Annotated in this window: 51 protein-coding genes, 1 tRNA gene and 1 pseudogene (1 of these 53 running past the window's edge); 6 read left to right on the top strand and 47 right to left on the bottom strand. The window is 34.4% G+C overall.

The window, feature by feature from the left end; translation table 11 throughout:
• A protein-coding gene (locus G600_RS0109985) for a sodium-dependent transporter (RefSeq protein WP_027431811.1) crosses the window boundary here: on the top strand, nucleotides 1-1,175 show its 3' portion. It extends 178 nt beyond the left edge of the window; only the last 1,175 of its 1,353 coding nucleotides appear in the window; its start codon lies beyond the left edge, outside the window; its stop codon occupies nucleotides 1,173-1,175.
• 134 nt (nucleotides 1,176-1,309) lie between these two features.
• Here the strand turns inward: G600_RS0109985 and G600_RS14405 are convergent, their stop codons facing one another.
• The 8 genes from G600_RS14405 to G600_RS0109945 all read right to left on the bottom strand — a co-directional run bounded on the left by G600_RS14405 (nucleotide 1,310) and on the right by G600_RS0109945 (nucleotide 8,805).
• Nucleotides 1,310-1,747: a hypothetical protein gene (locus tag G600_RS14405; RefSeq protein ID WP_051195476.1), complete on the bottom strand. Its 438-nt coding sequence runs from the start codon at nucleotides 1,745-1,747 to the stop codon at nucleotides 1,310-1,312.
• A 96-nt stretch (nucleotides 1,748-1,843) separates the two neighbouring features.
• Nucleotides 1,844-2,110 (bottom strand): hypothetical protein, encoded by a 267-nt coding sequence (locus G600_RS0109975; protein WP_027431810.1) that lies wholly within the window; start codon nucleotides 2,108-2,110, stop codon nucleotides 1,844-1,846.
• A 189-nt stretch (nucleotides 2,111-2,299) separates the two neighbouring features.
• Nucleotides 2,300-3,733: an oxaloacetate decarboxylase subunit alpha gene (locus G600_RS0109970; RefSeq protein WP_027431809.1), complete on the bottom strand. Its 1,434-nt coding sequence runs from the start codon at nucleotides 3,731-3,733 to the stop codon at nucleotides 2,300-2,302.
• Nucleotides 3,734-3,750: 17 nt separating this feature from the next.
• Nucleotides 3,751-4,902, bottom strand: coding sequence for a sodium ion-translocating decarboxylase subunit beta (locus G600_RS0109965; RefSeq protein ID WP_027431808.1), 1,152 nt, complete (start codon nucleotides 4,900-4,902; stop codon nucleotides 3,751-3,753).
• Nucleotides 4,903-4,926: 24 nt separating this feature from the next.
• Nucleotides 4,927-5,292, bottom strand: coding sequence for a biotin/lipoyl-containing protein (locus tag G600_RS0109960; protein WP_027431807.1), 366 nt, complete (start codon nucleotides 5,290-5,292; stop codon nucleotides 4,927-4,929).
• 52 nt (nucleotides 5,293-5,344) lie between these two features.
• Nucleotides 5,345-6,184 carry an OadG family protein gene (locus G600_RS15180; RefSeq protein ID WP_051195475.1) on the bottom strand — a complete coding sequence of 280 codons (840 nt, stop codon included), beginning with the start codon at nucleotides 6,182-6,184 and terminating at the stop codon, nucleotides 5,345-5,347.
• 18 nt (nucleotides 6,185-6,202) lie between these two features.
• Nucleotides 6,203-7,651 carry an acyl-CoA carboxylase subunit beta gene (locus G600_RS0109950; protein ID WP_027431806.1) on the bottom strand — a complete coding sequence of 483 codons (1,449 nt, stop codon included), beginning with the start codon at nucleotides 7,649-7,651 and terminating at the stop codon, nucleotides 6,203-6,205.
• A 251-nt stretch (nucleotides 7,652-7,902) separates the two neighbouring features.
• Complete coding sequence (locus G600_RS0109945; protein ID WP_027431805.1) at nucleotides 7,903-8,805, bottom strand: hypothetical protein; 903 nt, start codon at nucleotides 8,803-8,805, stop codon at nucleotides 7,903-7,905.
• A 208-nt stretch (nucleotides 8,806-9,013) separates the two neighbouring features.
• Here G600_RS0109945 and G600_RS15175 point away from each other — a divergent pair, with 208 nt between their 5' ends.
• Complete coding sequence (locus G600_RS15175) at nucleotides 9,014-9,997, top strand: C39 family peptidase (protein ID WP_051195474.1); 984 nt, start codon at nucleotides 9,014-9,016, stop codon at nucleotides 9,995-9,997.
• Between the two features lie 32 nt (nucleotides 9,998-10,029).
• Complete coding sequence (locus G600_RS0109935; protein WP_051195473.1) at nucleotides 10,030-10,689, top strand: thiamine diphosphokinase; 660 nt, start codon at nucleotides 10,030-10,032, stop codon at nucleotides 10,687-10,689.
• 295 nt (nucleotides 10,690-10,984) lie between these two features.
• Here G600_RS0109935 and gltA read toward each other — a convergent pair whose 3' ends face one another.
• The 5 genes from gltA to G600_RS0109910 form a co-directional block, all read right to left on the bottom strand.
• Nucleotides 10,985-12,370: an NADPH-dependent glutamate synthase gene (gene gltA, locus G600_RS0109930; protein ID WP_027431803.1), complete on the bottom strand. Its 1,386-nt coding sequence runs from the start codon at nucleotides 12,368-12,370 to the stop codon at nucleotides 10,985-10,987.
• Between the two features lie 42 nt (nucleotides 12,371-12,412).
• Nucleotides 12,413-13,303, bottom strand: a complete 891-nt coding sequence (locus G600_RS0109925; protein WP_027431802.1) for a sulfide/dihydroorotate dehydrogenase-like FAD/NAD-binding protein — start codon at nucleotides 13,301-13,303, stop codon at nucleotides 12,413-12,415.
• Nucleotides 13,304-13,670: 367 nt separating this feature from the next.
• Nucleotides 13,671-15,287, bottom strand: a complete 1,617-nt coding sequence (locus tag G600_RS15170; protein ID WP_051195472.1) for a chitobiase/beta-hexosaminidase C-terminal domain-containing protein — start codon at nucleotides 15,285-15,287, stop codon at nucleotides 13,671-13,673.
• Nucleotides 15,288-15,499: 212 nt separating this feature from the next.
• The gene (locus G600_RS15165; RefSeq protein WP_027431801.1) at nucleotides 15,500-19,390 is read right to left on the bottom strand and encodes an Ig-like domain-containing protein; all 3,891 of its coding nucleotides are present in this window, start codon (nucleotides 19,388-19,390) and stop codon (nucleotides 15,500-15,502) included.
• 309 nt (nucleotides 19,391-19,699) lie between these two features.
• Nucleotides 19,700-20,797: a sugar kinase gene (locus G600_RS0109910; RefSeq protein ID WP_027431800.1), complete on the bottom strand. Its 1,098-nt coding sequence runs from the start codon at nucleotides 20,795-20,797 to the stop codon at nucleotides 19,700-19,702.
• Nucleotides 20,798-21,034: 237 nt separating this feature from the next.
• Here G600_RS0109910 and G600_RS0109905 point away from each other — a divergent pair, with 237 nt between their 5' ends.
• Nucleotides 21,035-21,994, top strand: a complete 960-nt coding sequence (locus G600_RS0109905) for a bifunctional 4-hydroxy-2-oxoglutarate aldolase/2-dehydro-3-deoxy-phosphogluconate aldolase (RefSeq protein ID WP_027431799.1) — start codon at nucleotides 21,035-21,037, stop codon at nucleotides 21,992-21,994.
• Between the two features lie 232 nt (nucleotides 21,995-22,226).
• On the opposite strand, the gene G600_RS0109900 is transcribed toward G600_RS0109905, so the two are convergent.
• From G600_RS0109900 to G600_RS0109840, 13 genes are all read right to left on the bottom strand, one after another.
• On the bottom strand, nucleotides 22,227-23,945 hold the full coding sequence (locus tag G600_RS0109900) for a carbon starvation CstA family protein (protein ID WP_027431798.1): 1,719 nt from the start codon (nucleotides 23,943-23,945) through the stop codon (nucleotides 22,227-22,229).
• Between the two features lie 211 nt (nucleotides 23,946-24,156).
• Nucleotides 24,157-24,957, bottom strand: a complete 801-nt coding sequence (locus G600_RS0109895) for a hypothetical protein (RefSeq protein ID WP_027431797.1) — start codon at nucleotides 24,955-24,957, stop codon at nucleotides 24,157-24,159.
• Between the two features lie 35 nt (nucleotides 24,958-24,992).
• Complete coding sequence (locus G600_RS0109890) at nucleotides 24,993-25,769, bottom strand: hypothetical protein (protein WP_027431796.1); 777 nt, start codon at nucleotides 25,767-25,769, stop codon at nucleotides 24,993-24,995.
• A gap of 32 nt (nucleotides 25,770-25,801) precedes the next feature.
• Nucleotides 25,802-26,569, bottom strand: a complete 768-nt coding sequence (locus tag G600_RS0109885) for a hypothetical protein (RefSeq protein WP_027431795.1) — start codon at nucleotides 26,567-26,569, stop codon at nucleotides 25,802-25,804.
• Nucleotides 26,570-27,202: an ATP-binding cassette domain-containing protein gene (locus G600_RS0109880; protein ID WP_027431794.1), complete on the bottom strand. Its 633-nt coding sequence runs from the start codon at nucleotides 27,200-27,202 to the stop codon at nucleotides 26,570-26,572.
• Between the two features lie 12 nt (nucleotides 27,203-27,214).
• Nucleotides 27,215-27,814, bottom strand: coding sequence for a hypothetical protein (locus tag G600_RS0109875; RefSeq protein ID WP_027431793.1), 600 nt, complete (start codon nucleotides 27,812-27,814; stop codon nucleotides 27,215-27,217).
• A 1-nt stretch (nucleotide 27,815) separates the two neighbouring features.
• On the bottom strand, nucleotides 27,816-28,667 hold the full coding sequence (locus G600_RS0109870) for a hypothetical protein (RefSeq protein ID WP_027431792.1): 852 nt from the start codon (nucleotides 28,665-28,667) through the stop codon (nucleotides 27,816-27,818).
• Nucleotides 28,668-28,685: 18 nt separating this feature from the next.
• The gene (locus tag G600_RS0109865; RefSeq protein ID WP_027431791.1) at nucleotides 28,686-29,450 is read right to left on the bottom strand and encodes a hypothetical protein; all 765 of its coding nucleotides are present in this window, start codon (nucleotides 29,448-29,450) and stop codon (nucleotides 28,686-28,688) included.
• A 34-nt stretch (nucleotides 29,451-29,484) separates the two neighbouring features.
• A complete protein-coding gene (locus tag G600_RS0109860) occupies nucleotides 29,485-29,916 on the bottom strand; it encodes a hypothetical protein (protein ID WP_027431790.1) in 432 nt (143 codons plus the stop codon).
• A 115-nt stretch (nucleotides 29,917-30,031) separates the two neighbouring features.
• Nucleotides 30,032-31,264: a sensor histidine kinase gene (locus tag G600_RS0109855; protein ID WP_027431789.1), complete on the bottom strand. Its 1,233-nt coding sequence runs from the start codon at nucleotides 31,262-31,264 to the stop codon at nucleotides 30,032-30,034.
• Entirely contained in the window at nucleotides 31,243-31,950 is a 708-nt protein-coding gene (locus G600_RS0109850) for a LytR/AlgR family response regulator transcription factor (protein ID WP_027431788.1), read from the bottom strand. The genes G600_RS0109855 and G600_RS0109850 overlap by 22 nt, the downstream gene beginning before the upstream one ends.
• A gap of 250 nt (nucleotides 31,951-32,200) precedes the next feature.
• Entirely contained in the window at nucleotides 32,201-33,688 is a 1,488-nt protein-coding gene (locus G600_RS0109845) for a UxaA family hydrolase (protein ID WP_027431787.1), read from the bottom strand.
• Between the two features lie 135 nt (nucleotides 33,689-33,823).
• Complete coding sequence (locus tag G600_RS0109840) at nucleotides 33,824-35,323, bottom strand: tagaturonate reductase (protein ID WP_330361996.1); 1,500 nt, start codon at nucleotides 35,321-35,323, stop codon at nucleotides 33,824-33,826.
• Between the two features lie 322 nt (nucleotides 35,324-35,645).
• On the opposite strand from G600_RS0109840, the gene uxaC reads away from it, so the two are divergent.
• The gene (gene uxaC / locus G600_RS0109835) at nucleotides 35,646-37,064 is read left to right on the top strand and encodes a glucuronate isomerase (protein ID WP_027431785.1); all 1,419 of its coding nucleotides are present in this window, start codon (nucleotides 35,646-35,648) and stop codon (nucleotides 37,062-37,064) included.
• A 175-nt stretch (nucleotides 37,065-37,239) separates the two neighbouring features.
• Here the strand turns inward: uxaC and G600_RS0109830 are convergent, their stop codons facing one another.
• The 21 genes from G600_RS0109830 to G600_RS0109730 form a co-directional block, all read right to left on the bottom strand.
• Entirely contained in the window at nucleotides 37,240-37,935 is a 696-nt protein-coding gene (locus tag G600_RS0109830) for a PilZ domain-containing protein (protein WP_027431784.1), read from the bottom strand.
• A gap of 78 nt (nucleotides 37,936-38,013) precedes the next feature.
• On the bottom strand, nucleotides 38,014-38,757 hold the full coding sequence (locus G600_RS0109825) for a YebC/PmpR family DNA-binding transcriptional regulator (RefSeq protein WP_027431783.1): 744 nt from the start codon (nucleotides 38,755-38,757) through the stop codon (nucleotides 38,014-38,016).
• 81 nt (nucleotides 38,758-38,838) lie between these two features.
• Nucleotides 38,839-39,258 (bottom strand): HIT family protein, encoded by a 420-nt coding sequence (locus G600_RS0109820; protein ID WP_027431782.1) that lies wholly within the window; start codon nucleotides 39,256-39,258, stop codon nucleotides 38,839-38,841.
• A gap of 103 nt (nucleotides 39,259-39,361) precedes the next feature.
• A complete protein-coding gene (locus tag G600_RS0109815; RefSeq protein ID WP_027431781.1) occupies nucleotides 39,362-41,446 on the bottom strand; it encodes a polyribonucleotide nucleotidyltransferase in 2,085 nt (694 codons plus the stop codon).
• A 315-nt stretch (nucleotides 41,447-41,761) separates the two neighbouring features.
• Nucleotides 41,762-42,028 (bottom strand): 30S ribosomal protein S15, encoded by a 267-nt coding sequence (gene rpsO, locus G600_RS0109810; protein WP_027431780.1) that lies wholly within the window; start codon nucleotides 42,026-42,028, stop codon nucleotides 41,762-41,764.
• A 133-nt stretch (nucleotides 42,029-42,161) separates the two neighbouring features.
• On the bottom strand, nucleotides 42,162-43,088 hold the full coding sequence (locus G600_RS0109805; RefSeq protein WP_027431779.1) for a bifunctional riboflavin kinase/FAD synthetase: 927 nt from the start codon (nucleotides 43,086-43,088) through the stop codon (nucleotides 42,162-42,164).
• Nucleotides 43,089-43,114: 26 nt separating this feature from the next.
• Nucleotides 43,115-44,047, bottom strand: a complete 933-nt coding sequence (gene truB, locus G600_RS0109800; RefSeq protein WP_027431778.1) for a tRNA pseudouridine(55) synthase TruB — start codon at nucleotides 44,045-44,047, stop codon at nucleotides 43,115-43,117.
• 18 nt (nucleotides 44,048-44,065) lie between these two features.
• On the bottom strand, nucleotides 44,066-45,022 hold the full coding sequence (locus G600_RS0109795) for a DHH family phosphoesterase (RefSeq protein ID WP_027431777.1): 957 nt from the start codon (nucleotides 45,020-45,022) through the stop codon (nucleotides 44,066-44,068).
• 23 nt (nucleotides 45,023-45,045) lie between these two features.
• A complete protein-coding gene (rbfA, locus tag G600_RS0109790; protein ID WP_027431776.1) occupies nucleotides 45,046-45,423 on the bottom strand; it encodes a 30S ribosome-binding factor RbfA in 378 nt (125 codons plus the stop codon).
• A 99-nt stretch (nucleotides 45,424-45,522) separates the two neighbouring features.
• Nucleotides 45,523-48,336 (bottom strand): translation initiation factor IF-2, encoded by a 2,814-nt coding sequence (infB, locus tag G600_RS0109785; RefSeq protein WP_027431775.1) that lies wholly within the window; start codon nucleotides 48,334-48,336, stop codon nucleotides 45,523-45,525.
• Between the two features lie 15 nt (nucleotides 48,337-48,351).
• Nucleotides 48,352-48,651 carry a L7Ae/L30e/S12e/Gadd45 family ribosomal protein gene (locus tag G600_RS0109780; RefSeq protein ID WP_027431774.1) on the bottom strand — a complete coding sequence of 100 codons (300 nt, stop codon included), beginning with the start codon at nucleotides 48,649-48,651 and terminating at the stop codon, nucleotides 48,352-48,354.
• Nucleotides 48,652-48,664: 13 nt separating this feature from the next.
• A complete protein-coding gene (gene rnpM, locus G600_RS0109775; protein WP_027431773.1) occupies nucleotides 48,665-48,940 on the bottom strand; it encodes an RNase P modulator RnpM in 276 nt (91 codons plus the stop codon).
• Nucleotides 48,941-48,984: 44 nt separating this feature from the next.
• A complete protein-coding gene (gene nusA, locus G600_RS14370) occupies nucleotides 48,985-50,148 on the bottom strand; it encodes a transcription termination factor NusA (RefSeq protein ID WP_034246216.1) in 1,164 nt (387 codons plus the stop codon).
• A 23-nt stretch (nucleotides 50,149-50,171) separates the two neighbouring features.
• Complete coding sequence (gene rimP, locus G600_RS0109765) at nucleotides 50,172-50,639, bottom strand: ribosome maturation factor RimP (protein ID WP_027431772.1); 468 nt, start codon at nucleotides 50,637-50,639, stop codon at nucleotides 50,172-50,174.
• A gap of 181 nt (nucleotides 50,640-50,820) precedes the next feature.
• Nucleotides 50,821-50,892 (bottom strand) — tRNA-Glu (locus G600_RS0109760).
• Between the two features lie 284 nt (nucleotides 50,893-51,176).
• A complete protein-coding gene (locus tag G600_RS0109755) occupies nucleotides 51,177-51,653 on the bottom strand; it encodes a COG2426 family protein (RefSeq protein ID WP_027431771.1) in 477 nt (158 codons plus the stop codon).
• Nucleotides 51,654-51,713: 60 nt separating this feature from the next.
• Entirely contained in the window at nucleotides 51,714-52,391 is a 678-nt protein-coding gene (locus tag G600_RS0109750; RefSeq protein ID WP_027431770.1) for a uracil-DNA glycosylase, read from the bottom strand.
• Nucleotides 52,392-52,632: 241 nt separating this feature from the next.
• Nucleotides 52,633-53,391 (bottom strand): imidazole glycerol phosphate synthase subunit HisF, encoded by a 759-nt coding sequence (gene hisF / locus G600_RS0109745; RefSeq protein WP_027431769.1) that lies wholly within the window; start codon nucleotides 53,389-53,391, stop codon nucleotides 52,633-52,635.
• Nucleotides 53,392-53,441: 50 nt separating this feature from the next.
• Nucleotides 53,442-54,047: an imidazole glycerol phosphate synthase subunit HisH gene (hisH, locus tag G600_RS0109740; RefSeq protein ID WP_027431768.1), complete on the bottom strand. Its 606-nt coding sequence runs from the start codon at nucleotides 54,045-54,047 to the stop codon at nucleotides 53,442-53,444.
• Nucleotides 54,044-56,086, bottom strand: coding sequence for a hypothetical protein (locus tag G600_RS15160; RefSeq protein WP_051195471.1), 2,043 nt, complete (start codon nucleotides 56,084-56,086; stop codon nucleotides 54,044-54,046). Before G600_RS15160 ends, hisH begins: the two co-directional genes overlap by 4 nt.
• 247 nt (nucleotides 56,087-56,333) lie before the next feature.
• Nucleotides 56,334-57,230, bottom strand: coding sequence for a chemotaxis protein (locus G600_RS0109730; RefSeq protein ID WP_027431767.1), 897 nt, complete (start codon nucleotides 57,228-57,230; stop codon nucleotides 56,334-56,336).
• Nucleotides 57,231-57,447: 217 nt separating this feature from the next.
• Here G600_RS0109730 and G600_RS16290 point away from each other — a divergent pair.
• Nucleotides 57,448-57,671 (top strand): annotated as a pseudogene (locus tag G600_RS16290) (IS1182 family transposase); the annotation flags it as partial.

Genomic DNA, 57,671 nt, shown 5'->3' with positions numbered 1-57,671 from the left:
AACTAGCTATGGGTCGAGCTAGTAGAAAAGGTGTTATTAAGGCTTACAAATCCCTAGAACCTAAGAAGTCAAAGTGGCATATTCATGGCTACATTTGCATGCTTGGCTGCTTACTTCTTATGATGTATTACACAACAGTATCAGGTTGGATGTTAAACTATGCCTTTAAATTTGCCACAGGTCAGTTTGCAAAGGTAACTAATGATGGTGTTGAAAATGTATTTAATACTATGCTAAATAGCCCAACACAGATGCTTACCTTCATGGGGATTTCAGTAATAGTTGGTATTATAGTTTGTAGCTTTGGTTTACAAAACGGTATTGAGAAGATCACTAAAGTAATGATGTTATGCCTTATCGGTCTTATTATCATTTTAGCAATTCATAGCTTAACATTAACTAACGCTAAGGAGGGCCTTAGTTTTTACCTTCTTCCTAATATTGAAAATGTAAAGACAGTGGGACTTGGAAAAGTGATTACTGCTGCCATGAATCAGAGCTTTTTCACCCTTTCAATAGGAGCTGCCTCAATGGAAATTTTTGGTAGCTATATGAGTAAAGATCATGGTCTTGCTGGTGAAGCCCTACGTATTAGTATCCTTGATACCTTTGTAGCCATTATGTCAGGTCTTATCATTTTCCCAGCATGCTTTTCATATAATGTTGAAACAACTGCAGGTCCATCCCTAATCTTTATTACTCTACCTAAGGTATTTATTAATATGCCTTATGGCAGAATTTGGGGAAGTTTATTCTTTATATTTATGACCTTTGCATCCCTTTCAACTGTAATTGCTGTTTTTGAAAATCTAATCGCCTCAGGCATGGAAAACCTTAATATTTCAAGAACTAAGTCCTCAGTAATTCATTTAATCATTTTACTAGTAACTTCAATTCCATGTGCCCTTTCCTTTAGCCTTTTAAAAAATGTATCGCTAATTAAAGGCATGGGAATCCTTGATAGTGAAGATTTCTTAGTAAGTAACCTTATTCTTCCAATAGGCGCCCTTATAATCCTAATCTTTTGTGTTACAAAATGGGGTTGGGGCTTTAATAACTACCTTGAAGAAGCCAATACAGGTAAGGGAATTAAAATTCCAAAATGGACAAAGTATTATTTTAGATTTGTACTACCAATACTAATTATTATAATTATTATTCAGGGCTTAGTATAAATCTTCGTTATAAAATATTACCTTTCAAGAAGGAAAACTAAAAGGAGCCTTAAAGGCTCCTTTAATTTTGTCAGTTTATTTAGTTTTATCAATAACGTCTGATTTAAAAGACTTTTTATCAATTACTAATCCATCTATTTATCAGACTTCATAAAGCGCATCTTACTTTCTCTTAGCTTCGCTCTATTAATAGACATCACTCTTATCTTCTTTTCTTCTTTATCCTTGTTCATACTGTTATTAATTTCATTAACAGTAGTCTTAATCTTATTATTACAATCCTCACAATATTTACCTGTAAAGATCATACTTCCACATCGCTCGCATCTAAGAACGATATCTGAATCCGGAGTAATTTCTAAGCGCTCTTCTCTAAGCCATTCCATTAACTGGTTATGGCTAACATCAAAAAGCTCTTTTAATTTCTTCTCTGTAGTTCCAGGATTATCCCATAAATAATCTTTTATCTGCCTTAGTAAATTCTCTTCATCTTCTCTACAATTAGGACACATATTATATTTATCAAAATAATCCTCAAACATACTATTACATTTACCACAAACCTTTATCATAATAAATTTCCTCAATAATACGTCTCAATCATCTATGTTTCCTAAGTAAATAATAGCATATATTCGTTCGCTAACCAATATAAACTGTTAGAATATTTAGAACTGTAAATACTTATTAAACTCTTCTAATGCAGACTTTAATTCATCTACATCCTTATCCTTATAATCAGATACATAGAAAAATTCTGTCCAGCTACCAACGTCAATCTTCCATTCGTTATCAAGCTGTCTAGCCTTCATGTGCATTGCATTAAATCTATGATTTTCCATATAATCTGACATATCTGAAATAGCATCATCTACATTGTTAACTTCGGAAATAAATACTCTCTTACCATTACCATTTGAAAATTCTACTCTCATTATATTCACCTTTTTTCTTAAATTTTTATATGTAAACGTTTTCACAACTTACATATTAGTTGATATAATACAGTAGCAATATATAAATTACAAGTGACTTTACAAAAAATTAACAAAAAGGACAAGAAATTTATTCTTGCCCTTTCCTTAAAACTACATATTTACTTACTCTAGCGTAATTCTATAAATTTACACTGGATATGCCTTATTCTCACTATCCACCTTCTTAGAATCCACTTTTGATTCCTGAGCTTCTCTATACTTAAAGAATTCAGTTGCTACCTGTGGGAAGAGGGCGTAACTTAATACATCTTCATCCTGTCTTGCATATTGCTTTACAATAGGGTCATTACGATACTTTTCAAGCTGTGGCTCAATTAAGTCTGCTGGTCTACAAGTAATTGGCTCCTTATCGCCAATAGCCTTCTTTTGAACCTCTTCATTAAATGGCTTAATTGTCTTACCAAATTCGCCTGCTAATACCTTCTTAGACTCTTTAGTAATCATCTTATATCTTTCACCCTGTAGGACGTTTAATACAGCCTGTGTACCTACAATCTGTGATGAAGGTGTAACAAGAGGTGGTTCACCATAATCCTTACGAACTCTTGGAATTTCCTCTAATACAGCCTGATACTTATCTTCTGCTCCAGCTTCCTTAAGCTGTGATACAAGATTAGATAACATACCACCAGGCACCTGATAAAGTAAAGTCTTAATATTAACACCTAATACCTTAGTGTTCATAAGACCAGACTTAAGAGCTTCTTCTCTCATTGGCTGGAAGTAAGCAGCGATTTCAGCAAGTAGCTTTTGATCAAGTCCTGTATCGTAAGGTGTTCCCTTAAAGGTTTCTACCATAACCTCAGTTGCTGGCTGGCTAGTACCCATTGAGAATGGTGACATAGCTGTATCAATAATATCAGCTCCAGCCTCAACTGACTTAAGATATGTCATTGAAGCTACACCTGAAGTATAATGAGTATGCATTTCAATAGGTAAATTTGAACCTGCCTTTAGAGCCTTAACAAGCTTTGTAGCCTCATAAGGAACAAGCAAGCCTGCCATATCCTTTATACAAATCGAATCTGCACCCATCTCTTCAATAGCCTTGGCAGTCTTTTCCCAATACTCTAGTGTATAAGCATCACCAAGGGTATATGAAAGAGCGATTTGAGCATGTGCCTTAGGATTTTCCTTCTTAACTAACTTAACTGCATTAACTGCTGTTTGTAAATTTCTTAAATCATTAAAGCAATCAAAAATTCTAATAATATCAATACCGTTAGCAATAGATTTTTGAACAAAATATTCAACTACATCATCGGCATAGTGATTATAACCTAAGATATTCTGTCCTCTAAAAAGCATCTGTAACTTAGTATTCTTAAAACCATCTCTTAGCTTTCTTAGTCTTTCCCATGGATCTTCCTTTAAGAAACGTAGTGATGCATCAAATGTAGCACCACCCCAGCATTCTACTGCATGGTATCCAACCTTATCCATTTTATCTATAATTGGTAGCATCTGCTCTGTTGTCATTCTTGTTGCAATAAGTGACTGATGAGCATCTCTTAGGACTGTCTCTGTAATCTTAAGAGGCTTTTTAATTTCTTCTGCCATTTTTTATCCCTCCAATTTTAATATATGCCAAACATTGCCATAAAAGTTCCTGCTGCAACTGCTGTACCTATAACACCTGCTACATTAGGTCCCATAGCATGCATAAGTAAGAAGTTACTTGGATCTGCTTTAGCACCTTCTTTTTGTGATACTCTAGCTGCCATTGGAACTGCTGATACACCAGCTGAACCAATAAGTGGATTAACCTTGCCATGAGTAAAGAAGCACATTAACTTACCAAATAATACACCTGCTGCCGTACCAAACATAAAGGCAATAAGGCCAAGACCAACGATCTTTAAAGTATCCCAGTTAAGGAAGGCCTCTGCACTAGTTGTAGCACCAACTGATGTACCAAGAATAATTACAACAATATACATTAAAGCATTAGATGCTGTTTCAGATAATTGCTTAACAACACCTGATTCTCTAAATAAATTACCTAGCATTAACATACCAACAAGTGGTGCTGTTGTAGGTAAAATCATTACAACTACGATAGTTACAATAATTGGGAATAGAATCTTTTCAAGCTTAGATACAGGACGAAGCTGTTCCATCTTAATAGCTCTTTCCTTCTTAGTTGTAAGTAATTTCATAATTGGTGGCTGAATAATTGGTACAAGTGACATATATGAGTATGCTGCAACTGCAATTGGTCCCATATATTTTGTCTGTCCTAATTTACCAGCAAGGAAAATTGATGTAGGACCATCTGCACCACCAATAATAGAAATTGCTGCTGCGGCCTTATCTGGGAATCCCATAAATATAGCCATTATGTAAGCTGCAAAAATACCAAACTGGGCTGCAGCTCCAAGTAAGAAGCTCTTAGGATTAGCAATCAAAGGACCGAAATCTGTCATAGCACCAACTCCAAGGAAAATTAAAGAAGGTAAGATGCTCCATTCATCTAACAAATAAAAGTAATGTAATAAACCGCCTACGCCATTACTTGAATCCTCTATAGCAAGCATAATATCTGGATAGAGATTTACAAGTAACATACCAAAGGAAATTGGTACAAGTAGGAGAGGTTCATATTCTTTCTTTATAGCTAAATACATAAAAAACAACGCAACCAAAACCATTATGTAATTGCCCCATGTAAGTCCAAAGAAGGCTGTCTGGTGTACGAGGTTTCCTAGTGTGCTTATAATATAACTCATTGAAATCCCTCCAAGAAACTATTCTTAATTTAAAGAAGCTAATAACTGACCTGATTCAACTGACTCAGATGCAGCTACATTAACTGATGCAACTACGCCATCCTGTGGTGCCTGAATCTCATTCTCCATCTTCATAGCTTCAAGTACCATAAGTACATCACCCTTCTTTACTGAATCTCCAGCCTTAACATTGATTTTTAAAATCTTACCAGGCATTGGCGCAGTAATCTTAATAGTACCTGCTGCCCCTGTACTAGCTGGCTTAGCCACTGCCTTTGGAGCTGTTGCCTTAGTTGTACTAACCTGACTAGCTGTGCTTACTCCTGCACCATTTTCTTCTACACTAACCTCATAAACATTACCATTAACTGTAATTGTATAATTCTTCATTAATCTAATCCTCCATATCTAGATTATTATTTTTTTAAAATGTATCGCTATATTATCTTACTCGTCTAATAGAACGAACTACTAAGCCGTTTGAACTAGCCTCGCCCTCATAGGCAGCTATAGCTGCTGAAATAACTGCCACAAGCTCATAATCATCAACTAAGTTTTCTTCTGCTTCGGTATTAGTTACATTTTCATCTAAAGCCTTATTAGTTTCAGGAGCGACTTCTTTATTAGTCTTTCTATTCTGGAACTTATTAACGTACTTAAAGAGTGAAATGATAAAGGAAATAAATATTAATACAACAAATACTGTTCCCATACCGATTAAAGTATTCATTCCTGCCTTAGCCAACTTTTGAGCTGTAGTATATGTAGGATTAATAGCTGCACCTGAAACGTAGTAGTTTTCATCGATTGTAAACTCAAATACAACCTTGTCATTCTTCTCGTAAGCAGCCTCTACACTAATAACACATAAATCTCCAGTTTCTTTACTTACCTCAATATCAATAGAAGCTAAGTCTATAGACTTTAAAGCACCTAACTCATCTCTTGTAGCATTCCAGCTATTATAGAGCTGAATTGTGGCATCATTAAAACCATAGTAGTTAATTATATATCTTGTCTCTGTCTTGTCATAAAGTGTAATGTTATTATTAGCATCTTCAACTAAATCACTAGCACTTGTCTTATCTAGATACTCAAGGAAATCAACGACCCAAAGCTTAATAGAATTCTCGTAAGTATCAACAAATTGTTGCTTAGATTCTTGCTTTACATCAGTTGTATCTATTGTCTCATTACTATTAAAAGAACAAGCAGTTAAAGAGATACTAAAAAGCAACATACAAATTGATGATAGAACTCTTTTTAAATGTTTCTTATTCATAAAAGATTCTCCATTCTTTTAAATTGTGCCATGTTTTTTATCAGCTCTTAATTCTTGCTTTCCATAAAGCATTTCAATAGCTGCACATAAATATTGTCTTGTATATTCTGGAGCAATAATTGTATCTACATAGCCTCTCTTTGCAGCTGCAAGTACTGAATTGTTTGTCTCTTCAAATTCAGATACCTTATCTGCGATTTCCTTATTAGGATCTTCTGCCTTAGAAATTTCATCTGAGTAAATAATCTTTACTGCCTGATTTGAATCCATAGTACCTACTAAAACGCCTTCGTAAGCATATACAAAGTCAGCGCCAAGAGCCTTTGAATTCATAGCAATATAAGCACTACCATAAGAATCACCAACCACTAAGTTAACCTTTGGTACATCTGCATTGGCAAATTCATAAGTAAGTCTAGCAACAGCTGCTGCCATCTCCTTTTCTGCCTCAAGACTTGCATCAAAGCCAGAAACATTAGTTAAAGTTACAATTGGAATTTCAAGGGCATTACAAAACTTAACAAAATCTGCTGCCTTCTTAGTACCATTAACTGTAAGGGCCTTGTTAAACTTAGCTGTCTCTTTTCCATTTTCATCATATATAGAAAGTCTGTTAGCAACAGCACCTACCGTTACCCCATCAAGTCTAATAAAACCTGTAAACATCTCTGGTGCGTGGCACTTCTTTACTTCAATTAGGAAATTGTCATCTGAACTCTCAGCCAAAACTAGGGCTGGATCATTGACATTAGATAGAGCTGATGGACAAGTTCTATTTAAGTTATCGTTAGAAGAAATATCCACTAACTGTCCCTCTTCGTAATTAGCAGGTAAAATTGAAATTAAATCTCTAATTCCATTGGCAATCTCTTCTTCATTGCCAACAAAATCTACAACTCCTGCCTCAGCCTGGAACTTAGCAGATGCACTGTCTAACTTCTCTTCGTAGTTGCCTGCTATAACGTTAGGGCTATTAACAAATAACTTTCCGCCATCCTCTAGCATAAATGTGAAATCTGAAAGCTTAGCAAGAATTGCTAAACCGCCGCCGCAATTACCATATACGGCTGTAATCTGTGGAATAATACCTGAGCACTCGCTCATCTTAGTATAAATTCTACCAAGACTATAAAGAGCATCCTGTGCCTCCTGTAATCTAATTCCTGCACAATCAAGTAATCCAATAACTGGAGCACCTGTCTTTAATGCTAAATTCATAAGATTGACAATCTTTCTTGCATGCATTTCCCCGACAGTACCATTAAGTACTGATGCATCCTGGCTGTAAATGTAAACCGGATTGCCATTAATTGCTCCATAACCTGTGATAACACCGTCTGATGGAGCTTTCTTTTCCTGAATGTTAAAATCTGTAGATCTAGCAGTAACCAAACCACCAATTTCAACAAAGCTACTATCATCAAGAATTGATTGAATTCTTGATAATGCATTTGTAGTATTGCTCATTTTTCTAGCCTCCTCCAAATAATATGTTTAGTAAATGTATTACATAACTAAAATATATTTTATAATAAACTTGACCTAAAAACAAGACTTTTTGCACAAAGAAAAGCTAGATAAAATCTTAATTTTCATAAGATTTCACCTAGCCTTTGTTTTGATAATTTGTTATAGAAAAATTTGTATTTAATTTATCAATAGTGCATCCTCGCGGAGCGTTTAACTCAGTCGGAGCTTGTACTCCGACTGAGTTAAAATTAAGCATATAATTTCTCAATATACTTTTCAGAAATCTGATTTAGAAGTTCTTCATCATAATCACTAAATTCCTTATTAAGTAAATTTTTTACAAAATCAACTCTACTAAAAAATTTGATTTCTTCTGGAATATTATCATCCACTTCTTTATCAATATCCTCAATAAATACATTTTCCTCAAGATATTCATTAACCTTAGTAATTAGTTCATTCTCCTCTTTAGCTTCAAGCTTTAACTTCTTTGAATAAATTAAAGACCATACGCCAATTCCACAAAAGACTGCAAACATCAATATAAGGATTACATTAACCGTAATAAAAGAAGATGAATCTTTTTGTATAAGTTTAAACACTCCAAGATCATTTAATAAAACTACTATAAGACCTACAACTCCACAAAAAAGGAAAGTAAAAGCTGAAGATAAATTGTCTTTATACTTTTCTTCCTTGCTATCATAAAGAGTTGGCTCTTTAAAAGCCTTTTGAGTATTTAATTCAGATATTTCCTCCGATATTTCCTCTTCTAGCTCTTTAGCTTCTTCTTTTTCTATCTTATTTTCTTCCTCTGCCATTTTAACGTCTTCTAGTAATTTATCTTCAAGAACTTTTTTATAAATGTTATTAGCAAGCTCGTAGCTTGTTGGACTTACATAAACTTCGTATAGACCACTAATCTCATTAAACTCGTATTTACAATCAGAAATCTTAGAATATTCTAGAATCTCTACTAAACGACTTGCGCTATCTTCCTTTTCAAGATAGGCAAGTGCTTCGTATTCCTTAGCCTTATATGTGCTACCTGTTGAAATAACCAACTGTTCATTCTCAGATTCGTCTGCTTTATTAACCGCATCATCCACTTCAGTCTTATCAACTTGTTTTTTTAATTTTAAATCAAACATCTTAATTTACCTTTCATATAATTTTTTCGTTTTAAATGTGATACTTCATTTAGAACAAACTATATTATAGCCTTTATTTGTGAAAAAAATAAGGAAATTATAAATTTTGTGAATTCTTTACGAACTCTTTTAAAATGTACTTGCAAGAAGTTTTATTTTCGAATAATATATCGAAAGTCAATTCGGGGGGAGAAGAAAGGAAATACATATGCATAAAAAATTATTTTTAAAAAAAGCCAAGATAAGCTTTTGTCTTGCTTTGTCACTTGTATTTTTCTCGAGTAATCTCTTAGCATGTACTAGTTATAAAGACAAATCTCTTGATCATTCTACGCAAACTGTTTATGAAGACGCTACATACTTTAGAAAAAACGTAGTATCTTTAAAAGCAGCAAATGTAGAATCTACATCCAGTGATGAAGATAATAACGAAGAAACTATTGAAGAAACCACAAGTTCAAATTCAAATAGCCAAACTCAAGCTGAAATCACTACAAGCACAATAGCTAGTGAAACTTCAACTTCCTCATCATCTTCTAGTTCAACAAATTCACTTGCTTATAGAGCTAGTATTTCAAGCTTTACTTTTGATGAAGAAGCATATAATAACCTTGATCAAACAGCTAGTGCTTATATTGAAAACTTTAGTGTTATCAATCAAAATCCAGAGCTTCCAACGGGCTGCGAAGTAACAAGTTTAACTATGGTTTTAAATTACTACGGTTATGAAGTAACAAACACAGAACTTGCAAGCAATTATTTAAACACAGGTTCACTTGGGTCTAATCCTTATGTAAATTTCGTAGGAAGTCCATTTTCTTCAAGTTCTTACGGTTGCTATTCACCAGTAATCGTAGATTGTGCCACAAGTTTTGGAGCTAACGCAATAAATATATCTTATTGTTCATATAGCGAATTACTTAATTATGTTTCGCAAGGTTATCCTGTAATTGTTTGGGGCACTATGGGTATGACCGCTACAAGATATGGTTCTTCAAGCTGGACAGATTCTGAAGGAAATACTGTAATTTGGCGCGGTAATGAACACTGTCTAGTTTTAGTAGGTTATGATGTTAGTGCTGATATTGCATACCTTGCTGATCCACTTACAGGAGCTATTGAAAGTTACAGTTTAAAAACATTTTTACAAAGATGGGTTGAACAAGATAGTCAGGCTGTGTTAGTTTATTAGTTGGAAAATATTTAGCAAAAGAGGACACTTTAATGCAAACTGACTACATAGACAAACTTTTAATAGTAACTGGCGGAAGTCTAGATATTGACTGGGCTAAATCCTTTTTAAAGGATAAAAATTACGACTATATTATTGCCGCTGATAGCGGTCTTTCACACATAAAGAATTTAGGTCTTGTGCCAAACTTTATTCTTGGAGACTATGACTCTGTAAACCCTGAGGTTTTAGAGTATTTTAAGGGTTTTGATATTAAAACTTATCCAAGAGAAAAGGACTATACTGACACTCACCTAGCTTTAATTACAGCAATTAAACTATCTCCAAGACATATTACAATTCTTGGAGCCACAGGCAGCAGACTTGATCACAGCCTTACATCCATCGGAAATCTTAAGGCTTTGCTAGATTTAGATATAAGTGCTGAGATTGTGGACCCCCACAATAAGATTTATTTAGTGGCTGAGGGAGAAAAACACATCATTAAAAAATCAGAACAATACGGCGATTACGTCTCACTCCAGCCTTTAGGCGATAAGATGTTAATTAGCTTAGAAGGTTTTTACTATCCTCTTGAAAAGTGTGAGGTAAAGACAGGTCTTAGCCTTACTCAAAGTAATGAGATAAGTGCAGATGAAGGCGTGATTACAGTTCATGAAGGCATTGCAATTGTTGTGGAGGCTAGGGATTAGTGGGGAGTGGTCAACTTATCAATATTAACTAAAAATAGTCACACACTAAGTTTTTCAATTCTAATTTCTTAAGGCTCATTGATTTCTTCCTATGAGCTCTATTCTGTGCTTTTTCTCATGGTAATTAGGGTTTCTAGGCACAGGAAGCCCGAAAGTTTCTAAAAGAGGTCCATGATAGGAGTTTTTTAGCATAGTGGCCTTATTCACTTGCTTTCAACTCCCCCACTTCTCAAACAAAAAAGAGGTGCGGCTTTCGCCACACCTCTCATATATAAATTGCGCCTACAATTATGATTTAGTTGTTTGATAAGAATTCGTGGATACCCTTTGCGCCTGCCTTACCAGCACCCATTGCAAGGATTACTGTAGCTGCGCCTGTTACGGCATCACCACCAGCGTAAACAGCTGTCTTTGAAGTCTTACCTGTTTCTTCTTCGGCTACGATACATTTTCTCTTATTAATCTCAAGGCCCTTAGTTGTTGATGAAATAAGTGGGTTTGGAGATGTACCAAGAGACATGATAACTGCATCTACATCCATCTCATATTCTGAGCCTGGGATTTCGATTGGTCTTCTTCTGCCTGATTCATCTGGCTCACCAAGTTCCATCTTAATAACCTTGATACCTGTTACATTACCCTTGTCATCTGTAAGGATCTCTGTTGGGTTCTGTAATAAGTCAAAGATGATTCCCTCTTCCTTAGCATGATGTACTTCTTCAGCTCTTGCTGGAAGTTCTTCAAGGGAACGTCTATAAATTACATGTACTTCAGCGCCAAGTCTAAGAGCTGTTCTTGCAGCATCCATAGCAACATTACCGCCACCAACTACTGCAACCTTCTTAAATCTAGCAATTGGAGTATCATATTCATCATCGAAAGCCTTCATTAAGTTACTTCTTGTAAGGTATTCGTTAGCTGAGAATACTTCGTTAGCATTTTCACCAGGGATACCCATAAATCTTGGAAGACCAGCACCGGAACCGATGTAAACTGCATCGAAACCTTCATCGTTTAATAACTGATCAATTGTCATTGAACGACCAATAACTACGTTAGTTTCAATCTTAACGCCAAGCTTCTTAACATTCTCAACTTCTGCTGCCACAACAGTCTGCTTTGGTAAACGGAATTCTGGAATACCGTAAACTAAAACGCCGCCGGCTTCATGAAGAGCTTCAAAAATTGTTACATCATAACCAAGCTTTGCAAGGTCACCAGCACATGTAAGGCCTGAAGGACCTGAACCAATAACAGCTACCTTCTTGCCGTTTTTCTTATCTGCACCCTTAGGTGTGATGCCATTTTCTCTAGCCCAGTCAGCTACAAATCTCTCTAACTTACCGATTGAAACCGACTCGCCCTTAATACCTCTTACACAAACGCCTTCGCATTGTGATTCCTGTGGGCAAACTCTACCACAAACAGCTGGAAGTGCTGAAGATTCACTAATTACATTATAAGCCTCAGCGATATTTCCTTCTTTAACCTCTGCAATAAACTTAGGAATGTTAATTGATACAGGACAACCCTGGATACATCTAGCATTCTTACAGTTTAAGCATCTGCTTGCCTCAGCCTTAGCTTCTTCTAAATTATAGCCAAGACATACTTCATCAAAATTCTTATTTCTAACGTTAGGGTCTTGCTCTCTAACTGGAACTTTCTTCATTACGTCCATATTTAACCTCCAATAATAGTGTTTCTATATCAATCTGACAAATTAGTCGTTACCGCAATTGCCACAGCCACCGTGGTGTGTATCACCCTCCTGAAGCTTAAGCATTGCTCTTCCTTCTTCTGTCTTATATGTCTGCTGTCTCTTCATAGCCTGATCAAAATCTACTAAATGGCCATCAAATTCTGGTCCATCAACACAAGCAAATTTAATCTCATCTCCAACCTGAAGACGACATGCGCCACACATACCTGTTCCATCTACCATAATTGGGTTCATAGAAACTATTGTAGGAATTCCTAATTCCTTTGTAAGGAGACATACAAATTTCATCATGATAAGTGGTCCAATAGCAATACATCTATCATACTTCTTACCCTGATTGTTAACTAAATCCTTTAATACGTCAGTACCCATGCCCTTTCTGACATAGCTGCCGTCATCTGTTGTGATGTATAAATTGTCCCCTGCAATTGCTCTTAACTCGTCCTCTAAGATGATTAAATCCTTATTCTTAGCACCAACGATAACATCACACTCAATACCATGAGCATATAACCACTTAACCTGTGGGAATACAGGCGCAGTACCAACACCACCTGCTACAAATACGATCTTCTTTTTCTTTAATTCTTCTAAATCTTCCTCAACCATTTCAGATGGGCGGCCAAGTGGACCTACAAAATCCTGGAAAGAATCTCCTGCCTTTAATTTAGCCATCTTCTCTGTAGATGCACCAACTGTCTGGAATACGATTGTAATTGTACCCTTTTCTCTATCGTAATCACAAATTGTAAGAGGTATTCTTTCTCCCTTCTCATCCATCTTTACAATTACGAACTGGCCAGGTTCACAATGGGATGCCACTCTTGGAGCTTCTACATCCATTAGATAAATCTTATCCGCTATATTTTCTGCCTTAAGAATCTTGTACATAATTTGTACCCCTTTCCTAAATTTTCTCATAATAAGCTCAATGGAAAGTTGATAAAACTTCTCATTTACTACCATTTATAATTTTAACTAATTGTTAAGTTTGTGTCAAATGAAATCAACTATTTTTTTGTTCCATTTTAATAAAAAACCTTTGTCTAGTTAGCAAACTTTTAAACAAAAAGACCATAAGAATTACCAAATGGTCAAACATTGATTAAATGTATGATTTAGTAAAACTCATGGTCTAATTTAAACTTTATTTAGCTTTACATTTTCAAAGGGAAAATGTCTCATTATTTCAAAAGAAAATGTCTCATTCTTTCAAAAATCTTTCATGTCCTTTTTATTCAAAACTATTCTTACAAAACTAAAGTACGCTAGAACTATAGCTACCTTCAGAGCCTGAAATAATGTAGACAGTACCGTAATTAATAGAAACTCCGTAAGTGCCAATCACCTGTGAAGTCTGCTTGTCTATTAATTTGAAAATGTACATAGATATGCTATCTACCTGTGTATTCGAAACATAGCTAAAGTCGGCAGCATTGCCATTGGCAAGCTTAGATGAGGATGTAAGTACGCCCTTATTTACTAGCTTGTCCTGTAAAAATGAAAGACACTCCGCTCTAGTATATGAAGCACTGGCGCTTATCACGTAATTTCTCTTTGTCACTGAGCTTGTCTGCTCATGTTCGCTAACAATAATTGCTGAAACCACAATATTTCCAACTGGAAGCTCTACCTCATCAGTGTAGACAGTGCTTGAAGTTGTTGGTGTTGAGCCATCAAGTGTGTAGTAAGCTGTAGCACCCTCTGGAATATTAGTTATAGAGAAAACCTGTCCCTGTGCATATGTGCCGGAACTTGGTGAAATATCTGGTGCATCTGGTTTTCCATATACTAAAATGTATTCAGCGCTGAAGGTATCACTTACAACTCCAATATCATCAACGGCAATTGCCTTAATTGTTGTAGTCCCTGTGCTTATCTTAATAGCTGTTCCGTCATATTGTGTACTCTTTGTTGTTGGCTCACTGCCATCAACTGTGTAATATATTGTAGTATTAGAATCTGAAGATTCAAGAGTTAGCTCAATGTCTTCATCGTACTCACCTGCTTCTTTATTTGCTGTAGGTGCATTTACAATATAACTTTCTATATACTTCTTCATAGAAGTATCTTTATATGTATTAATAAGTTCTGTAAGAGATTCGCCATCCTCTAGCTTTGCATAAAGCTTTGCAAGGGCTGTAATCGCCTTATAATATTCATCATCATAAGATAAAATATCTTTTAAAGTTTCAATGGCACTATCATAATCTTCAAGCTTATAATAGCACTCATAAAGAGCCATCTTAAGTTCAAGATTTGTCTTACCCTTTGATGTAAGGCTTGCTGTCTTTAAATAACTTGTGGCCTTAGAGTAATCACCATCATTATAGTATTCCATACCTTTATCGTAATTATAGCTATAACTTTTCTTAGTAGAATTGTTATTAATAATTGCCACGCTAATAATTACCGCTAGTAAAATAACTACTGTTGCTGCAATCGCAATAATTGTATACTTAGTTTTCTTATCTAGCTTTTTCTTCTTATCCTCTGGCACAACTACTGTATCATCAGGATTAATTATCTTAGTATCATCCACATCATCAACTAACTTAATATCTGGCTGATACTTTAAGCTCTCCGTTTTACCTAAATCCATGTAAGCCCTAGCAACAGAAGTTTCCTCTGCTACCATCTTCTTAATAGAATCTTCTATCTCTTCATCAATTGATCTTTGATTGTTACTATCAAGGGTCTTTATATTATCAGCAATATTCTTGCCATTCTCACTCAAAATCTTATTTATCTCACCACTATTAATCTGCTTAGTGGCTTCTAAATCATTAATTTCTTCCCTTACCCTCTTGTTGTTAATGACCTGTGTCTTAGCATTTAAGTCATTATCAAAATTCTTATTATTATTGTCTGACATAATAATTCCTCCAATGAATTTAACTTTTTAAGTTTAGCATAAATGGGGGATTTTCGCAAGACAGGGCGTAAAAAAAGGAGATGCGTGTGCAAGCATCTCCTTAAAAAATAAAAATATGAGGGGGAGATAGAAAGAATTAACTTTGCTATCTGTCTATTATACTAATTTTAAATTGTGTCCAAATTGTGTCTTTGAAATAAAGTATGCTTAAACTATCTAAAATTTGTAACACGTACCACGCAATTTAGAGTTTTGTTATCTACAATTGCCTTTATAGTACAGGTTCCTGCTTTTCTTGCAACAATTGTTCCATCATCATTTACTGTTGCAACTCTTGGGTTTGTACTTCTCCAAGTAACAGTATTGCCTTCATCATTTCCTATAACTGTTAAATAATAGCTATCGTACTGCTCTAAAGTTATAGAGGTTGAGCTAAGGGCAAGGGAGTGAACTGTACAAGTAGCCTCAACTGATGATCCTTCACTCATTACGTAAACTTCTGCAGTTCCTGGTCCTACCGTTGTAATAAGGCCATTTTGATTAACTGTTACAATACCGGTATCTGATGAATACCAGCTATAGGCATCTGTATTTGTTACAGGTCTTACAATGACACTTAGCTGTCTTGATTTACCATTTAGCATATAGATACTAGATGAGTTAATCTTTAATGATGTTATATTTATTGGGGTTGTGACATAAACCCATGCTACGCCTTTTACGTCATTGCCATCTGTTGAAGTAGCTGTAATTTTAACCTTACCTGCTGCCACACCAATAACTTCGCCCTGTTCATCCACTGTAGCAATACTTGTATCTGAACTTGTCCATGTAACATTTTGTACAGTTGCATTAGAAGGACTAATATTGGCTGACAAAATGACAGAGTCTCCCACTAATATTCTTGAAGTAGAAGGACTAACACTAATTCCCGTTACAGGATTTACCACATGTACCACACAACTTGCGCTAACGCTACTACCATCAATTGCCGTTGCTGTAATAGTTACATTTCCAGGACTAATAGCAGTTATATAGCCATTAGAATCCACACTACAATATGAATCATTAGATGAGGTCCAAGAAACCGTCTTTGTAGTGGCTGTGTCGGCCCCCACTGTGGCATTGATTTTCTTCTTATCTCCTACGTTTATATAAAATTCGCTTTGATCTAAACTTACCGTTGATACATATTCAAATACTACGATGTTGCAAGCCGCCGTTAAAGAGCATTCCTCTGTTGTAACTTCAATTACACAAGAACCACCAGCCACTGCTGTAACTACGCCATTTTCATCTACTTTTGCTACTGATTCATCACTTGAAAGATAAGTAACTTTTTTATTTTCCGCATCAGTTGGTTCAATAGTTGGAATGATAGCATACTTTGATCCTACCCATAATTCCTGATAAGATGAATTAAGTGTAATTCCAGTTACTGGCTGGGTTACAGTTACCTTACAGGTTGCATAAATGCCTGTGTCGTTATTGGTACATGTAATTGTAATGGCAGCGCCATCTGTTGCCTCTACGGCAGTTACCTTACCATCTGAATCTACAGTAACAAGATTTGAATTCGCACTTGTCCAAGTAAGAGTCTTATTATCTGCATTTTCAGGAAGGACTGTTGCATAAAGCCAGAATACCTGTCCCTTTCTTACTGTAATTTCTGTAGTAGTAAGTTCAATAGAAGTAACTGGCTGTTTTACATAAATTGCACAGGTTTCAACTAGGGCTGTTCCATCCGTTGACTGACAAAGGATTGTGGCACTACCACTAGCTACTGCTGTTACAACGCCCTTTTCATCTACAGTTGCAACACTAGTATTAGTAGAAGACCAGCTAACTTCTCTGTTTGTTGCAGTCTGTGGAAGAACTGTGGCGGATATAGTTAAAGTATCTCCAATAGAGAGAATCTCATCTGTATGATTTAGAGTAATAGATTCCACAGGAATCGCAATTGTAATATTACACATAGCAAGATAACCACCCTCTACTGTCTGGCAGACGATAGTTACATTTCCTGAGGATACAAATGTTACTAAACCGTTCTCATCAACTGTTGCTACGCTAGTATTTGATGATGTCCAAGTTACATTTTTATTAACACCGTCAGAATTAGAAGGTGTTACTGTTGCTACTAATTGATACTGTCCTACTGAAAGATTAGTAGACACACTAGTAGCATTAAGGCTAACGCCGGTTACTGCAACTGTTACATTAACAGTACAGCTTGCCATATAAAGGCCATCTTGTGAAATTACTGAAATAGTACATGTTCCACCCTTTACACCGGTAATATCTGCTGTATAGCTAGTTCCTGTTACAGTTGCCACACTACTATCTGAAGTAAACCAATAAACTGTATTATTAGTTGGGCTCTCCGGTGTAAATTCTAATTGCACTGTAGAGGTTGTACCAATTGGTATATCTATAGTTGAAGGATTAATGGAAATTCCCTCAACTGGAGTTGTTACATAAACTACGCAGGTGTCAGATTTAATAACGCCATTAATATTTTGAATAACCTTAATATGAGTCGTTCCGGCAGAGGCACCTGTTACTGTAAATGTAAGACCATCATCGGATTGTACTACTGTTACAATATCACCTGTAGGCACAACCCCTGCATCATTTGCCTGATTGGTGATTGTATAAGTAATATCCTCCTTAGTTACTTCATTAGTTACTAAGGCCTTTAAATCAAAGGAATCCCCTATATTTAAAGTGGCTGTTGTGGTACTTAGTCCAAAATCGTCAATTACTGTAATTGTATATAATAACTGATAGGTCTGATTATAGGTTGTATATAACTCATCCTGAGTTCTTGTAGCATAAATAATTGCAGTTCCAGCGCCCGTTGCTGTTACAAGTCCTGTAGAGGCATCTACCTGAAGCACAGAGGTATTTGAAGTAGACCAGGTTACCTCACTTGACAAGCCACTAGTATATAGCTGTAGTTGATCCTCCACATTTAAAGTAGTAGTCTCTTCTCCTTGCTTCTTAAAAGGCACAACAATATTTACTGTGTCATAAGTAAGCCAGGTACTATTTCCATTTACATCAGTAACCGTTACACCTGCAGAAAGCTTAGTAACTCCTGCTGCCACGCCACAAACATCTCCTGCAGTAACTGTTGCAATGCTTGTATCATCAATTTTATATTCCACACCAGAACTTGTAGGTGTTGTTACATTTGAAGGCACAGTCTCATAAGTAAAGCTCTTAAAATCAGTATCATCTAAAATCATATACTTCTGACCAGAACTTAAAGTTTGAATATAGTGTCCCTGGCTATTAGCATAAGTAGATCCTTCTAGGAATTTCACTTCGCCCACACAAGTAAAGTTTTTTGAAAGAGCCTCCACGCCCTCTCCATCAGTAGTTCTTGCAGTAATTACAGTTTTACCACCACCCACTACTTTAAGGCTTGCTGAATTATAAGTTGAAGATACTAGTTCTACTATTCCGTCACTTGTCACATTTCCACTAGTATCATAAGTTGTTGATATAAATAAAGGATTAGAAGTTGAAGTATTACTTGTAATGGTAATAATATCGCCAATTTCATAGAAGTTTTCATTTGTAACATCCATTCCGCCTCGAGTAACATAAAATTCAACTTCTATAGGTACATTTACAGAGGCAGAAGCGGATTTAACAACAGTATCTGTGGCAATGCTACCATTTTCATCATAAGTCCTTGAATGATAAGAAACTGTAACTGTTGCTTTACCTGCACTAGCTCCATAAAGAGTTGGTCTAATAGTTTTTTCTACTGTATTCACGTAGTCGCCATCATCATCTACTAAAGCAACTACTCCAGAATTAGAACTAGTCCAAACAAGTCTATTAACGCTTGCTAGACCATTAAGAGAGGGATCTGTTGCATCTACATAATTGTCATCTGTTCCTGAAAATGTAGATGTATAAAGGGCAGTTGAAGTTGACCCTTCAGTTATAGAGAGAGTAGACACATTTAATGAGAGATTTACACTTGTATCACCAATAGCAATATAAATCGCTCCCCACACTAAAATAACAGCTAACATCGCTCCTATTGTTAGCTTCCATTTTAACCTAAGTCTCATAAATTTCTTCATACTACCTCCTAACTAGATGGTTAAATCCCTTACCCCTTCTAATAAAAATCTATATTTTAAGTCAAGACTCCCTCGCGAGTCTTGCGCGACTGAGTTAAGTATCATGCATAAATAAAGTGGCTTTTTATCCACTTCATATAAGTTATCGGCTAAATTTTAGGAAAGTTAACCTCTAGTTTAGATTTATTTTTATGAAAATGTTAAAAGACTTGGAAGGCTTATTCTTTGTGTTTGGCAATACATTTTCCTTAAATGCATAAAAAAAGGGCATCTCTAAAGATGCCCTAAAAAACACTAAAACGTGTTAAATTATCTCTGAACTCTAGCGCCAGCGCCACCCATGATAGCTTCAACTTCCTTCTTAGAAGCCATTGTTGTATCACCAGGTGTTGTCATAGCTAATGCACCGTGAGCTGCACCGTAGTTAACAGCTGTTTCTGCATCACCTGTTGTCATAAGACCATAGATAAGACCTGAAGCGAATGAATCACCGCCACCAACTCTATCCATGATTTCAAGACCGTCATACTGCTTAGCCTTGTAGATTTCTCCACCAGCCCAGCAAAGTGCTGACCAATCGTTAACTGTAGCTGTCTTAACTGTTCTAAGTGTTGTAGCTACTGCCTTGAAGTTAGGATATGTCTTAACTGCTTCGTTGATCATCTTCTTATAACCTTCGATGTTAAGAGACTTAAGGTTAGCGTCGTTACCTTCGATTTCGAAACCTAAGCAAGCTGTGAAGTCTTCTTCGTTACCGATCATAACATCAACATACTTAGCGATTTCCTTGTTAACTTCCTGAGCCTTCTCTAAGCCACCGATAGCTGACCACATAGATGGACGGTAGTTAAGATCGTAAGATACGATTGTACCATACTTCTTAGCTGTCTTGATTGCAGCAAGTACAGTTTCACATGACTGCTCTGATAATGCAGCATAGATACCGCCTGTATGTAACCAACGAACACCAAGTGTACCAAAGATATAATCAAAATCAAAATCCTCTGGCTTAGCCTGAGAAATAGCTGTGTTAGCTCTATCTGAACAACCTACAGCACCACGGATACCAAATCCTCTTTCTGTAAAGTTGATACCGTTACGGCAAAGACGACCGATACCATCAGTCTTCTTCCAGCAGATAAGTGATGTATCAACGCCACCCTGAAGGATGAAGTCTTCCATAAGCTTACCAACTTCGTTATCTGCGAAAGCTGTTAATACAGCTGTCTTAAGGCCAAAACATCTACGAAGACCACGTACTACGTTATATTCTCCGCCGCCTTCCCATGCTCTAAAGTTTCTTGCTGTACGGATACGACCTTCACCTGGATCAAGACGAAGCATTACTTCACCTAATGAAACAGCGTCAAATGCGCATTCTTCAGCTGGTCTTAAATTAAGTTCCATTATAATATACCTCCCAAAGATTTATAAATACTAAAAGATTTTACCACAAAGTTCTTTAATTATCTAGAGTTTTTTAGCAAATTATGAACATACTGTAAAAATTATAAATTTTAACAATAATTTTTTTCATTTTCCTCCTCTATTCATTTGACAAAAATATGCGTGAAACCTATAATTTATGGGGTTAATTTAGTTTTATTAACCATAAATTGCGTTTTAAAACGAGAGGAGATTATTATGAATAAGGTTATTGAAGAACTTGGTCTTATTGGTATCGTTCCAGTTATTGCACTTGACGATGCTAAGGATGCCAAGCCACTTGCTAAGGCTTTAATTGATGGTGGACTTCCATGTGCAGAAGTTACATTTAGAACTGAAGCTGCAGAAGAATCTATTAAGATCATGGCTAAGGAATTCCCAGAAATGATCGTTGGTGCTGGTACAGTACTTACACCAGAGCAGGCTGATAGAGCTATGAACGCTGGTGCTAAGTTTATCGTATCTCCAGGTCTTAATCCTAAGGTTGTTAAGCACTGTATCGATAAGGGATATCCTATCATCCCAGGTACAAGCAATCCTTCAGATGTTGAAGTTGCTATTGAACTTGGCTTAGATGTTGTTAAATTCTTCCCTGCTGAAGCTGCAGGTGGTCTTGCTATGATTAAGGCTATGTCTGCTCCATATACACAGATGAAGTTTATGCCAACAGGTGGTATTAACGCTTCTAACTTAAAGTCTTACCTTGACTTTAAGAAGATTGTTTGCTGCGGTGGTTCTTGGATGGTTAAGAAGGACTTAGTTGCTGCTGGTAACTTCGAAGAAATCACAAGACTTACTCGTGAAGCTGTTGATACAATGCTTGACTTAAAGATTAAGCACGTTGGTGTTAATATGCCTAGCGAAGAAGAAGCTTTTGCTCTTGCTGATACATTTAAGAAGGTATTTAACTTCGAACCTAAGAACGGCAATAGCTCAATCTTTTCTGATACAGCATTTGAAATCATGAAGAAGCCAGGTCGTGGTACTCATGGTCATATTGCTATTTCTACAAACTACATGGATAGAGCTGTTTACCACTTAGAAAAGAGAGGCTTCAAGTTTGAAGAGGCTTCTAGAGTTGTTAAGGAAGGCGTATTTAAGGCTATTTACCTTGAAGGTGAATTTGGAGGATATGCAATTCATCTTGCAACAAAGTAATTTATTATTTTTGTAAAAATGTTATCTAGGCTAATTGATTACTAGGTAAATTTAATACATAAAAAAGCTTGTGAATTATATTTATCATAATTCACAAGCTTTTTCTTTTTTATAAGCTTTTTTCTTATTATTAGATTCGTGGTGCTCGCACACTGTCGTGAAGTGCTCGCATTAGATGCGGCCTTGCCGCTGGCTCGCACATGTGTAGCACTTTCTTCGAAATTGCTACAAGTTAAGCAGCATTTTGGTTTGTGTCGCTTGCTTCACCGTTTTTTGTCTTTATTAATGTTTTAAGGCATGTAACTAATACTAATACGCCAAGTACAATAAGGAAAGCAGCTACAATAAGCTGTAAACCATTTACAAGGAAAGTTCCCTTTCCATTAACAAAGCTTTCAATATTTCCCTTTACATTTAAAATGATTGCGCTAAATGTTACTGCAAACATAATAAACATTGGAGGAAGTAACATCTTATGCTTTCTTCCTGTTGCCTTTAAGAATACTGCAATACCAATAAGTACTAAAGCAGCTAACATCTGATTTGCTGAACCAAATAAAGCCCATACATTTTCATAACCACCAAGGCAAAGTAAATAACCAAGTACAAGTGTAATTACTGTTGCAAAATACTGGTTAGTGCAAATCTTTTCAAGCACTGACTTATTCTCATTCTCTGTCTGGAATAATTCCTGGAATGCCATACGTCCAATTCTTGCAACGGAATCAAGACTTGTAAGAGCAAGAGCTGAAACGCACATTGTCATAAATACATTTGCAACGGTATTAGGAATTCCAAACTTTTCAAGGAAGCCTGCAACACCAGCTGAAAAAATCTGGAATGGTGTAAGGCCTGCTGGAGCGCCACCGTTTACTGCTACTGCACCTACAATAATAAGTGAAATAACACCAAGTAATGTCTCAAGGATCATAGCGCCATATCCAACGAATAACATGTCTTTTTCATTAGATACTGTCTTTGATGATGTTCCTGATGAAACGAGGCTGTGGAAACCTGAAACAGCGCCACAAGCAATAGTTACAAAAAGTGTAGGGAATAAATAGCTTACAGATCCTGATGCCGAAGTAACTGTAAAGCCATTAAAGCTATTAAGATTCATGCTAGGATGTGCAATAATTACACCTACAAATGCTGATAAAACCATAGCAACTAACATAAATGTTGTAAGATAATCTCTTGGCTGCATAAGTAACCACATTGGCATTACTGCTGCCGCAAAAAGATATACCATAATTACTAAATTCCACTGACTTGCATTAAGGTAAATTGGTAACTGCATACCTACTGCAAACATTGCAACTACAAGTACAACAGCAATAACTGACTTTACTGCTTCTTGTCTTATTTTTACAAATTTATTAAAGATACCAAAGGCAATAGCTACAAAGATAAATAGCATTGAAATTGTAGCTGCTGATGCACCGTTAAAGTTTTTAACAGTTCCTTCTGTAGTTGTCTTAAAACCATTAAATGTAGATGATACCATTGATGTAAATGCTGCAATTACAAGTAATGTAAAGAGCCATTCAAATAATGAGAAGAATCTTCTACCTACTTTTCCAATATATTTTTCAATAATAAGTCCAATTGACTTTCCTTCGTTTTTAACTGATGCATATAGGGCACCGAAATCTTGTACTGCACCAAAGAAAACTCCACCTACTAATAGCCAAATAAGTACTGGAACCCATCCAAACATAGCTGCAAGAATTGGGCCTTGCACAGGGCCTGCTCCTGCAATTGATGAAAATTGATGTGCAAATACTGTTAGTTTTGAAGATGGTACATAATCTTTTCCATCTTCATACTCATATGCAGGTGTTTTTTTCTTAGGGTCAACTCCCCACTTCTTTGCAAGGAATCTACCATAAAGAGTATAACCAAGCAAAAGAGCTACAACTGCAATAGCTAAAATTACTAGACTGTTCATATACATTTTCCTCCCTTATATTCTCCACTTCTATCTTTATACAAGACACGCGTTAAAAATAGTAAAAGTGTTTCGTTGTATGACAACTCCCTAATATTGTCATACAAGTTATTAATAAGGGTACTACTTCATTGCTTTAAAGTCAAGAACTTTTTTATTTTTTAAAGCAAATATTTAATTAAGCTTAAATTAAAAAAGCTATCAGGACTTTTTATACAAAGTCTTTTTTATTTAACATCATTATTGTTAATACTAAGAAAACTATTATTATAACGAAATCTATCAAAATAAAAGAATTAAATTCCAAACCTGATTTCAAAAACAGATTTGATCTTGTTAGCATTGTGGCATTTGCAATAAATAAATAAGTACAATTAAACATAGAGAACACATAAATAGATAAAGTTGCTATTAATGCTACAAATTCATTTACTGTAATAACTAAAAATATCTGTATCATCATAATTGCTAATGATGTTAAAAAAGAACATAATAGAAGTAAATAAATATCTATATATCTAGTATTATAATAATCTAATTTTAAAATTGACGTGTCTGCAATTTCATTATAATCGAAATTAAATTTGGTTATAAACATAGTCACAACCAATACCATAAAATAATAAAGTAATAGATTTATAAATGAAATAATTAACTTGCTAAATAGCCATTTCTTCTTTGAACCAATTTTTAAGACAATATTATTGTCATTTTTTCCATCGAAAATGCAATAAGTCATAACACTCATATAAACCAAATAAATCAAATAACTAATAGGAAGCTCTACGTTTTTGCTAAAAATCAAAAAGCTTTTACTCGCTCCAGAAAAGATATATAATATAATGTCTAGTACTCCAACCCCTTTAAAACTCTCTGGATAAAATACTGTCATATATGAAGTCACTTTCATCTTCATATAATATGCAGCCATAATTATTAGAATCAAAAAAAGGATATACTTATCCTTTCTTCTATTCATCTGAACTATTTCGTATTTTACCAAAGTTAACATCTAATCACCTCTAAGTAATCACTATATTGTTTTATTTAAATAAAATTTTTCCTATTTATAAAAATTTTTACTATTAAAAAAACTATAGAAATAAGTACAATTTCAACAAATATTTTTTGTAAATATATATCTTTTATTAATATTTCATAATAATAATCACCATTTGAGCTCTTTATTCCTAAATCCGACAATCCATAAAATTTAGCTGCAAAATTTACACCAATTAGTCCACAAAATCCAAAAAGGCACACATATGATACTACGGTCGATATTAGCCATCTAACTGCATTTGCAACTATTACCAGCAAAAATATCTGAAGCAAATTTATTACAATAAAAACTACAACATTTACAATATTCAATTTAGGACAAACTGTAGTATTTAGTTTTTCAAAACAGGTAATTCCTAAATAACTGTGTTTTAAAAATGCATCTCCAGATAGTTTATAATAATTACTATTTATTCCATTAAAAACAATGCCAAATAAAAAGCTTATGAATATATCGAATAAAAATGAAAAAAGGCATAATGATAAGATTTTTCTTGACTCCTCTAGCCAAATTTCGAATCTATCTTTTCTTCTTATTATTATATTAATATTATTATCTTGATTTAATTCTTCAATAAAATACCAATATACCATCATTGGTATTAATCCAAGAATTAGAAATCTGTTAACAGACCAAGTAAAAATTCCATCAATAAGACAACTATTAACTCCAGTTGCTTTTTCATCGATAAAGAACCTAAATAAGGCATTTATTGTAATAAATACTGTTAAAGACAATGTAAATAGAATTCTTTTTTTCATTTTATAAACATCCTTTTAGTCAAGACTCGCTTTTAACTATAAAAATCTTTCTTAGCATAAATTATAGAATTTATCAAAATAATAAATAATGCTATTACCGCAGTAAATATCATTATATGTACCTTATTACTTAAAAGATAAAACCTATAATCTCCATTTCCAGCAAAACCATTTTTAGATAATGACGATAAAACTAACCATGCAGCTGTAATATAAATTAATAAGGCAATAATCTTATTTTTAATCAATAAATACAAAAGATGTATAAGATTTATTTCTAGAAGTATTAACATTAAAACTAATGTTATGAGAGCAATTAAATTAAATAAACTTGTTCCTTTTAAAATTACAATTCCATTTTTTATAAAAAAGTAACTATCTTTTAAATTATAATTAATCATTTTTTCGCTATTAAAGCAGCCAAAAATTAATGAATCTATCATCACAACACACATATAAAATAGCATTAAAATGTAACTGTTAATCATATTATTAGCCATTAGATCTAGTCTCGACACTTGTCTAACTAATATCAAATAGCATTCTTTTTTTTGAATATGATTAAGTATTATTATCCCTAAAACTGTCGGATATATTATAAGAGTATTGGTTAATGTTAAATTACCAACGATTAATAAATCTATTCCAGATATCTTTACTCCTATATTATGGTTTTTTATCCAATTATTTAATATATTATCTGCATATAAACTATTGATAATTGAAAAAAAGAGACTTGCTAAAAAAACACATATTAATTCTTTTTTATTTAACTCAATAAAACTCTTTATTTTCGTCATTTAATTATTAATCAATTCTCCTTCACTTATATTTATTATTTCATCTGACAACTTTTCTAATTCCTCTTTCTCGTGACATGATATAATAATTATTCTTTTATCGTTTTTATATTCCTTTATAATTTTTTCAACCATCAATACACTCTTTTCATCTAGTGCGTTAAATGGTTCATCTAAAATTAATATTTCTGGGTTTTCCATTATTGCACAGGCAATTCCTAGTTTCTGCTTCATTCCTAAAGAATAACTTTTAAATTTTCTCGTATCATTAGGATCTAATCCTACTTTTATTAGAGTTTGTTTAATATCTTCATCAGATATAATTCCTTTTAGGCTTGCAATCATTTTTAAATTTTTTAAACCCGTATAACTATTAACAAAAGAAGGATATTCTAATAACAAGCCTACACTTTCTGGAAATGATATATCTTTTCCCAATTTTTTATCATCTATTAATACCTCACCTTTTGTAGGTAAAATCAATCCGCAAACTAATCTCATCAGCATTGTCTTTCCACTACCATTTACACCCTTTAAGCCATATATTTTGCCACTTTCAAACTCCAAATTAATATGTTTTAAAACTTCTCTTTGTTTTATCTTCTTACTAACATTATTAATAGTTATTTTCATATTTAAACTCTCCTATTTCTTTTTATTATTTAAAGTCATTCTTTGATTTCTCCCCAATTTAGTAACTTCTAAAACAAAGTTTTCATTTTTTTCATTAGTAATATAAACCAATTTTACCTCTCTTGTCTCTTTTGGTTTATACTCAGCTAAATAATCATCAGAATTTAGAAAACTACTGTAATAATTATTAACTTTGATACCTTGTTTATTCAAACTTGTTAATACTGAAAAACTACCGTTTATATTAATTTTTTGTACTTCCTCTGTTAAATTGCTTATCTCTAAGTCAACTACTAGTACTTTATAATCATTAGAGGGATCATAAGTTACAATATAATCATAATTAGAATTATTTTTTAGATTCATATTATAAATGACATTGTATTTTTCTTCTTCTAATTCAATATTTTCATTTTCTAATTTTTGTTTCCATTCTTCTTTTGAATAAATATCATATTCCTTCAGCCTTAAGCTGAAATTTTTTAAATCAAACATTTCATCTTCGTCTATTATTTTAATATCAGCTGACGGATAAGCTATATTTACATATGCAATTCTTGCAATAACCAAGAAGCAAATAATAACAAATATTATCTTCAATACCTTTTTCATACTAAATTACATCCCTTCTAATTCTAAAGAAAAACAAAAGATCAAATAAGAAAAGAACTATTATTTGTAGCAAGTAAAACAAAAAATTCTCATATCTTAGATTAATTATATTTGTAGCAAGTAATAATGATGTATCATATTGATTAAATCCAAATGAAATAATAACGTGTTCTGAAAAATAAATAATAAATGGTACAAGCAAAAGCATATATTTGTTTTCCTCAAAATAAACAAAGGCTAATGCCAAACATGTTATCAAACCGTATACTACAAAGTAAATCAAAAAATATAGCATTAGATAAACAACTATATTTTGATAATAAAGATTACTAAAAAGGTTGTACTCTTTTACCGGGTAAAACTGTGTTGATCTTACTGGTAGACCAAATGGAAGTGCCATACTGCATATAATTAGGTTTATAAATAAGGGAAGAATTGCTATTGTCCCACCAGATATAAACAAAGTAATAAACTTAGAAACGTAATACTTTCCTTTACCTATCTTAATAATATATTGATTAATTAATCCGCTACTTTTATCCTCTATATATGTAATGCCATATGGGATTATGCATAAAAGAGGAAGAATTATTAACCATAAAAAATAGAATTTGCTTGAAGCACCATAATTAGGCATCCATATCTCTATCGCAACATCACTATAATCGCATTTTTCTATTATATAAGCAGCATCCAAATCTCCATTCATATATAAAAACCAATTCTTTGCTATTTTAAATCCTGGAGTCGTAAAAAAAGCGCCTATTGCAAAAATAGTGCTTACAAGTACTACAATATAAAACTTTGTATTTATAAACGCCCTTTTTAATTCTATTTTCATAATTTCTCTCATAATAAGCCTCCCCATTATCTACTCTTGTTTATACAAATAAATCTTGTAATTAGAATTCGCACGTTCACCAAAAACTCTATGTTCTACTACCCACTCTCCAATATTGAAATTATAATCTCCACCTCTATAAGCCATTACCGCTTGCAATTTGACAGTTTCATTAGCTTTCAATAATATTTCCCCATAATAATATTTACCATTAAATCTCATACTTTCCTTAATATCTTTCCTATAAAAATATGGCCTATTGTCTTCAAAATTATATGCTATCAAAGAATAGCGATCTAATTCAGTACCTTCCAAATAGTGAATAACTTCATTAACTGATAATACATATAATCTATCTTTATCATAAAGATTTGTTATTTCAATGTTAACCAACATAAACTTATCATAATCCGAGATATCAACCCACTTTTCATCTATTTTCCCATCATAACTATCCACTATCTCATAATCTGTTATATTAATTCTAACTGGATAGTAATTATAATCCGAATAGCCTTTTTCCTCCGGGCTTTCTAAGCTATAACAAACATAAACATCTTCCCCCATTAGTTTTTCTTGATAAGCCTTATAGTTTTTCTCTCCCATATCTTTCACAGGATTGCTATAATAATCAACAATTGAATTCTTATTATCCAAGTTTAGTTCAATGTTTTCTTGATTTACCTCATTCACATTTGTTTCTTCCTTAAAATACTTTTCAAAAGTATTAAACACAAAAACTAATACAGAAACAATTAAGATAATTATTAACGATATTCTAACTATTTTATTCATACCAACCTCTATTAATAAATTCTGGCTAATTATTTTAATTAGATATATAAACCCCTTTTAAAGTAACAAATGCATCATCAACCGCTTGTGCTTTAATACCTGCATATTTATATCCATTTTCATACACATAATTAATCATTTTATCTGTGTACTCGCCTTTTCCTAATCTATAAACATGTCCATCTGAACAATCTACTGGACTTTTAGGGAATCTTGTATTTGCTCCCATTGCTTTAAAATCAAGTTTTGAAAACGAATCATTTTCACTAGAAACATAAACCTGCATATAATCATCTGTAACTTTTTCATCAAACATTTCGCAAAAATCCTGATCTTCTCCATAATAACCATGCGTTGTTACTTCAAAGCCAACAACATGATAACTTGCATTAACATGGTTTGTTATCATTATCATTAAAGAAAAAACTAACATGAATAATATGATATTTTTTATTCTTCGTGTCATAAAAAAAATCCTCCTATACATTAGCCAGAATTTATCTATAAAAAAAATATCATATTTTTCTTTTAACATTCTCAATATGTAAAAAACATCCTCTTTCATGTAATTTTTTACATATTTAAATATCCTCCATATAAATCCTAGTAGTAAATTTATCGCTATATCTTTCTACAGACATTGAACCATTGTATTTTTTCACAGTGTAGTATACATTTTTCAGACCAATTCCATGTTCAAAGCTATTCTTTTTACTGCTTTTAAAAAAATGTAAATCTGATTCTTTTAATAAATCATAAGTAAAGTCATTCGATATTACACAACTATTTTTTACTTCTATATATATCAAACCAATTTGATATCTAATTATAATATCTATAGCTGGTTTCTCACATTCAATAGAAGCCGTGATGGCATTGTCTAACAAATTAGCCAAAATAATAACAAAATCAAAGGAATTAATATTCAAATCATTAGGTATAATTACTTCATAATTAAAATCAATATCATTCTCCTTCATAATCGATAATTTACTGTTTATTATCATATCTATTTCTAGATTACCAGTGTCTAGATAGGAATTATTACAATCGACAATAGCATCTATATTATTCAAATATTGTTTTAATTTATCATTATCTCCAACTAATTTTTTTATAATCAACAAATGATTATTTAAATCATGTTTTACAGATTTTAAATAACTATTAGATTTCTTTATATCATCTAATTGTCTTCTATAACTTTTTAGATTATCATTCAATAAACTAATATCATTTTTTCTAAGTTCTTTTTTATGCAAAAGATAAAAAATAAAATATGAAAATAGTAAAAGAATGAATAAAATAATTTTTTCTTGCGATTGATTAATTATTTTTGTATCAATAAAAAACACAGAGAACATTACTATGACTGATGTTATTACAAAAGAAAAACACTCATAAGAATTATATTTTTCTGATTTAATATAAATAATTATTTTTAACAAAGCATACTCAATAATTACTATATAAAGATAGTAAAAACTATCTATAGTCATGCAATTTATAACAAATACAACAATATGAATTAAAGTAAAATATACAGCATACAATACGATTTTTTTCCAATAATCTCTCCAATACTTATAATCCTGAATGCTTAATATTATTAATACAAATACGCTTGCAATTACCATCATTGCAAGCTTTCTATAATAAAGAATTACATTTAACCAGATAACAATAGTTGTAAATACTCTTAAAAAATCTCTTTTTATATCTAATCTTATATTAAAGGAGAACTCTAGGATTTCATATAAAATATTTAATTGTACTAAGAAGAATAATAGATTTAAAGATAATTCATAAAACATAATTTTTTTACTTCATCCTTTCTGCTTCTACTTACTGGTAATACTTCATTATTCAAAAGAATTATTTCGTTTGATTTAACTCTGCTAATATAAACCGCATTAACAATAAATGATTGATGAATCCTAAAAAAATTATATTTATCCAATTCATTTTCAATTCTTTTCAAGTTATCATAAAATTCATAGTTTTCATCTTTTGTATGAATTACTATTTTTCTTGCTTCGCTTGAAAAATACATAATGCTACTCAAAGCAATTTTAAAATTCATAGAATTAAAACTGTATTCAAAAATTCTATGATTATTATTAATTAATCTTTCAGCAATTTCTATAACTGAAGATAGTTTTTCTTTTGTAATAGGTTTTATAATAAAATCCATCGGTCTAAGTTTAAAAAGATCAAGAGCATATTGAGTCTCTGAAGAAATAAACACAAGCTGACATGCATCATCTTTTAAAATATCCCTAATAAATTTTCCAATTTCTAGTCCTGTATGAACTGGCATACAAATATCCAAACATATTAAATCATACTTCTCCCCATTCTTTAATTCACTTATCAATTCAGAAGCTTCTGTAAAATAATCTATATCATATATATCATTTAACTTTAGTTTCAATTGCTCCATTATTGAACTAAATTCATCTATAAATGATCTTTCATCATCACACACAGCTAGTCTCATCTAAGTCCCCCATATTAAATTAATATATATATTTTAATTATTACAAATATATTTTATAAATTCAAGCATTTATAAAAAAAACTATCAAGATTCAAATCACAAATCTTGATAGCTTTTTATATCATATTAAATTTTAACTCAGTCGGGGTACAAGCTCCGACTGAGTTAAACGCTCCGCGAGGATGCACACGGATTCGGGTCTGCTGAAGCAGACCCGAATCCGGTGCTAGACTTACAAGCGAGTCTTGACTTATAATGTAACGCCCTGCTTAAAGATAGCAAAGTCATGGAAGCCTTCTTCTTCAGCCTTTACCTTCTTACCAGAAGCTACATCTAATACATACTGGAATAATTCCTTAGAAACTGTTTCCATTGGAATATCATCAGCTACGATTCTACCGCAGTTAAAGTCAATCCAGTTGCTCTTCTTATTAGCAAGTTTTGAGTTTGTTGCAATCTTTACTGTTGGGACTGGTGATGCAAATGGAGTACCACGTCCTGTTGTAAATAATACGATCTGAGCACCTGAAGCTGCAAGAGCTGTTGCTGCAACTAAATCGTTACCTGGAGCTGATAAAAGGTTAAGTCCCTTTGTCTTAACTGGTTCACCATAAGCTAATACGCCCTTAACTAATGAAGAACCTGATTTTTGTGTACATCCAAGTGACTTATCTTCAAGTGTTGTAATACCACCATCTTTATTTCCTGGTGATGGATTCTCATAAATTTCCTGACCATTCTTAATGAAGTATTCCTTAAAGTCATTAATTAAGTGTACTGTCTTATTAAAGAGTTCTTCATTCTCACAACGATTCATAAGAATTGTTTCTGCACCAAACATTTCTGGTACTTCAGTAAGGATAGTTGTACCACCCTTAGCAACTAACATGTCTGAGAACTGACCTACTGTTGGATTAGCTGTGATACCTGATAATCCATCAGAACCACCACACTTCATACCAATAATAAGTTCCTTAGCATCAACCTTTTCTCTCTTAAACTTAGAAGCATATGCCATAAGTTCATCAAGGATTCTTAAAGCATCATCCTGCTCGTAGTCCACATCCTGAACCTGTAAGAACTTAACTCTTTCTGGATTATATTCGCCAATGTAGTTCTTTAATACTTCAATTCTTGAGTTCTCACAACCAAGACCAAGTACTAATACTGCACCTGCATTTGGATGATTAATTAAATCAGCAAGTACTGTTCTTGTATTTTCCTGATCTTCTGTTACCTGAGAACATCCATATGGATGTGTAAATGCTACAACTTCATCTACACCCTCTGGTTTACGTAATCTAGCCTTAGCTTCAATAGCTCTAGCAATTGAATTTACACAACCAACTGTTGGAATAATCCATACTTCATTTCTTACACCAACTTTACCGTTCTCTCTAACATAACCGTCAAAATATGCCTTTTCTTCATCTACCTTATCAACCTGACCTGTTGGCTCATACTTATATTCAAGTAATTCTCCAAGTCCTGTCTTTAAGTTATGTGTATGAATCCATGCACCTACTTCAACATCTGCCTGAGCAATACCGATTCTGAAACCATACTTAATTACAGAATCTCCCTTCTTAACAGGCTTAATAGCAAATTTATGTCCCTGTGGAATATCTTCAACTGTTGTAATGTTTTCACCAGCAACATTAACAGTTGTGCCCTTAGCTATAGGCTTTAAGGCAACACAGACATTATCGTCTTTATTAATCTTAATAAATTCCTGCATAATATCCTCCCTTTAAATAATTTATATTCTCTCTTTTTTTCTTTAAATAAGAGCGGATGAGTACTATCACCCGCTCTTTTATATTATTATATAATATTTACTCTCACAATACTTAAAGTATAACTTTTTACTAAATTAAGCATTAACTAAATCAGTAACAACTGCTCTCATGCCTCTGTTTCTGATGTCTTCAATATAGTTAGTAATAGCTTCTTCAAGACCAGCAACCTTAGTTAAATCTTCTCCACCAAAGAATGCTGTATTAGAAAGGTAAGCATGTGTAAATTCTGCTGCAGACTTAGCTGAGTTTTCCTTGAAGAAATCAAGAACAGCCTTGTCATCACGGATGTTATACTTCTCACCGTTTCTATCGCCCTGTAATACAATACCACCATTGAATTCAGCTTCTGTCTGTGATGTGTAGAAGCTCATAAGTGCTGCGATAGAGAATGTTAAGTACTTAGGTAACTTATTGAACTTATTAACATAACCTAAGAATGAAGGTAAACATCTAGCTTCCCACTTAGATACTGAGTTAAGTGAGATATCAAGTAACTGATGCTTTACAAATGGGTTAAGGAATCTATCGATAACAGCCTTTGTAAATTCTTCACAGTCTTCCTTAGATAATGAAAGTGTAGGAATAACTTCATTGTAAAGTGTTTCTTCCATGTACTGTCTAATTGTAGGATCGTCCATAGACTCTCTTACGATATTGTTTCCAGCAAGGAATGAAGCAAGTACGAAACTTGTATGAGAACCATTTAAGATTCTAACCTTTCTTTCCTTGTATGGATGATGATCCTTTGTAAATACTACGTTAAGTCCAGCTTCTTCAAATGGAAGTTCCTTCTTTAACTGATCAAGTGTGATATTAGTATCAGCTTCAACAACCCATAAACCGAATGTTTCAGCTCTATCGATTAACTGATCTTCATAACCCCACTCCTTGCAAAGTGCTTCAGCATCTTCTCTTGGGTAACCAGGTACGATTCTATCTACAAGTGTAGGACAGAATGAACAGCATTCATTAACCCATGTCTTAAATCCATCTTCTAACTTCCAAAGATCGATAAACTGCATAATGCACTTCTTTAATTCTATACCATTATCGGCAATAAGTTCACATGGAAGAAGGATAAGACCCTTATCAGCTGCTCCATTGAACTTCTTATATCTTTCAAATAATAACTTTGTTAACTTACCAGGATATGTTTTAGGAGGGCAAGCATTGAAATCATCTGTAGCGTCAAATACAATACCAGCTTCTGTTGTGTTAGAAACGATGAATCTAAGTGTTTCGCTTGTTCCATATTCCATAAACTTCTCATAGTCTTCAATAGCTGCAACTGCATCTACTACTGAAGTAATCTGACGAGTAATTTCCTTAGGCTGACCATTCTCATAACCTCTTAACTGAAGTGTATACTGGCACTCCTGATCATGGAATCTGTCAAGGTTTCCGAATTCGATAGGCTTAACAATAACAACACCACCGTTGAAATCTGTCTTCTCGTTAGTAACATCGAAGATATAGTCTACGAATGCTCTAAGGAAGTTTCCTTCACCAAACTGCATAACCTTAACAGGTCTGTCAACTGCATGTGTAATACTCTTATTTAATCTTTGCATCATAAATCTCCTTCTTTTTATGGGAACAGTCCCATTTTTGCCCCTAAATACGGCTTACTTTAGATATAATATCATTGTGATTTGCAATTATCAACAGTATTTTCAATTGATATTAAATTAACAAAAATTTTTACATTTAACTACTTATTTTTAACTATACCTTTTAGTAAATTTGTTCAAAAATATCTTGTATTTTGTATTTTTATTGGCTTTTTCGTTGGTAAACCTTGATTTTTGTTCTGTAGTTTTGTATCTTTAAAGAAGTGCTGTAAACGAAACATTTTTACAGAGGATTTCTTATTATATTTTAGGAGGACTATGGATTATGAAACAATTCATGGATAAAGACTTTTTATTATCTACACCAACAGCTCAGCATCTTTTCCACGATTTCGCAGACAAGATGCCTATCGTTGATTATCACTGTCATATCAACCCTAGAGAAATTGCTGAAGATAGAAAGTTCGAGAACATCACACAGGTTTGGCTTGGTGGTGACCACTATAAGTGGAGACAGATGCGTACTAACGGCGTAGATGAGAAATATATCACAGGAGATGCAAGCGACCGCGAAAAGTTCCAGAAGTGGGCAGAAACACTTGAGCTTGCTATCGGTAACCCACTTTACCACTGGTCTCATTTAGAGCTTCAGAGATATTTTGGTTACACTGGTGTATTAAATGGTGATACAGCTGAAGAAGTTTGGAACATTTGTAATGCTAAGTTACAGGAATCTTCAATGACTGTACGTGGACTTATTCGTCAGTCTAACGTTAAGTTAATCTGTACAACAGATGACCCTATCGATACTCTTGAATGGCATAAGGTTATCGCTGAAGATCCTACATGTAGCGATATTAAGGTTTTACCAGCTTGGAGACCTGATAAGGCTATGAACATTGAAAAGCCTGAATATCTTGATTACATGGCTAGCTTATCAGAAAGATCTGGTATTAAGGTTAACTCATTCAAGACATTAGTAGAAGCATTAAAGGATAGAATGGCATTCTTTGATTCTATGGGATGCTGCGTATCTGATCACGCTCTTGAATACGTTATGTACAAGCCTTATACAGACGCTGAAATCGAAGAAATCTTTGCTAAGAGATTTGCAGGCAATGAATTAACTGATCTTGAAAGAGATAAGTTTAAGACAGCCTTCATGGTTACTCTTGCTAAGGAATACAATAGACTTGGTTGGGTTATGCAGTTACATTACGGTACAATCCGTGATAACAACAAGTTAAGATACTCTCAGTTAGGACCAGATACAGGTTATGATTGTATCAACTCTTATGACTGCTCAGCAGAAATGGCTGCATTCTTAAATGCACTTTCAGCTACAGAAGAGCTTCCTAAGACAATCATCTACTCACTTAACCCTAACATGAACGCTATTATCGGTACAGTTATTGGATGCTTCCAGGATTCAACAGCTGCTGGTAAGATTCAGCAGGGTTCTGCTTGGTGGTTCAATGATCACAAGGTTGGTATGATGAACCAGATGACATCACTTGCTAACTTAAGCCTTCTTGGTAACTTCATCGGTATGCTTACAGATTCAAGAAGTTTCTTATCTTACACAAGACATGAATACTTCAGAAGAATTATGTGTGAACTTATTGGTGGATGGGTTGAGAATGGTGAATACCCAGCAGATGATAAGTCACTTAAGAAGATTGTTGAAGGTATCTCATACAATAACGCTGTTAGATACTTTGGTTTTGACAGATTCATTAAGTAATTATCAATTAGATTTTACTATTAACTATAATAAGGGAAACGAATTTTTCGTTTCCCTTTTTTCTTGCCTATTTGTCAGATTTATTTTTTATGGAAATAACTAATCTAAGATTAATCTAAATAAAAAATAAGATGAATCATAGTATTAACTATAATTCATCTTATCTATATTCTTATTATCTTTCTTTTAAAGCTCGCATCAAATTACGTTTAGCTGGACTAAAATATCCATTCTTACTAGCCTTCATTTTCTCTGTGTAGACCTTTTCTTTATTAAGAACGTATCTTTGATAGCTATCCTTATTTATAAGCAATTGGCAACCATATATAACCTTCTTGTCATCAAGAACTGTCTTTCTAACAATTCTTCCAACAATATCAATCATATCATAATCGTCTTTAAAACGAAGCTTAACGGGCATATCCACTGCATCAATTAAATTTCTAGAGGCCGCAAAAGAAAAACCAGTCTGGCTTATATCCTTAACAACCACATCAAAATTACTCTTATTGATTCCTAGCTGAATATTACCTTTAACACCTAAGAAAATTCTCTCAGCTGCTCTTCTATTAACCTTCTTACCTCTTTTTAAAGCTGTCACTTGGTATGCTAAACGACCGTTATGTCGTGTCATTTTCACCAAAACATTAGTAAACATATATGGTGCTTCACCAGCTGGGCATGCCATTATATCTATTCTTATATTAGGACTTGAACTAAGCTTTACAGCCTTTCCATCCATCCTTATAGCATCAATAAGTACCTTATCATTTAAAACACTAACAACTTTAGAATGGAATTGTAGTTCTTCGCTTTTTTGTTTAACTATAATATTAAGATTAGTATTGATCTTAATGTCTGTAAAAATCATTATACAACAACAACTCCTTATTATTATTTCTCTCCCGTTGTTATTAAATGACTTATATTATAGAAAGCAAATTAGCAATTATTCTTCATCTTCTTCTGGTTCATTCCAGTTGTGATATACGTTCTGTACATCATCCTCTTCATCAAGAAGCTTAAGAATAATTCTCATCTTCTTTAAATCCTCGTCTGTTGTTAAATCTACTGTTGTCTGAGGAATCATTGTAACTTCTGCTGAAGACATCTTAATGTCTGCATCAGAAAGTGCTGTTGAAACTGCATCAAAGTCTTCTGGTGCTGTTAAAATTTCAAAGTATTCTTCTTCTTCAACTAAATCATCTGCGCCTGCATCTAATACGATTTCCATTAAATCATCTGCAGTCTTGTCATAATCTTCCTTAAGAACAATAATCTGTCCCTTGTTATCAAACATGAAAGATACACAACCTGGTGTACCAACATTTCCGCCACCCTTTGTAAAAGCATTACGGATGTTAGAAGCAGCTCTATTACGGTTATCTGTTAAAGCTTCAACGATAATAGCTGTACCGTTAGGGCCATAACCTTCATAAGTAACAGATTCGAAGTTTGACATATCTGTAGAAGCAGCCTTCTTTACAGCTCTATCAATTGTATCATTAGGCATGTTAGCTGCCTTACACTTTGTAATAACCTGTCTTAACTTGCTATTATTATTAGGATCTGGACCGCCCTCTTTAACTGCGACCATAATTTCCTTACCAAGTCTAGTAAAAATCTTACCCTTAGCAGCATCATTTGCAGCCTTCTTATGGGCAATATTAGCAAATTTTGAATGTCCTGACATATATATTATAACTCCTTTAAAAATAACTTTGTAGCATTTATAAATAATAACAAAACAAGCCAACTTTAAGCATAATCTAAATTAAAGATTAGCCTTAATCTTAGCGATCATTTCATCATATTTGTCATCTGTTAAGAATGTTTTTTGTGGGTTCATTTCAAATGTACCACCCCATTCAAATTCATCCTTATACTTAGGTGTTAAATGGAAATGAAGGTGATGACCTGTATCACCATAAGCACCGTAATTTACCTTATCTGGGTTGAATGCCTTCATAATAGCACGTGCTACTCTAGCAACATCCTCAAAATAAGCAGCTCTTTCCTCAGCTGTAAGTTCGTTCATATCACCTACATGCTTCTTATGAGCAACGATACATCTACCTGGATGTGACTGTTCTTTAAATAAATAAACCTTTGATGTCTCTAATTCACAAATCTTAATACCGAACTTTGCAACAAGTTCACCCTCAACGCAATATGCGCAATTATTATCTATCATAATAATTCTCCATTCTTAATATTAGTCTCTTTACACAAACTTAAGGAATGCCTTAATTGCAGACATTCCTTAAAATTATTCTAGTCAAATTAAATCAGTAAAATTACTGAGCATCCTTAATTGAGAAGCTAAGTCTTCCTAACTTATCCTTACCCATGCACTTACACTTAACCTGATCACCAAGTGTAAGAACATCTTCAACCATGTTAACTCTTTCATTAGAAATCTTAGAAATATGAACAAGGCCTTCCTTACCAGGAGCGAATTCAACGAATGCACCAAATTCCTTAATGCTTACAACCTTACCTTCATAGATTGCACCTTCCTTGAAGTCCTCAACGATAGTCTTAATATATTTCATAGCCTTATCCATACCAGCCTGCTCTACGCCACAAACTGATACAAAGCCATCATCTGTAATATCAATCTTAACGCCACATTCATCGATGATTGCGTTAATAACCTTACCACGCTGACCAACAACTTCACCAATCTTAGATGGATCAATCTGAGTCTGGATAATCTTTGGAGCATATTCTCCAACAGTCTTTCTAGGTTCAGCAATAGCAGGCTTCATACATGTATCCATGATGAAGAGTCTAGCTTCTCTAGTTCTTCTAATAGCTTCTTCAACGATAGGACGTGTAAGACCATGAATCTTAATATCCATCTGAATAGCTGTAATACCTTCTGTTGTACCTGTTACCTTAAAGTCCATATCACCGAAGAAATCTTCAAGACCCTGGATATCAGTAAGTACTACATAATCATCATCTGTATCACCTGTAACTAAACCACAAGAAATACCAGCTACCATAGCCTTAAGAGGTACACCTGCTGCCATAAGTGACATACAGCTTGCACATGTTGATGCCATTGATGTAGAACCATTTGATTCAAATGTTTCAGAAACGGCACGGATAGCATATGGGAACTCTGTCTCAGATGGAAGAACTGGAATTAAAGCTCTTTCAGCTAAGGCACCATGTCCAATTTCTCTACGTCCTGGACCTCTAGATGGCTTTGTCTCACCAACTGAGTATGAAGGGAAATTGTAATGGTGAATATATCTCTTTGTTGTAACATTCTCATCAAGACCATCAACCTTCTGAGCTTCTGATAATGGTGCTAATGTAACAACGTCACAAATCTGTGTCTGTCCTCTAGTAAACATAGCAGAACCATGAACTCTAGGAATAATATCAACTTCTGCAGCAAGAGGTCTGATCTGGTTGATTGCACGACCATCAGGTCTCTTGTGATCCTTTAAGATCATCTTACGAACAGTCTTCTTCTCATACTGGTAAACTGCTTCACCAAGTACTGCTAACCATTCTTCATTTTCAGCAAAAGCTTCCTTTAACTTCTCTGTGATAGCATCAACATTCTTCTCTCTTGTCTGCTTATCATCAGTAAATACTGCAACTTCCATCTCTTCTGGAGTTACAATCTTCTTCATTTCATCAAACATTTCCTGAGGAACTGCGCATGAAACATAAGTATGCTTTTCCTTACCAACCTCTGCAACAATCTTATCGATGAATGCAATGATTGTCTGGTTAATATCATGAGCCATGTAAATAGCTTCAATCATCTTCTCTTCTGGAACTATATTAGCACCAGCTTCGATCATAATAACCTTCTGCTTTGTTGAAGCAACTGTTAACTGAAGGTCACCTTCCTGCCACTGTGCCTGTGAAGGGTTAACAACAAATTCACCATTGATTAAACCGATCTGAGTTGTAGCACAAGGACCATCAAATGGAATATCTGAAATTGATGTAGCAATTGCAGAACCAAGCATAGCTAAAAGCTCTGGTCTACATTCTGTATCAACAGACATAACCATGTTGTTTAAAGTAACATCATTACGGTAATCCTTAGGGAAAAGAGGTCTCATAGGTCTATCAATTACTCTTGAAGTAAGAATAGCATTCTCTGAAGCCTTACCCTCTCTCTTATTGAAGCCGCCTGGAATCTTACCAGCTGCATACATCTTCTCTTCATATTCTACAGAAAGTGGGAAGAAATCAATTCCCTCTCTTGGTTCCTTTGACGCAGTTGCTGTAGATAAGACAACTGTATCACCATAGTGCATTAATGCTGCACCATTAGCCTGAGCTGCAACACGGCCAATATCAACTCTAAGTGTACGACCAGCAAGCTCTAAAGTATACTGCTTAAACATATAATCTCCTATCCGCCCTATGGGCTTAAATAATTGGTAAATAATCTAGGCCAAAGCCCTACCATATGAGCAAATAGGTGCCGAAACAACTAAAAAACTCATTAAAAATGTCTTAATTAGCTTTTCAGTGGTCTCGGAATAACCTAATTGCACATACACATAAACATTATCATTATACAACAATTAAACACTCTTTACCATATTATAATTTAAGAATTTAATGAAAAGAAGTTTCAATTCTTAAATTCCTAGTGAAAAATTGGCGTATAAAAAGGAGCGAAGATAAACTCCGCCCCCTAAAAAAAGCATTATAAATTACTTTCTTAAGCCTAAACGCTCGATAAGGTTTCTGTAACCTTCAATATCATTCTTCTTAAGGTAAGCAAGTAAAGCTCTTCTCTTACCAACCATCTTTAAAAGACCTCTTCTTGAATGATGATCCTTCTGGTTAACCTTTAAATGTTCTGTTAATTCAGCAATTCTTTCTGTTAAGATTGCGATCTGAACTTCTGGAGATCCTGTATCACCAGGCTGTCTTCCGTAAGCTGCAATAATTTCTGCTTTCTTTTCCTTAGATATCATACTTGTATCCTCCTTTAATTTAAACGCCAACAACTAAGCAATAGGTCGGAGTTTCCGATTCCTGAGTTGTGGCTAGTACCTTGGTATATTACCATACCATTACTATCTTTGCAAGTTAATTTACTAAACTAGCTTAATTTATTAAGAACATATTTTTAGCAAATTCTTTATCCGCTTCCATTTGCTTTTTTAAGCTATCTACGCTGTCAAATTTAATTTCTGCTCTTAAAAAATGCATCAACATAACTTCTATCTTCTTACCATAAACATCTTCATTAAAGTCAAAAATATTAGTCTCTACGCTAATCTCCATACTGTCATTGACAGTAGGTCTAGTTCCTAGATTAGTTACGCCAAAATATTCATTTCCATCGATTAATATCTTAGAGGCATAAACCCCTTTAGGTGGTAATAGTTTTGACTCTGTTGGATATATATTAACTGTTGGCATTGCAATAGTTCTGCCTAGTTGTTTTCCAAATGATACAACTCCTGTAATAGAAAAAGGTCTATTAAGAAGCACATTTACTGTTTCCATATGACCAAGGGCTAGCTCTTCTCTAATATAAGTGCTACTAACTTCCTGTCCTTGATACTTCTCCTTTTCAACAATAATTGTTTCAAAACCAAGCTCGTCACCAAGCTCCTTTAAAAGATTAACATCACCGCTTCTTCCTTTGCCAAAGCCATAATCAGTACCTACCACAACTACCTTAGCTCTTAAGTCATCTACGATAATCTTTTTTACAAACTCCCTAGCATCCATATTCATAAATTCCTTTGTAAATGGATACTCGACCAAGCAGTCTATGCCTAACTTATCACAGATTGCTTTTCTTTCAGAATTTGTTGTAAGAAAATGCTGATTTCTTTGTGGCAATAAACTTAATGGAATACTATCAAAAGTAAATAAAACTGAGAGTAAATCTTCTTCTTTAGCTTTTTCTTTAACTAAATTAATGAGCTTTCTATGCCCAATATGCAATCCATCAAACTTACCAAGTGTAACTGCACTCGCCTTAGGCAATCTCACGTCAGTTAGCCCATTTATATATTCCATTACTGGCCACACCTCCCTTTTTTATATTATTCATTAGCATCATAAAACATCTGAATTGGAGTTAAAAGACCTTCACAAACTCTGTAAACTCCTACAAAAATGCCATTTGAATCATAGAGACGAAGCTTGTCTCCCTCAACAAAATCAATTCCTTCAAACTGCTTTATAAATTGCTCTTTATATTCTAAATCTATCTTATTACCGTTATGTAATAACTTGTCCCCTTCTACTGTAACCTCTAACTTAGGGTATTGTGGAAACATATCATCAATAGCCTTCACAACACTCTCAAATTCACCCTTTAAAACTAGAGCTGATATCTGATTAAGAGTTAATGTATCATCAATGCAAAACTGACCGACTCTCTTTCTTGTAAGCTTATACATGCAAGCGCCGCAACCAAGCTTATTACCAATATCCTCGCATAAAGTTCTAATATAAGTTCCCTTAGAACATTCTACAGTCATAGTAACAAACTTTTGCTTACCTTCTAAGTCAATATCATTGACATGTAAGCTCTTAATTACGACCTTTCTAGCCTTTCTTTCCACTTCAATTCCACTTCTTGCGTAGTCATAAAGCTTCTTTCCCTTGACCTTAAGTGCTGAATACATCGGTGGAACCTGCATATATTCACCAATAAAACTTTCGCAAGCCTCAAGAACATCAGCCTCAGTAAGATTAACCTCACTAGACTTTAACACATTTCCTGAAATATCTGCAGTATCAGTGATTGTACCAAGAAGCATAACAGCCTCATAAGTCTTATCCCAATCTGTAATCATGCTACAAATCTTTGTGCCCTTTCCAAGACAAACCGGTAAAACACCTACTGCGTCAGGATCTAGAGTTCCTGTGTGTCCAATTTTCTTAAATTTTAAAATGCCCCTCAGCTTAGCTACCACATCATGGGATGTAAAGCCTTGCTCCTTGTATACATTAATAATCCCATTCATAATATCAATCCCTAACTTAAATTATGATAATTGCTTTACTTGCTCTTCAATAAGAGCACCAATCTGATTAATGATGCCATGAACTGTGCCCTTAATACTAAAGCCAGCAGCTCTAACATGACCGCCACCATCAAATTTAGCAGCAATCTTTGCCACATCTATAATTTTTTTTGAACGAAGAGAAACCTTATATTCGCCCTCGCCAATTTCATACATAAAGATGGCCACTTCAACGCCCTCTGTAAGTCTTAATTGTTCAACAATTCCACCTAGACTCTTACCATCAACTCCGTAAAAGTCCATAATCTCTCTTGAGATACTTGAGAAAATGCATTTACCATCGTAAAATAACACGCTTTCAAGTAATGCTCTACCTAGAATCTGGTTTTGAATATAAGTCTTTGCATAGAAGCTATTGTCAATGATGTCTGAGTAATCAATACCCTTTTCCATACATTTTCCAGCAATAGCCATTGTCTGCTTAGATGTGCAGCTATACTTAAACACACCTGTATCATGAATAATACCAGTGTAGATGCATGTTGCCACATCCTTATCAATTTTTTCCTCATCAAGAGTTGTATATAAAACCTCGCTTGTAGAACTCCAGTCTGGCTCAACTAAGTTTACATCAGCAAAATCCTTATTACTAATATGATGATCTAAACAAATTGTCTTTTTTGCATTACAAAAAAGCTCTGCAAAAGGCTCAATTCTATCAAGTGAACTACAATCAAGTACTACAAATGCGTCACAAACAAGATTAATATCTGTCTCTTGTCTAATTTCATCTATTCTAGGAATGTAGTTAAACTCATCACCTGGCTTTTGTAAGAAAATTCTTACATCCAAATCAGGTCTATTTACTTTTAGGAAATTATAAAGTCCCATAGTAGAACCAACGCAGTCGCCATCTGGTCGTACATGTCCGGTAATTCCAACTATTTTCGCGTCTTTTAATTCATCTAAAATATTCATAAATAACCTCCTATTAGCAACTACTAATCTTCCTTGTGTGACTCTGCATCTGCCTTAGTAACATCATCTATTAATTTAGACATCTTAACACCATATTCAATTGACTGGTCAATTACAAACTTAATTTCTGGTGTATTTCTTAAATTAACTGTTCTAGCAAGCTGACGTCTAATATAGCCTTCAGCGCTAACAAGACCAGCTAGAGTATCTTTTTGTGACTGCTCATCACCAAGGACACTAATATACGCCTTACATGTTTTTAAATCAGGAGCTACATCAACTGAAACTACTGATGTCATTGGATTAATTCTTGGATCCTTAATATCTTTTCTAATGATATTGCTTAATTCTCTTAAGACCTCTGAATTAATTCTAATATTCTTCGAACTATTCTTTCTCATAGCAATTCCTCTTTTTTGCAAATGTATCATAAACATTCACTATAATCAAGATAGAAAGCCCCTAAATTTAGAGGCTTTCTTATATATAAGTTACATTTATTATCTTGGTATTTCAACCATAATACTTGCTTCGATTTCATCGCCTTCTCTAATGTCATTAAAGTTTTCAAGTACGATACCACATTCAGTACCAGCCTTAACTTCCTTAACTTCATCCTTGAAGTGCTTAAGTGAAGCAATTGGTCCTTCGTAAATCTTTTCGCCTTCTCTTGTAAGTCTTACAGTAGATTCTCTTGTGATTCTACCCTCTGTTACTAATGTACCAGCAATATTACCTACACCAGAAGCCTTAAAGATCTGTCTAATTTCAGCATGACCAATAATCTTCTCTTCATAGATAGGCTCAAGCATACCCTTAAGAGCAGACTCAACATCTTCAATAGCATTGTAGATAACGCTATATGTTCTTAAGTCAACCTTTTCACGGTCAGCTAAAATTCTTGCCTGGTTATCAGGCTTAACATTAAAGGCAATGATAATTGCATTAGATGCAGAAGCTAAAACTACATCGGATTCATTTACATTACCAACACCACCATGAATTACCTTAACTACTACTTCTTCGTTAGATAACTTAACAAGTGACTGCTTAACAGCTTCAACAGAACCCTGAACATCGGCCTTAATAATAATATTAAGTTCCTTCATGTTACCAGCCTGAATCTGCTCAAATAAAGCATCAAGTGATACCTTATGCTTAGTATCATCTAAGAGCTTCTTCTTATTCTCAGCAATGAATGTCTCAGCAACATTTCTTGCTTCCTTATCAGAATCCATAGCCATAATAATTTCACCAGCATTAGGTACATCATTAAGACCCTGAATCTCTACAGGAGTAGATGGGCCAGCTTCCTTAACTCTTCTACCTGTATCATCAATCATAGCTCTAACCTTACCATAGCAAGAACCAGCAGCTACTGAATCGCCAACTCTTAAAGTACCCTTCTGTACTAAAACAGTTGCTACAGGACCACGTCCCTTATCAAGCTCAGCCTCAATAACAATACCTCTTGCCTTACGGTTTGGATTAGCCTTAAGTTCAATAATTTCAGCTGTAAGTAAGATCATTTCAAGGAGGTTATCAATACCTTCCTTAGTATGAGCTGATACTGGGCAGAAAATTGTTGAACCGCCCCAATCTTCAGCGATAAGACCATATTCTGTGAGTTCCTGCTTAACCTTTTCAATGTTAGCATTTGGCTTATCAATCTTATTAACAGCAACAATAATTTCAACATTAGCAGCCTTAGCATGGTTAATAGCTTCGATTGTCTGTGGCATAACACCATCATCAGCAGCTACAACTAAGATTGCAATATCAGTAGCCTGAGCACCACGCATACGCATTGCAGTGAAGGCTTCATGACCTGGTGTATCAAGGAATGTAATTGTGTTACCATTAACATCAACTCTATAAGCACCAATCTTCTGAGTAATACCACCTGATTCCTTAGAAGTTACATGTGTTTCTCTAATAGCATCAAGAAGGGATGTCTTACCATGATCTACGTGACCCATTACACAAACTACTGGTGGTCTAGTTACAAGTGTATCTGCTGCCTCTTCTTCTTCCTTAAGAAGTTCTGCAATAACATCAATAACCTCTTCATGTTCACAAATACAGTTAAACTCTAATGCGATTTCTTCAGCTGTTTCAAAATCGATTTCCTGATTAATTGTAACAACCTTACCCTGCATAAAGAGCTTCTTAACAACTGCAGATGGCTGAACCTTCATCTTATCTGCAAGTTCCTTAATTGTAAGTGAATCTGGAAGAGTAAGTGTCTTGATTGTATCTTCTTCTTCCTTCTTTGGAGCTGGCTTATTTGGCTTATTAGGTTTCTTGTTTAAGCCGCTTGCAAACTTAAGATTCTCTCTTGAGTCTCTGTCTTTTCTTCTATCATTCTTATCATTATTCTTCTTAGAATTATATCTTTGATCTGCTCTTCTTGCATCTGGCTTCTGCTCAAATAAGAAATCATCCTTTGGAGCTGAATCTCTTCTATCATTTCTTCTCTGATTGAAGTTTCTTCCATTATTATCTGAGTCCTTATCCTTATTAAAGCCGCCACCGTTTCTATCGCGGTCTCTGTTAAAGCCGCCATTGTTTCTGTCACGGTCTCTATTAAAGCCACCATTATTTCTATCACGGTTATCTCTATTAAAGCCGCCGCCATTTCTATCGCGGTTATCTCTATTAAAGCCACCGTTATTTCTGTCACGGTTGTCTCTGTTACCGTTTCTATCTCTATTATCGCGGTTATCTCTGTTGTAACCGCCATTGTTTCTATCACGGTTATCGCGATTATCTCTGTTGTAACCGCCATTATTTCTATCACGGTTATCGCGGTTACCATTTCTATCGCGGTTGTCGCGATTGTCTCTATTATCGTGGTTACCATTTCTATCGCGGTTGTCTCTGTTATAACCGTTTCTATCTCTATTATCACGGTTGTCTCTGTTGTAACCGTTTCTATCACGATTATCGCGGTTTCCGTTTCTATCACGATTATCTCTATTATCTCTATTTCTGTTATCTCTATCAGAAGAATCTCTTGAATCACCCTTTGGAGAAATCTGATCCTTCTTCTGATTTAACTTAGCCTTATAATCACCATCTCTGTTGCTATTCTGTGGGAAAACAACCTGAGAAATGTGTTTTTCTTTCTTCTCTTCAGGCTTAGCCTCAGTTTTAGCCTCAGGTTTTCCTGGCTTAAACTTACCCTTAACCTTCTTGATTTCGTCATCAGTTAAGCCGCTCACAGTCTTATAAGACTTCTCGCTATTCGATAACATTTCTATAATTTCATTGCTTTTTATACCTAATTCTTTTGCTAATTCGTGTACTCTCATTAAACAATGACCTCCTTATTCATTACTGTCTATACCTTGTTTAAAATATTCTTCTAATTTATTTTTAAATCCTTCATCTAGAATCGCAAGTGATGCTCTAAATTCCTTTCCTATTGCATGACCAATAGCTTCCTTTTCGGAAAAGAAATATATAGGAACCTTATAGAATTCACACATATTTGAAAACATTTTCTTAGTATTATCTGAAGAATCATCTGCAACGATAACCATAAAAGCCTTCTTAGACTTAACGGCCTTCTCTGTAGAAAATTCACCACTAACTACCTTTCCTGCTTTCTGAGCTAATCCTAACATGGATATAATTTTTTTATTGTCCAAGTTTCTCAAACTCCTTCTTTAATTCATCATAAACACTACTATCAATTGCCATCTTAAAGGATCTTTCTAAGCCCCTTTGCTTGATAGCCTTATTAAGACATTCAGGATTATTGCAAATGTATGCGCCCCTGCCATTCTTCTTACCAGTAGTATCTACTATAATTTCATTCTCTGGGCTCTTTAGAATCCTGATAAGATCTTTCTTATCTTTCATCTGACCACACCCAATGCATTGTCTTTGTGGAATCTTTTTAGTTCCCGGCATTAAATCACTCCAATCAGATAAGTTTTTAAAATATTTTCAAGGTATTAAGGAGTCTCTTCAACTTCAATATCTGCCTCAAAATCTAAATCTTCAAAATCGCTATCGTCTTCTTCATTATAAAGAGCTTCATCATCAGCTTCGCTCTTAATATCAATACCGTAGCCTGTTAACTTAGCTGCAAGTCTAACGTTCTGACCAGACTTGCCAATAGCAAGTGATAACTGCTGTTCTGAAACAACAATCTTAGCCTTCTTAGCATCGTCATCAGCTTCTGCAGCAACAACCTTAGCTGGACTAAGTGCATTAACAATATACTGAGCTGAGTTATCATCCCATTCAATAATATCGATCTGCTCATCACCAAGTTCGTTAACAATATTTCTAACACGGCCACCGCTAATACCAACACAAGCACCAACTGGATCTACGTTAGGCACATTAGCTCTAACAGAAATCTTAGTTCTTGAACCAGCTTCTCTAGCGATACCCATAATTTCAACTACGCCGTCCTTAATTTCAGCAGCTTCTTCTTCAAATAACTTCTTTACAAGTTCTGGAGACTTTCTAGAAACTCTAACTGAAATTCCGCTCTTTTCTCTATTAACAACTGAAAGAACGTAAAGCTTAATTCTATCGCCAACCTTTAACTTTCTTCCAACATTAACTTCTTCAGCCTTAAGGATTGTCTGGATTCTTCCGATATCAACAGTCATATCACCATTCTCAGCGATTCTCTGAATAACACCAGTAATTATTTCCTTCTCCTTAGCCTTATATTCCTTAAAGATAGAATTCTTCTCCTGCTCTCTAATTGTCTGAACGATAACGTTCTTAGCATTCTTAGCAGCCTTTCTTGAGAATTCTTCAGACTTTACTTCTATAGTAATTACATCGCCGATTTCTGCCTTAGGATCAACCTTTCTTGCATTATCAAGTGTAATTTCCTTACTATAAATTCTTCTTTCCTTAATCTTCTTATTCTCGTCATCACCGTCAACCTCTGTTAACTTCTCAACAACAAGCTTATCAGCATAAATATGGAAGTCACCTGTTACTCTATCTAAAACAACGTGACCATTATCTGCCTTATCAAACTCAGCCTTATATTCATCCATAAGAGACTTCTCAATAGCAGTAAACATAATTTCCTTGCTAATTCCATTTTCCTTTTCTAACAACTCAAGAGCTGCAATTAATTCTTTATTCATCTTATCCTCCATTAAATAAAAATTTACTCTTCTACGTAAGCCCATCTAATCATAGATAGGTTCTTTCTTTCTATATTCTTATCTTGTCCGTTAATTTCAATTGTAATAGTGTCCTTGTCAAATGACTTTAAAATCCCTTCTGCTTCCTTAACACCATCTACCGCACTATAAAGTTTAATTTCAATTAAACGGCCAATACTTTTCTCATAATCACGTTCTTTTTTTAGTGGTCTTGTAAGACCTGGAGAACTAACCTCAAAAATGTACTCAGAGTCAATGTAATCTTCCTTATCTAAGATTTCATTAAAGGCTCTACTTACATTTTGGCAATCCTCAATAGTAACTCCGCCTTCCTTATCAATGAAAACTCTTAAGTACCAATCGCTACCTTCTTTGACGAATTCAACGTCAAAAAGTTCAACCTTGTTAGCATCGATAATAGGTTTAATAAGCATTTCAGTTTTTTCTTCGTAACTTTCTCTTTTACCCATTTAATGTCTCTGCCTTTCTTTAAAATATTCAATTTTAGTAACACGCACAAAGTTATTATACTATAAATATGCTTTTAACACAAAATAAATAAACCCCTGTGCTTCTATATTATTTAAACATAAAACTAAAGTGAGTGGACTATTATAAGTCCACTCACTTCTAAGTACTAATAATACAGAATAGCTCGTAGGGGAATCGAACCCCTGATTCTGCCGTGAGAGGGCAGCGTCTTAGCCTCTTGACCAACGAGCCATATCTTGTCCGTCGCACTCTTTAGTGCCGCGCGGTACTTTGATAATATACACTAGTTGCGACATAATTGCAAGTACTTTTTTGAAATTTTTTTGAAAAAATTAGATTTTTTCTAGCTTTCTTGATTCGTATCCGTCTCAAAGCCGCATAAACACTGAATTCTCACATTTTCATAAAAATAAAGAAAAACGCAAGATTTTGTAGTCCTAATTAATCAATACCACTAAATCTTGCGTTTTAATATATTCTTCTATATTTAATTTAAAGTTTAGTCTAATTAAATTCTATGCAAAACTAAAGATTGCACCAAATAAACCTGCACTTACTAAACTCATAATGCATCCTGCAAGTAAAACTCCAAGGAATACTGCAAGTACACTCTTCTTAAAACCAAAGTCAAGAATTGAAGCTGCAAGAGTTCCTGTCCAAGCGCCTGTTCCAGGAATTGGAATACCAACAAATAAAACTAATGCAAGGAATAAGCCATTACCAGCCTTCTCTTTTAACTTCTCTCCACCTTTATGCCCCTTCTCAAGACAGAAAGTAAAGAACTTTCCAATGACCTTCTTATCCTTACCCCACTCAAGCACACGTCTTGCAAAAAGGTAAATAATAGGCATAGGTAACATATTAGCTATCATGCATACAATGTAAGACTGAAGTAGTGGAAGCTGCATTCCCTGTGAAATAGGAATAGCACCTCTAAGCTCTACTAAAGGAACCATTGAAACTAAAAATATAATCATATACTTTTTAAACATATTTCCTCCAAAATATTTCATTCTCTCTATTCTTGCTATTATTGCAAGACCTAGCCTAGTTTACACATTTTCAATTTGCCAGTCAATAGGCGACAATCCATTGTTAATTAAAAATTCATTAGTTTTTTTGAAATGTCCGCAGTCAAAAAATCCCCTTCTTGCAGAGAGTGGACTTGGATGAGCCGCAGTTAAAACTAGCTGCTTTGGATTATTTAGCATCTCAAGTTTCTCCTTAGCATTATTGCCCCAAAGCATGTAAACAATAGGTCTATCCTCGTTATTTAAGGTCTTTATAATCTCATCTGTAAAGCACTCCCAGCCCTTACCCTTGTGGGAATTGGCCTCATGTGCCCTAACTGTAAGCACTGTATTTAGTAAAAGTACCCCTTGGCTTGCCCATTTCTTTAAGTTGCCGTTATTAGGAATGTAGCAGCCGCACTCCTTATTTAATTCCTTATAGATATTCTTTAATGAAGGTGGAATCTTCTTTTGAGATAAGGGTACTGAAAATGCTAAACCATGGGCCTGGTTTTCTTCATGATATGGATCTTGCCCAAAAATCACCACTTTCACATCCTCTAAAGCCGTTAAATTAAGTGCTGTAAAAAGGTCCTCTTTCTTTGGAAAAACCTCCTTACTACTGTATTCTTCATCAATAAATCCCTCTAGCTTTTTAAAGTAGTCCTTCTCAAACTCAGCGCTAAGACTAGTCGCCCAGGAATTAGTAAACTTTTCCATAAAAATGTCTCTCTTTCTTTAATTCATCAATAAAATCCAAACAAGAAACAATTATACTCGCCCACTCTCCTTTTGGCAAAGAAAAGCCATAAAAAAACCACCTAGAAATTAGATTAATAATAATCTCTAGGTAGTTTATATATCATATATTCATATCTTTTTTATTCAAAAATCCATATTATTCTACATGTCGTTTTTCTTCAAAACCACATATCATTCTACATGTCGTTTTTCTTCAAAACTACAATCTCATAGGAATATTTTCCTTTGCCAAATATTCCTTTAAGTCCTTGATTTCAAGCTCCTTAAAGTGGAATAGTGAAGCTGCAAGTGCTGCATCTGCCCCACCCTTTGTAAAGGCATCTTTAAAATCTTCCATCTTTCCTGCACCACCTGATGCAATTACTGGAATAGATACATTTGAAGAAATAGCCTTAGTAAGCTCGCAGTCATAACCAGCCTTTGTGCCATCACAGTCCATACTTGTTAGTAAAATCTCACCAGCGCCAAGCTTTTCAGCCTTCATAGCCCACTCAACAGCATCAATGCCCATGTCCACACGACCGCCATTTTTATAAATGCTCCAATGGCCATCTTCTACACGCTTAGCATCAATAGCCACAACCACGCACTGGCTACCAAACTTATAAGCTGCCTCGGAAATTAAGTTTGGATTCATAATAGCTGCCGAATTAATAGAAATCTTATCAGCACCCTCACGAAGTAAAACCTTAAAATCCTCCACAGTTCTAATACCGCCGCCAACTGTAAATGGGATAAATACCTTTTCAGCCACCTTTCTAACCAAATCAACTGTTGTATTTCTTCCATCGCTAGAAGCAGTTATATCAAGGAAAACCAACTCATCGGCTCCCGACTTATCATACATAGAAGCAACTAAAACTGGATCACCGGCATCCACCAAATCCACGAAATTAGTGCCCTTAACAACTCTGCCATCCTTACAATCAAGGCAAGGAATAATTCTCTTTGTAAACATATACCTTCTCCATTCATTTTCTCAATTTACATTTACCACACGAAATTAGCCTATAAATTTGCAAAATTTTCCAAAATCTTTAAGCCTACACTACTACTTTTTTCTGGATGGAACTGACATGCAAATACATTTCCAGCCTCCACACTTGCATGAATTGTAGTTGTGTACTCAGTTGTTGCAGCTACAATGTCTTCATTTGCTGCCTGTAAATAATAAGAATGGACAAAATATACATAAGGATTTTTAGTTAATCCCTTAAATAACTTTGCATCCTCTTTAACATTTAAAGAATTCCAGCCCATGTGAGGGATCTTGAAATCCTCTTTTGGAGGTATTCTAAGAATTTTTCCAGGCAAAATATTTAATCCTTCAACCCCAACAGATTCATCGCTTGACTCAAACAAAAGCTGAAGTCCTAAGCAAATCCCAAGAAATGGTGTCTTATTGTCAACACATTTTTTAATAGGGTCAATTAAATCAAACTTATCAAGATTATTCATGGCATCGCCAAAAGAGCCAACACCTGGCAAAATAACCTTATCCGCCTGCAAAATTGCATCCTTATCTCTAGTTACCAAAACCTCCTGATTAAGGGAGAGTAGCGCTTTCTCTACGCTTTTTAAATTTCCTGCATCATAATCAATTATTGCAATCATTCAGTACCTGCCGCTTTCCCGTATTCTATTATTACGAAGTAATACTCGGTAAAGTCTGAACTATACATCTCGGCTAATGATTCGGCCTTATTTTCTCCTATTGAAAATGTATCTTCAAGGGCATTTAGAATTTCTTCGTAGGCTGCTTCAAACTCGTCTGAAACCCCAAGTGCACCCGCCGCGTCACAATATTTATCATAAGCTATAACTCCCTTAATTAAGGAATTAAGTGCTTCCGTATTGTCATTCATTTGCAAATAAAGAGTATAAGCCTCATACTGTCTCTCAACATAGAGGATTGTCTTTGCCTGTTCATATAAAGTCGTGTCTGATTCGTTCAAACTTAAACCGTCAAGTGCCTCATATGCCGCTGCATAATCGCCCTTGTTAAAATAGTTCTTTGCAGTACTAGAACTGTAGTCATAGTTAACAGCATTAATAAGAACTAATAATAGTACTATAACACCTGCGACAAATAAAATAAACATAATCATGGAAACAGGTTTAATTTTTAGGATATCCTCTGGCTTTGGTTCAGGCTTTGGTTTCTTAGGTTTCTTTGGCTTAGGTTCCTTTTTAGGCTTTTCTTTCTTTTCCTTTTTAGGTTTTTCCTTCTCCGCAGCCTTTTTAGCCTCCTTGGCCTCTTTTGCTGCCGCCTTTTTCTCTTCCTTGGCCTTTTTAGCCTCTTCATCAGCAATAGCCTGTTGCTCCTCTTCTTGGGCCTCCTCTTCTGCCTGCTTTTTCTTCCACTGCTCAAGTCTATACTTAAACTTTGCAAAGAAGCCCTTCTTTGGTGCGCCATCTTCTCCAGCCTCACCATCAATCTCGTCTAATATTCTACCATTTTCATCAGTCCTTCTCTTAGACTTACCTCTAGTCTCATCCTCTTCTTCTAAGTCTTCATCTTCCAAACTCTCAAAGAAAATGTCCTTAAGCTTTGCAAGAAAACCTGGCTTTTTAGGAGTCTCTTCAATTAAGTCGTCAAGCTCAACCTCATCCTTTGACTTCTTCGCCTTCTTTTCTTTTTTCTTCTTTTCCTTTTTCTCTTTCTTTCTATCCTCTGCCTCATCGCCATCTTCTCTAATCTCTTCGTCGTCCTCTGCAAATAACTCCTCAACCGACATACTATCTGAAGTAGCATCCTCAATAATGTTGTCCAAGTCCATATTTACAAGACGCTCTATTTCATTATCTGACAATTCACCATCGGCAAATTCTCCAGCCAAATCATTAGCCAAATCATTAGATGCTAAATCCATGCCCTCATCTAAATCCGTTTCACTAAGCAATTTGTCAATTTCCTCGTCTGCCTTTAAATCCTTCTCCTCCTCGCTTAGTCCATCATCTTCGCTTACATTATCCTTAACAGCCTCCGGATCAATTGCCTCTTCCTCATCAATCTCCTCAGTCTCAGCCATTATATCCTCAAGACTAGATAAATCAGCATCATCGCCATCAGCTTCATCATCCGAAGCCTCGTCACCATCGCCACTAGCCTCATCATCTGCAGCCTCGTCACCATCTGCGTCCTCAGATTCTTCTATACTGACTTCATCCTCATGGTCATTATCGTCTGCGTCTAATTCTTCATCATTATCATCATCGTCTGTGACTGCATTTGCCTCATCTTCAAGATTTAAATCAAGCCCTGAATCATTATAGCCGTCCATAATATCTCCCAGAGCATCAATCAAAGACGCCGACTCGTCATCTTCAGACAAATCCGCATCATCAAAATCATCATTTAATTCATTTTCTAATTCATCATCTTCAGCTAAGCCCTCAAGATCTGCAAAATCCTCAGGATTTATAGAATCTATAGAATTAGCATCCTCCTCATTAAAAACCTCAATACTCTCATCCTTGTTAGACGCATTATTCCTATCCACCGCGTTTCTAACTTCTCTAGATAAGCGTTCCTCCTCTAATTCATCAGCAGACAAATTAGCCTTAGAAGCCTTCTTTCCCTTGGCTAAATTTTCATCAGCACCAACTGATTGAAGCAATTTATTTAGGTAGTCCTCGTCATTATTTGGCAAATGTATTCACCACCTTGTCACGTTCTTTTATATAATAATATTTTAACATATATAATATTTATCAACAAGAATATTAATTCTAAAGTCTAAGTTAAAAATATATGTTAGAATATTTTACCTATAAATATATCGGAAAAATTTTTAGAAATATTAACCTTTTTAAAGGAATTTATGGATTTTCCTTAAAAAAATAGTGCCGCTCTATAAGAGCGGCACCATAAGAGGAAGTGTAAAAAATGAGAAAAAATCATCTTAAAAGCTTATCAATCTCTTCAACTAATCGACCAATCTCTGGTTTTGAAAGCTGAACATCAGCTCCTAAAGATTCGCCCTTAATTCTCATCTGTTCATTGATAAGAGAAGAGAAAATGATAATCGGTATGGACTTTAAAACTTCATCTGTCTTTACTAACTTAGTAAGTCTATGGCCATCCATAAGTGGCATCTCTAAGTCAGTGATAATAATGTCTATATCCAAATCGGTTTCTCCAGCCTTAGCTGAGCACAAATAATCCCAAGCTTCCTGACCATTATTACAAAGTGTAAGGTTACTATATCCTGACTTTGTAAGAGAATCAGAAATAAGCTTAATAAGAAGTGGAGAATCCTCTGCAATAACAATATGAGATTCGTTTCTTGCTCTTCCTTCGAGCTTTGAAATATCTGAAACCTTTAAACCAGTCTCTGGACTGATTTCTGATACGATTCTTTCAAAATCGAGGATTACAATTAATTGACCATCAATCTTTACAATACCAGTTGCAACGCCGGAATCTTCATTACTAATTGTTGCATCTGGAGTAATAATGTCTGCCCATGAAACTCTATGAATACCACAAACTGCATGAACGTGGAAAGCTACATTCAACTTGTTAAAGTTTGTAATAATAAACATATCTCTGTTCTGATCCACTGAAGGTTCTCTATTAATTACCTTTGCCAAATCTACAACAGTAATCATAAGATCTCTTGGCATAAAAATTCCTTCTACACAAGGATGCGAGTTTGGAACTGGTGTAACAGTATTAAATGGAACGATTTCCTTTATCTTAGCAACATTAATTCCATAATGATTTCCACCAACGATAAATTCTAATACTTCTAGCTCGTTAGTTCCACTATCTAGTAAAATGTTAGTTTCCATATTTAATTCCTCCATATTGTTTCACGATCAACTTATGTAAATATTATAACAAAACAATATATATTTTTCAATCGAAATATATAATTTTTTTACTTTCAATATAGTTCTTGGAATTACCTATAAAAAAAGGGGCTGTGAAATAATCAGCTCATAAAAAAAGAGAAGTAATAGCAGAAAACAGCTGATTACTTCTCTTTTTTCGTGGTAAAATATTACCATGAAAAATCAAACCAATTATTATAATACACTAAATCAAGGCGTTTTACCATTTTTTATTTCAGATTGTTTGGATATCTGTGATCCGGTTTTTACTTTTGACGAACTCGTGGGAGGTATGAATCTTGAGAAGTATCTGAAAAATGTGCCAGAGCATAAGCTTGGCAGAATCAGATATAATCCAGTCAAAATGTTGAAAACCGTACTATTCGGTTTTATGAGTGA

This window comes from Lachnospira multipara ATCC 19207 (assembly GCF_000424105.1).
Classification (GTDB): Bacteria; Bacillota; Clostridia; order Lachnospirales; family Lachnospiraceae; genus Lachnospira; species Lachnospira multipara.
The sequence above is the reverse complement of the archived record's forward strand: the minus strand, read 5'-3'. Positions and strand labels throughout refer to the sequence as shown.

Excerpts from the sequence above, each read along its gene's own strand:
- G600_RS14405 (WP_051195476.1), bottom strand. The coding sequence starts at position 1,747 with ATGATAAAGGTTTGTGGTAAATGTAATAGTATGTTTGAGGATTATTTT.
- G600_RS0109975 (WP_027431810.1), bottom strand. The coding sequence starts at position 2,110 with ATGAGAGTAGAATTTTCAAATGGTAATGGTAAGAGAGTATTTATTTCC.
- G600_RS0109970 (WP_027431809.1), bottom strand. The coding sequence starts at position 3,733 with ATGGCAGAAGAAATTAAAAAGCCTCTTAAGATTACAGAGACAGTCCTA.
- G600_RS0109965 (WP_027431808.1), bottom strand. The coding sequence starts at position 4,902 with ATGAGTTATATTATAAGCACACTAGGAAACCTCGTACACCAGACAGCC.
- G600_RS0109960 (WP_027431807.1), bottom strand. The coding sequence starts at position 5,292 with ATGAAGAATTATACAATTACAGTTAATGGTAATGTTTATGAGGTTAGT.
- G600_RS15180 (WP_051195475.1), bottom strand. The coding sequence starts at position 6,184 with ATGAATAAGAAACATTTAAAAAGAGTTCTATCATCAATTTGTATGTTG.
- G600_RS0109950 (WP_027431806.1), bottom strand. The coding sequence starts at position 7,651 with ATGAGCAATACTACAAATGCATTATCAAGAATTCAATCAATTCTTGAT.
- G600_RS0109945 (WP_027431805.1), bottom strand. The coding sequence starts at position 8,805 with ATGTTTGATTTAAAATTAAAAAAACAAGTTGATAAGACTGAAGTGGAT.
- G600_RS15175 (WP_051195474.1), top strand. The coding sequence starts at position 9,014 with ATGCATAAAAAATTATTTTTAAAAAAAGCCAAGATAAGCTTTTGTCTT.
- G600_RS0109935 (WP_051195473.1), top strand. The coding sequence starts at position 10,030 with ATGCAAACTGACTACATAGACAAACTTTTAATAGTAACTGGCGGAAGT.
- gltA (WP_027431803.1), bottom strand. The coding sequence starts at position 12,370 with ATGGACGTAATGAAGAAAGTTCCAGTTAGAGAGCAAGACCCTAACGTT.
- G600_RS0109925 (WP_027431802.1), bottom strand. The coding sequence starts at position 13,303 with ATGTACAAGATTCTTAAGGCAGAAAATATAGCGGATAAGATTTATCTA.
- G600_RS15170 (WP_051195472.1), bottom strand. The coding sequence starts at position 15,287 with ATGTCAGACAATAATAATAAGAATTTTGATAATGACTTAAATGCTAAG.
- G600_RS15165 (WP_027431801.1), bottom strand. The coding sequence starts at position 19,390 with ATGAAGAAATTTATGAGACTTAGGTTAAAATGGAAGCTAACAATAGGA.
- G600_RS0109910 (WP_027431800.1), bottom strand. The coding sequence starts at position 20,797 with ATGGAACTTAATTTAAGACCAGCTGAAGAATGCGCATTTGACGCTGTT.
- G600_RS0109905 (WP_027431799.1), top strand. The coding sequence starts at position 21,035 with ATGAATAAGGTTATTGAAGAACTTGGTCTTATTGGTATCGTTCCAGTT.
- G600_RS0109900 (WP_027431798.1), bottom strand. The coding sequence starts at position 23,945 with ATGAACAGTCTAGTAATTTTAGCTATTGCAGTTGTAGCTCTTTTGCTT.
- G600_RS0109895 (WP_027431797.1), bottom strand. The coding sequence starts at position 24,957 with ATGTTAACTTTGGTAAAATACGAAATAGTTCAGATGAATAGAAGAAAG.
- G600_RS0109890 (WP_027431796.1), bottom strand. The coding sequence starts at position 25,769 with ATGAAAAAAAGAATTCTATTTACATTGTCTTTAACAGTATTTATTACA.
- G600_RS0109885 (WP_027431795.1), bottom strand. The coding sequence starts at position 26,569 with ATGACGAAAATAAAGAGTTTTATTGAGTTAAATAAAAAAGAATTAATA.
- G600_RS0109880 (WP_027431794.1), bottom strand. The coding sequence starts at position 27,202 with ATGAAAATAACTATTAATAATGTTAGTAAGAAGATAAAACAAAGAGAA.
- G600_RS0109875 (WP_027431793.1), bottom strand. The coding sequence starts at position 27,814 with ATGAAAAAGGTATTGAAGATAATATTTGTTATTATTTGCTTCTTGGTT.
- G600_RS0109870 (WP_027431792.1), bottom strand. The coding sequence starts at position 28,667 with ATGAGAGAAATTATGAAAATAGAATTAAAAAGGGCGTTTATAAATACA.
- G600_RS0109865 (WP_027431791.1), bottom strand. The coding sequence starts at position 29,450 with ATGAATAAAATAGTTAGAATATCGTTAATAATTATCTTAATTGTTTCT.
- G600_RS0109860 (WP_027431790.1), bottom strand. The coding sequence starts at position 29,916 with ATGACACGAAGAATAAAAAATATCATATTATTCATGTTAGTTTTTTCT.
- G600_RS0109855 (WP_027431789.1), bottom strand. The coding sequence starts at position 31,264 with ATGTTTTATGAATTATCTTTAAATCTATTATTCTTCTTAGTACAATTA.
- G600_RS0109850 (WP_027431788.1), bottom strand. The coding sequence starts at position 31,950 with ATGAGACTAGCTGTGTGTGATGATGAAAGATCATTTATAGATGAATTT.
- G600_RS0109845 (WP_027431787.1), bottom strand. The coding sequence starts at position 33,688 with ATGCAGGAATTTATTAAGATTAATAAAGACGATAATGTCTGTGTTGCC.
- G600_RS0109840 (WP_330361996.1), bottom strand. The coding sequence starts at position 35,323 with ATGATGCAAAGATTAAATAAGAGTATTACACATGCAGTTGACAGACCT.
- uxaC (WP_027431785.1), top strand. The coding sequence starts at position 35,646 with ATGAAACAATTCATGGATAAAGACTTTTTATTATCTACACCAACAGCT.
- G600_RS0109830 (WP_027431784.1), bottom strand. The coding sequence starts at position 37,935 with ATGATTTTTACAGACATTAAGATCAATACTAATCTTAATATTATAGTT.
- G600_RS0109825 (WP_027431783.1), bottom strand. The coding sequence starts at position 38,757 with ATGTCAGGACATTCAAAATTTGCTAATATTGCCCATAAGAAGGCTGCA.
- G600_RS0109820 (WP_027431782.1), bottom strand. The coding sequence starts at position 39,258 with ATGATAGATAATAATTGCGCATATTGCGTTGAGGGTGAACTTGTTGCA.
- G600_RS0109815 (WP_027431781.1), bottom strand. The coding sequence starts at position 41,446 with ATGTTTAAGCAGTATACTTTAGAGCTTGCTGGTCGTACACTTAGAGTT.
- rpsO (WP_027431780.1), bottom strand. The coding sequence starts at position 42,028 with ATGATATCTAAGGAAAAGAAAGCAGAAATTATTGCAGCTTACGGAAGA.
- G600_RS0109805 (WP_027431779.1), bottom strand. The coding sequence starts at position 43,088 with ATGGAATATATAAATGGGCTAACTGACGTGAGATTGCCTAAGGCGAGT.
- G600_RS0109795 (WP_027431777.1), bottom strand. The coding sequence starts at position 45,022 with ATGAATATTTTAGATGAATTAAAAGACGCGAAAATAGTTGGAATTACC.
- rbfA (WP_027431776.1), bottom strand. The coding sequence starts at position 45,423 with ATGAGAAAGAATAGTTCGAAGAATATTAGAATTAATTCAGAGGTCTTA.
- infB (WP_027431775.1), bottom strand. The coding sequence starts at position 48,336 with ATGAGAGTACACGAATTAGCAAAAGAATTAGGTATAAAAAGCAATGAA.
- G600_RS0109780 (WP_027431774.1), bottom strand. The coding sequence starts at position 48,651 with ATGTTAGGATTAGCTCAGAAAGCAGGAAAGGTAGTTAGTGGTGAATTT.
- rnpM (WP_027431773.1), bottom strand. The coding sequence starts at position 48,940 with ATGCCGGGAACTAAAAAGATTCCACAAAGACAATGCATTGGGTGTGGT.
- nusA (WP_034246216.1), bottom strand. The coding sequence starts at position 50,148 with ATGAATAAAGAATTAATTGCAGCTCTTGAGTTGTTAGAAAAGGAAAAT.
- rimP (WP_027431772.1), bottom strand. The coding sequence starts at position 50,639 with ATGGGTAAAAGAGAAAGTTACGAAGAAAAAACTGAAATGCTTATTAAA.
- G600_RS0109755 (WP_027431771.1), bottom strand. The coding sequence starts at position 51,653 with ATGTTTAAAAAGTATATGATTATATTTTTAGTTTCAATGGTTCCTTTA.
- G600_RS0109750 (WP_027431770.1), bottom strand. The coding sequence starts at position 52,391 with ATGGAAAAGTTTACTAATTCCTGGGCGACTAGTCTTAGCGCTGAGTTT.
- hisF (WP_027431769.1), bottom strand. The coding sequence starts at position 53,391 with ATGTTTACAAAGAGAATTATTCCTTGCCTTGATTGTAAGGATGGCAGA.
- hisH (WP_027431768.1), bottom strand. The coding sequence starts at position 54,047 with ATGATTGCAATAATTGATTATGATGCAGGAAATTTAAAAAGCGTAGAG.
- G600_RS0109730 (WP_027431767.1), bottom strand. The coding sequence starts at position 57,230 with ATGGAAACTAACATTTTACTAGATAGTGGAACTAACGAGCTAGAAGTA.